Origin of the sequence: Mycobacterium sp. D16Q16, assembly GCF_002013745.1 — a bacterium.
Classification (GTDB): domain Bacteria; phylum Actinomycetota; class Actinomycetes; order Mycobacteriales; family Mycobacteriaceae; genus Mycobacterium.
In genome coordinates, this window is record NZ_MAEY01000029.1 from 1 (window position 1) to 55,821 (window position 55,821).

Genomic DNA, 55,821 nt, shown 5'->3' on the forward strand with positions numbered 1-55,821 from the left:
GGGAGGGGCTCGCCGTGCTCGGGCAGCGTGTTGTGTGGCGCGGGAGCACGTTCGGGCGGCACCGGGCCGTCTGTGGGTCGCGGGGTTTCGGTCGGATGGGCTGGCGTGCGCGGGGTTTCCGGTTCGATCGGACGCTCACCCGGTGCCAGGGGCCGCTCACCAGGTGGGGCGCCATGATCGCCAGGTGTGGCGGGGCGCTCGCCGGGTAGGTGGTCTGCGGGTGCGGGTGCGCGTTCGGCGAATTGGGGTGTGGTGGTTTCTGAGGGGCCGGGGCCGGGCCGATCCGGTGGTGTGGGATGCGCCGACGATGCGGCGGGGGTGTGCTCGGCGGGTCCGGCGAGTGCGAGCTCGGTGGTGCGTTCACCCACCGGTACTGGGTGTTCGGCCAGGGCGGGCACACCGTGTCCCGATGCTTCGCCATATCCGGGGCCACCGCCATGCGAGACCAGGGCAGCAGCGTCGTCAGCCGGCCTGGTCTCGGCGCGTTCCATCGCGGGCGTGCCGTGATGTTCTGCCTGCACCGGCACGCCGCTGCCCTCGGAAACCGGTTGCGCAATCGCGGGTTTGGTCTCGGCTGCCGGAACGACCGGGTGCTCAATCGCGCCGGGCTTGGGTTCGCTGATGGTGGCCGTTGGTGGGTGTACATCGGTAGATGGGCCGAGCTTGAGCTCGCGAGGGTTAATGCCGTCGGGGAGCTTCCCCAAGGTTTCGGTGATCTTGCCGGTCTGGGCACTGACCTCGGCCACCGGATTGATGGCGGCGGCGTCCCGTCCGAGCGCGGTGGTGGTTTTGGTTTCGATGCTCGCCACGCCTTCGCCGACACGGGCTGCATCGGTGCCCACGGTGACGGCTCTGGCTGCGCCGCCACCGGGGACCAGGAACGTGGCGGCGGTGGTCAGGTTGTAGCCGACCGCCTCCCACGGATCGCCTTTCTTGACGTCTTCCCAATCCACGAGGGCTTTGATCGTCTCCAGGGTTTTGTCGGTCTGCCCACCGGGGTCTTGGATGAGTTTGGTTATTTCCCTGGCGGTGGTGCCGACCGGGTCCAACGCGCTGCCCACGGTTTTCGCCAGTCCGCCCCAGGTCTGTTGTGCGCCTTGGTTGTCGTAGACGAACCGGGTGGGGTCGAGACCGGTCACCATCGCTAGTGGGCCGGTGAACATTCCGGTGATGTTTTTGAGCGCCCCCGCATCCATGCTGACCAAAGCGTTGATGACCGGTGCCGCTGACGGGAACTCTTTGGACACCCAGTCTTTGATCGCGTCCTTGGCTGCATCGATCTGCGCCCCGATGCCGAGAAGATCGGACTTGCGGGCCTCGACTTGTTGGCCGTGGTTATCGAGCACGCCTTTGATGTCGCGGGCCACGGCCTTGATCTCATCTATCGGTGATTCGCCGTGAAACAGAAAGTCGCCCAACGTGTCGAGCATGTTCGATGGTGATAACCGCTGCAATAGATCCCGCACACTGTCTTGGGCGTGCTGGACCTGATCGGCGAACCCTTCCAGCTCACTGGCGAGCTTGCCCGACAGCTGCGCCAGCTGGGTCAGCGAGGATGTAATGGTGTCGATGGCCTTACCGATGGTCTGCGCTTCGGGCATCGTCTGCGCTGAGATCCCGGCCTTAGCGGCCTGTAATTGTGCGGCGACCCGAGGAAGCGCCTGCCACAACGCTTTCCACGGCGCCGCGACCGCCCTGGCCCCGTCCGGGTCGCCGTTGGGCCACACATCGCCGACGAAGAACTCGACCACTGACCACAGCGCCGGGGCCATGACACCGCCGCCATTGGCGTTGGAAATGCTCACCGACACTTTCGGATCGTGGATTTTGGCCGGCATGCTGACGGAGGGGGCCGCTTGCGGGATGGTGGCTGCCGCTTCGGCGAGGGCGTAGTTGGCTGCTGACACCCCGATGCCGTGCCCCACTGAACGGGCAGCGCCCAACGTCTGGAAGACAGCGCCGATGATCTGGTTGGCCTTCTGCACGTACTGCTCGCCGAAGTTTTCCCCGGCATCGTCTTGGCCCGAATTGAAACTCAGGCGTGCCCCCGAAAGAGCTTGCGTGGCAGCCAATAACCCATCGGCAGCGTGATCGACACTCTTGCCTGATTCGGCCAGCTGCGGCGGGTCGACATCGAGTTGCGTGCCGCCGCCCGCTGACCACATCTGTGCGTTGCTTTTGGTGGCCTGCACATAGCCTTCGCGCGCACCACGCAGGTAGTCGACGATCTTGCCGAACATGTCGCCGAGTTCTCCGTTGGCGCTCACCCACTTGCCGGTCGCCTCAATGGCGCTGGTCGCGGTGCGGCCCTCCCAGGCGGCGGCCATCTTGTTCTGCCCGTCGCGGCCCTGCTCGACAGACTCGCCGATCAGCGTCCGCAAGGCTACGACTGCCTCGGCTATATCGGCCATCACAGCCGGATCAACGCGGAACCGTGCACCCATTTAGAGGTGCTCGCTGGCCTCGTGGAGTTGCTGCGCGCTGCTGCGTGCCTTAGCCGTGGTGTTCGTCAAGGCTTTCGCCGAATTGGCGGATTCGTCATGCCAGCTATCCCAGATCGGAGAAAACGAGGATGCTGCACCCCCAGACCAGCCGTGGCCCAGGACCGAACGCACTCGCCCATCAGCGCTGCGCACCCCACCACCCAGGCGCTGCGCTACATCGGCGAGCAGCCCGAACGCGCCAGCGAGGGCAGCGGGATCGATCCGCAATACTTCATCCGAGGGTCCAACCATGTGCCCCCACCCCTGTATCTTTCGGCCCGATACCGCTCTCGAATGTGCTCACAAATCGTCCGGCTGGTTGCCAGCTATCTCACGCTACTACAGGCTCAGTAAGGAGGTGCTGTGAAATCGCATCAACGAATAGGTAGATTTATCTACGCATAGGTGGATGCCCTGGTGGGTGGCCCACCCAATGCTTGTTGGGTGTCTCCGTCCGCATCGCAACCCGATCCGGACACCGTTGGCGTCGCTGTTGATATTTCTGCGTTGGGCGTCGAACTTCAGCGCTTGCGTCTAGCCAAGAAATTGTCCTTGGACAACCTGTCCGAACGCACAGGGATACCGCGCAACACCATCCACCGCTACGAAAATCACAAACTCAACCCCACCGCAAAAGCGCTGCTACGCCTCGCTATTGGGCTGGAGACAAACATGAGCGATTTGGTCGCACCGCTCAATCATCTGGCCAACCCCTCCTAGCCGGGTATGGACCGGACTGCCGGACTAAGGGGACCGTGCAAGGGAGGCTGACCTTATGGCGATGAAGGTCGCGGTGTTCAGTAGTGGGCGTCCCGGGGTGTCCAGGGTGTCCGCTAGGTTGGGCTGACTGCGGACTGCAGTCCTGACCAGTTTAGGCCCGTGCGCTTACCTGCAAATATGGTGCCCTCGGTGAGATTCGAACTCACACTGCACGGGTTTTGAATCCGTTTCCTCTGCCAGTTGGGATACGAGGGCCTGGCGCTACTGCCGTTTTGTTGTCCAGCGGCCAGTCGCGCGATCTCCAACCTTAAGGGATGGGGTTCATCACTTTCACCAGGGTATCGCCGTACATGCGACCACATGCGTCACAATGGTCGCCATGACCGGCCCTCAGAACACCGAACCGGCGGCCCCCGCGCGCCGCGTGCTCGTCGCCGAAGACGAAGCTCTCATCCGCCTCGACCTGGTCGAGATGCTCCACGAGGAGGGCTATGACGTGGTGGGTCAAGCCGGGGACGGGCAGGAAGCCGTCGACCTGGCCGAGGAGCTCAAACCGGATCTGGTGATCATGGACGTGAAGATGCCGCGCCGGGATGGCATCGACGCCGCTTCGGAGATCGCCGCCAAGCGCATCGCCCCCATCGTGATCCTCACCGCGTTCAGCCAGCGCGACCTCGTCGAGAAGGCCCGCGACGCCGGCGCCATGGCCTACCTGGTGAAGCCGTTCTCCAAGACTGACCTGGTGCCCGCCATCGAGGTCGCCGTGAGCCGTTTTGGCGAGCTCACCGCCCTGGAGAAGGAAGTTCAGACCCTGGCGGACCGGCTGGAGACCCGCAAGCTTGTCGAGCGCGCCAAGGGCGTCCTGCAGTCGACCCAGGGCCTTACCGAACCCGAGGCGTTCAAATGGATCCAACGCGCCGCGATGGACCGTCGGACCACCATGAAGCGGGTTGCCGAGGTGGTACTGGAAACGCTCGACACCGACGCGCCGAGCTGAAACTCGAGTAAGCACTGCGCGTTGCCCCGCGGTTGACTATGTTTTCTGATCAGCGTTTTTGTTTCGCCCTGTCAGCCCCAGCCATCCGGAGGTAATCGTGCGTGCACGCGCGAGTCTGATCATGCTGGGCGCGGTGACCCTCGCCCTGGCCGGTTGTCATGCCGGCACTCAGTCGGACGATTCAAACCAGACCAGCCTGAAGATCTCGCCGTTGGTGCAGATCGCTCAGGATGGCTCGGAGGTCCCCGCGTCCAACGCGAAGTCGGCGGCCGATCCTGCCGGTGATGGAAAGGCGCAGTGCACCAACATTTCCCTGGCGATGGCCGGTGCCCTCAACGGCCCGGACGCGGCGTTGGGAATCAACATCCTCGACGGGGCAAAACTGGCCATCGACAAGCACAACGCCGCTAATCCCGGCTGCCAGATCAAACTCCGCGAGTTCGATACCGAGGGGCTGCCACAGAATGCGAGCAACATTGCTCCGCAAATCATCGGCGACCCGACCATCATTGGACTGATCGGGCCGGGTTTCTCCGGGGAGACCAAGTCGACAGGCCAGATCTTCAGTGAGGCCGGTCTGGTCTCGACGACGGCCTCGGCCACCAACGTGACACTCACCCAGCAGGGCTGGAAGACGTTCTTCCGCGGCCTGGCCAACGATGGGGTGCAGGGCCCGGCCGTCGCCAACTACCTCAAGAAGACGCTTGGGTACAAGAAGATCTGCGTGGTCGACGACAGCACCGACTACGGTTCCGGGCTTGCCAACGCGGTGCGCGGGACGCTCGGAACCGAGTGCAACGCCTCGGTGAAGAAGGGGGACAAGGATTTCTCCGCGGCGGTCTCTCAGCTCAAGAGCGCCACACCGGACGCGGTCTTCTTCGGCGGTTACTACGCCGAAGCGGCCCCCTTGGTGCAGCAGTTGCGCAACGCCGGGGTGACCGCCACATTCGTGTCCGCGGACGGCACCAAGGATATGGAGTTCGTCAAGCAGGCCGGTGACTCGGCCAAGGACGCGCTGCTGTCCTGCCCGTGCGGGCCTGCTTCGGACACCTTCGCCAAGGAGTACTCCGCCAAGTTCTCGCAGGAGCCCGGGACGTACAGCACCGAGGGGTATGACCTTGCGACGATCTTGGTCAAGGGTATTGACGCCGGAAAGACCACGCGGGCGGGTTTGGTTGATTGGGTGCGGAACTACCAGGGGCAGGGTGTGGCGCGTGAGTACAAGTGGAACGAGAACGGAGAGCTAACCTCGACGCTTATCTGGGTGTATAAGGTCACATAGGGCATACGAGGGGACTAGGCTCAGCCGCAAATGATTTCGGGGTGGATGGCACAGACAGGTGTGCAGGCCAGCACAATTTCATTCGATCTGCACGGACTGTGGAACAGCATCGGTCAGCTGACGATCGACGGTTTGGCGTGGGGCGCCATCTACGCCTTGGTCGCGGTGGGCTACACGCTCGTCTTCGGGGTGTTACGCCTCATCAACTTCGCGCACTCCGAGGTCTTCATGCTGGGCATGTTCGGGGCGTACTTCGCCCTGGATGTCGTACTCGGCTTCACGCCCGGCGGCAATGCCTATAACAAGGGCGTATCGCTCACTGTGCTGTACCTCGGTATTGCGATGCTCGTCGCGATGCTGGTGTCGGCCACCACGGCGCTGGGACTAGAAGCGGTCGCCTACCGCCCGCTGCGGCGCCGCGGCGCGCGGCCACTGACGTTCCTCATCACCGCCATCGGGATGTCCTTCGTCATCCAGGAATTCGTGCATTTCGTGCTGCCGAAAATCTTGAAGGGATACGGCGGCAGCAATGCACAGCAGCCGATCCGCCTGGTGACGCCCAGGCCAGTCTGGACCTTTGGCCCCTTTGACATCGGCGGCCGTCACATTCCCTTCCAAGCCACGCTCACCAACGTCACCGTCGTGGTGGTGGCGGCGGCCCTGGTGCTGGCCCTCTTAACCGACATCGCGATCAACCACACCAAGTTCGGGCGTGGTATTCGCGCGGTCGCGCAGGATCCGACAACGGCGACGCTGATGGGCGTATCGCGTGAACGCATCATCATGACGACATTCGTCATCGGTGGTCTATTGGCCGGGGCGGCCGCGCTCCTCTACACGCTGAAGGTGCCGCAGGGCATCATCTACTCAGGCGGATTCCTGTTGGGTATCAAGGCATTCTCTGCCGCAGTGCTCGGCGGTATCGGCAACCTGCGGGGTGCGCTGCTGGGCGGCCTGCTGCTGGGCGTGATGGAGAACTACGGGCAAGCGGTGTTCGGCACACAATGGCGCGACGTGGTGGCATTCGTCCTGCTGGTGCTGGTACTCATGTTCCGTCCCACCGGCATTCTCGGTGAGAGCCTCGGGCGGGCGAAGGCATGACGGCCGCACGCGCACTCGCGCCCGGTGACTCGATACGCCGGTGGTGGTCCGAGCTGGCACGCCCTGTCCAGTGGGCGTACGGGGCCATCGGTTTCGCGCTCATGGCGCTGCTGCCGGTATGGAAGATCCCGTTACTGGACACCCCCAATACGGCCTTCGGCCCGGTGATGGCGCAGTTCGCGATGGTAGCGCTGATTGCGATAGGCCTGAATGTCGTTGTGGGGCAAGCAGGGTTGCTTGATCTTGGGTATGTCGGCTTCTACGCCATCGGCGCGTACACGGTCGCGTTGCTCACGAGTCCCGACAGTCCGTGGAATCGGATGGGGACATCGGCCTTCTTCAGTTCGAGCTGGGCATGGTTGTCCTGTCTGCCGATCGCCGTCGCGATCACCGCCTTCTTCGGCCTCGTGCTGGGCACACCCACGCTCCGGCTACGGGGTGACTATCTGGCCATCGTCACGCTGGGATTCGGCGAGATCATCCGGCTGCTCGCCGACAATCTGGAGGTCACCAACGGACCACGGGGCCTGCACAAGATCGCGTATCCGCATGTGGGGGAGCAGTACGTCCGTGGCGGTGTCTTCTCCAGCGGCAATTCGGGTGGCCACCTCAACTATGGCGTGTGGTGGTACTGGCTCGGGCTCTGCCTGATCGCGGTGGTGCTGATACTGATGGGCAATCTTGAGCGCAGCCGAGTTGGCCGCTCGTGGGTGGCTATTCGGGAGGACGAGGATGCCGCCGAGATGATGGGGGTTCCGACGTTTCGGTTCAAGTTGTGGGCCTTCGTGATTGGTGCCAGCATCGGTGGATTGTCCGGTGCTCTGTATGCGGGCCAGGTCCAGTACGTGGCCTCGCCCACCTTCAACATCATCAACTCGATGCTGTTCCTGTGCGCCGTCGTACTGGGTGGGCAGGGCAACAAGCTCGGTGTGATCTTCGGCGCGTTCATCATCGTGTACCTGCCGAACCGTCTTCTCGGCGTGCAAGTGCAGGGCGTGGACCTCGGGAATCTGAAGTATCTGTTCTTCGGATTGGCGCTGGTTGTGCTGATGATTTTCCGGCCGCAGGGCTTGTTCCCAGCGCAGCAGAAGCTGATGGCATACTGGCGCAAGGCATCTGAGCGAATTGGCGCGAAGAAGCCCGAGGAAGCCGAGGCTCCGGTATGACCAAGCACGAGAAGGTCAGTCCTGAGGATGAGCCGGAGGGTGTCGAGCTCACCGGATCCGAAACCGCGGTGGACCTGGCCGAGGATCCTGACGACGAGACTGATTCCGCCGAGGCCGAGGTGCTGCTCGAGGTCAAGGAACTGACGCTCAAATTCGGTGGCCTGCAAGCCCTCGACGGGGTGAGCTTCGATATCCGGCGTGGCGAGATCCTCGGTCTGGTCGGCCCGAACGGTGCCGGCAAGACGACCTGCTTCAACGCCATCACGGGTGTGTACAAGCCGACATCGGGCAGCATCGTGTTCGACGGGAAACCGCTGCGCAGAATGCGGCGACACCAGATCACCCGGCGCGGCATCGCCCGGACTTTCCAGAACATCCGTCTGTTCGGCGAGATGACGGCCCTGGAGAATGTCGCGGTAGGTACCGACGCCCGGCACAAGACCTCGGTGCTGGGCGCGCTACTGCGCACACCACGGCACCGGCGCGAGGAACACTATGCCGTCGACGTGGGACTGGGGCTGCTCGACTTCGTCGGCATCGCCGATGTCGCCGACATCAAGGCCAAAGACCTCCCGTACGGCAGTCAGCGCAGACTTGAGATCGCGCGGGCGCTGGCCACCGAGCCCAAGCTGCTCTGTCTGGATGAGCCTGCCGCCGGGTTCACTCCCAGTGAGAAGGAATCACTGATCGAGCTGATTCAGCGCATCCGCGATTACGGGTACACGGTCCTGCTTATCGAGCACGATATGAAGCTGGTCATGGGCGTCACCGATCGCATCGTTGTACTCGAGTTCGGCAGGAAGATCGCCGACGGCCTGCCCGCCGAGGTCAGAAACGACCCGGCGGTGATCGAGGCGTACCTAGGAGTGGCCGATGAGGAATTCCACGGACCCGGTTGGCTCGACTCGGCCGCGCCCGATACTGAAAGCGAGAGGTAAGTGCCTCCCGTACAGCTGAAACTCACCAACGTCGGGGTCCACTATGGCCCGATCCAGGCGGTTCGCACGTTGTCCCTGGACGTTCGGGAGGGTGAGCTGGTCACCCTGCTCGGTTCCAACGGCGCCGGTAAGTCGACCACGATGCGTGCCATCTCCGGTCTGGTCCCGCTCAGCGCCGGGTCCATCTACTTCGAGGGTCAGGACATCTCGAAGATGAAGGCGCACAAGCGTGTCAAGGCGGGAATCGTCCAGGCGCCCGAGGGGCGGGGGATATTTCCCGGCATGACCGTCGCCGAGAATCTCGAAATGGGTTGTTACGGGCGCAAATTCAAGTCACGGGCGGAGCGCCGGGAACGCCTCGACTGGATCAACGCATTGTTCCCGCGGCTCGCCGAACGCCGGCACCAGGAGGGCGGCACTCTCTCCGGCGGCGAACAACAGATGTTGTCCATCGGACGTGCGCTGATGGCCAGGCCGAAGATTCTCCTGCTCGATGAGCCGTCCATGGGTCTGGCACCGTTGTTGATCACGAAGATCTTCAACATCATCGAGGAGATCAACGCCTCCGGGACGACGGTGGTTCTGGTCGAGCAAAACGCGCAGCAGGCACTGAGCCGTTCGGATCACGCCTACATCCTGGAGACCGGGTCGGTCGTTCGATCGGGCGCCGGACGAGAATTGCTGCAGGACGACAGCGTTCGGTCCGCCTATCTCGGCGTTGTCTGACCTTCTCCTGTTCTACCCGCGGCCCGCTCCCACGGCCAGGTCATCAATGCCCAGACCGTCAGAACCAACATGGTCGCGAGGACCACATACCAGGGCCACGGGCCCATCAGGTCCAAAAGGCTTGCCGTGTCCGGTTTCTCGTTGAGAAAGCCATAATTCGACCCGGCGACGGCGTTGAACGTCATGGTGAGAGTTGCCCAGGACAATGTGACGGTGGCAGTCAGGCGATAGCTATGCCACGTCGGACGCATGCCCCGTCCCCACGTGAGATAGATGGCCGCCCACACCACGAGCAGATGTATCGACCAGAACGCGAGAAACTCGTAGCCCGGAAAGTCAGGGCCGGTCAGCACGGGGGAGATGAGCGCCTGGCTACTGAGCACCAGTCCCCAGTAGTACGTCAACGCATATGCCCAATACCGTTGGGACCACAGCGCATATGCTGCGACGACGGTCGCCAGGTCGGTCAGCCGCAGGGGCATCGAGACATCAATGCGCATCGGGATGCATCCGGCGATGAAGATGACGGCATAGATGATGGCGGTCACCGCACCGAGCACACGACCAACCAGCCGCGCGCCGACGTCGGTAAGCCTGCGCCCGCGCGACACCAAGAGCACTGCGCCGAGTACGAATACGGCAAGAATCACCCAGTGCGACGGGCCGTATGCGTGGAACTGTCGTTCCATCGCTTGAGGCTAACGCCCGACGATCACCACGGAGCGCGACTAGCGCGCGACGATGACCGACGAACCGTTACCGAACAGGCCCTGGTTGGCGGTAATCCCGACTCGCGCACCCTCGACCTGCCGATCACCGGCCTGCCCGCGCAGCTGCCAGGTCAGCTCGCACACCTGCGCGATGGCCTGGGCCGGGATGGCCTCGCCGAAGCAGGCCAGGCCGCCGGAGGCGTTCACCGGAATCCGGCCGCCCACCGTGGTGGCACCGCTGCGCAACAGCTGCTCGCCCTCGCCCCTGGCGCACAGGCCCAGGTGCTCGTACCAGTCCAGTTCCAGGGCAGTCGAGAGGTCGTACACCTCGGCGAGGCTCACGTCCTCGGGGCCGATACCGGCCTCCGCGTAAGCGGCGTCGACGATCTGATCCTTGAACACGCGGTCGGGTGCCGGCACCACGGCGGTGGAATCGGTGGCGATATCCGGGAGTTCCGGGAGATGCTGCGGGTACTTGGGGGTGATCGTGGCGACCGCGCGCACCGACGGGACACCCTCGACCGAACCGAGATGCTTTTTCGCGAAATCGGCGCTGGCCACGATCAGGGCCGCGGCGCCGTCGCTGGTGGCGCAGATGTCCAGCAGTCGCAGCGGGTCCGACACGACGGGGCTGGCCAGCACGTCCTCCACGGAGGACTCCTTGCGGAACCGGGCGTTCGGGTTGTTCAGACCGTGCCGAGAGTTCTTCACCTTGACCTGGGCGAAATCCTCGGCAGTCGCGCCGTAGAGGTCCATCCGGCGCCGCGCGAGCATCGCGAAGTACACCGGGTTGGTGGCGCCGATGAGGTGGAAACGCTGCCAATCCGGGTCGGCCTTGCGCTCGCCGCCCACCGGCGCGAAGAAGCCCTTCGGCGTGGTGTCGGCTCCGATGACCAACGCCACATCGCAGAAGCCGGCGAGAATCTGCGCACGGGCACTCTGCAGGGCCTGCGAGCCGCTGGCGCAGGCGGCATACGTCGAGCTGATGGGCACGCCGTTCCATCCCAGCTTCTGGGCGAAGGTCGAGCCGGCGATGAAGCCCGGGTAGCCGTTGCGGATGGTATCCGCTCCGGCGACGAATTGGATTTGACGCCAATCTAATTCGGCGTCCTGCAGTGCAGTGCGGGCCGCGGCGACGCCGTACTCGGTGAAGTCACGTCCCCACTTACCCCACGGGTGCATGCCCGCGCCGAGGATGTAGACCGGATCCGGGGTGCGGCTCATGCCGAGACCTTCTTCCATGCGTAGACCAGACGCTGCACGCCCTCGTCGTCGGTGTAGAGCGGTTCGAGTGCGAGTTCCATGGCCTGGCCCACCTTCAGGTCGGCGGCGCCGGTGCCCGTAACCACCTTGCCGAGCACGATGATGCCCTCGGCCGCCAGTTCGACCGCGGCGATCGCGTACGGCTCGTACGGGTCGGATACCGGATACGGGGGCGGCGGCGCGTACTGGTTCTCGGTGTAGCTCCACACAGTGCCCCGCGACGACAGCGGCACCTGATCCAGAACATCGCTGTCACAGGCCGGGTTGGGGCAGTTGTTGGCACGCGGCGGGAACACGATGGTGGCGCACTGTGTGCACTTGCCGCCTATCAAGTGGGGCTGGCCGGATTCGTCGGTGTCGAACCAGCCGTCGACGGCAGGGGCTTGATCTGTAGGCACCCGGTCAGATTACCCATGCTCATGAGTGAATTGAAACGTGTGTCAGTTTTGTCTCCCGCCTGGCGGGATCATGGCCCAAATATCGAGTCCGTCGGCACGAAATTCTCGAACGCGTTCCGGACGGCAGACATGTCCCACAACTGCTCGGCCAACGCCGCCGACTCGACCGTCGGGAACTCGTAGGCGTCGCGGGGGGTCACGGCCGCCATCTCGCTACCGAGGATGAGTGCCCCTATGGTCAGCAGCCCGACGTACACACCACGCGGTGCCACTTCAAAATGCAGTCCCTGCAGATAATTTCGTGCCGCGGCGGCTGCCGGGCCGGGGCCGCTCATCTCCGGCATCGCCCTGGCGCCGGTACCGCCAATGGCGGCCAGGATTGCTCCACGTCCGCGCTCGATCATCCCGGGCAGTGTGGTCGACACCGTGTGAATCAATGGGCGCACCAGCAGCCCCCAGTAGCGGTCGGCCTCGGCCACGGTGAGTTGGCGTGCGGGGGTGAACGTCAGCGGCGACGAGGGGCCGTAGTAAATGGCCTCGATTGGGGGCAGCGTAGAGGTCACCGCTGCAAGGAGCTCCGCAAGGCGGACCTCATCGGTGAGGTCGGTCGGGAAGGCGGTGGCCGCTGTTCCTTCCTCGGCGAGATCTGCCACCAAGGCATCGAGTGGTTGGCGCCGCCGGCCCGCCACCGCGACGTGGAAACCTTCACGGCCAAATCTACGAGCCACCGCCGCGCCGGTGCCACTGCCGGCCCCGAGCACCAGCATGGTTCTGTCCATCCTTAACCTCCTGGTCGTATCATTTCTTCTGATATGTGCGTAGCACCATCATGAAGAAGTCTTGAACCTCTTACAAAAGGCACACGTGTGTGCGCTGGCGAACAAGGATGTGCGTAGTGACGGAACGCGAGAGCCCCGCTTTGCCGAGTATTTGCGCCGGGGTGGGGCTGGCAGAGGGTGAGTTCATCCGCGAGGTCCTGGACCGCGTGGGCGACAAATGGAGCGTGCTGATCATCGCGACGCTGCACGACGGCCCGCGCCGATACACCGAGCTCCACGACGCCGTACCGAGCATTTCGCAGCGCATGCTGACCCGCACGCTGATGTTGTTGCGCCGTGACGGACTCGTCACGCGCACCGCATTCGCCGAGGTGCCACCGCGGGTGGAGTACGCGCTGACGCCATTGGGACTCGATCTGCACAGCATCTCCGCCGCCCTGGTCCTCTGGGCACGCGGCCATCACGAGGTGATTCGCGGCCACCGGGCCCTGTTCGACGCCGCCCTTGACAATGCCGCGATGGCGAAGTAGCGAGGTTCCATGGGTATCGCGTTCAACCACACCATCATTCATTCACGTGACCGCGGCGCGTCCGCGCGCTTCTTCACCGAAATCTTCGGGCTGCCTTCCGCACAGGAAGTCGGTCCGTTCCTCAACGTCACCCTCGAGCACGGCGGCAATCTGGATTTCGCGACCATCGCGGGCGATGACATCACCCCGCAGCACTATGCCTTCCTGGTCGACGAGGACGACTTTGACGCGATCTACGGCCGCATCACTGATCGCGGTCTCGAGCACTGGGCAGATCCGCGGGCACAACATCCAGGCGAGATCAACCACAACGACGGCGGTCGCGGGGTCTACTTCCGGGACCCGGCGGGCCACTACCTGGAAATCCTCACCCGGCCCTACGGATCAGGGGAGGAGTAGGAGTCGGGGTCGTAGGTGCTGTCGCCCCCGTTGCCTAGGGTAGGACTGTGACTGCGCCTGTAACCAAGACCGGGACCAAACAGCCGACCCTCCTGCTGCTCGACGGCAACTCCCTGGCGTTCCGGGCGTTTTATGCGCTCCCGGCCGAGAATTTCAAGACGCAGTCCGGCCTGACCACCAACGCGGTGTACGGGTTCACCTCGATGTTGATCAACCTGCTGCGCGACGAGGCGCCGACGCATGTGGCGGCCGCCTTCGACGTTTCCCGCAAGACATTCCGTTCCGAGCGCTACCCCGACTACAAGGCCACCCGTTCGGCCACGCCCGACGAGTTCCGCGGGCAGATCGACATCACCAAGGAAGTGCTGCAGGCCCTGGGCATCACGGTGCTCGCCGAGGAAGGATTCGAGGCCGACGACATCATCGCCACCCTGGCCACCCAGGGGCAGGCCGAGGGCTTCAAGGTCTATGTGGTCACCGGTGATCGCGACGCACTGCAGCTTGTCAATGAGGACGTGACGGTGCTGTATCCGCGCAAGGGTGTCAGCGACCTCACCCGGTTCACGCCGGAGGCAGTGGAGGAGAAGTACGGGCTGACACCCACCCAGTACCCCGATTTCGCAGCACTGCGGGGCGACCCCAGCGACAACCTCCCCGGGATCCCCGGCGTCGGCGAGAAGACCGCCAGCAAGTGGATCCTCGAATACGGATCCTTACAAGAACTGATCGACAAGGCCGATACCGTGCGCGGAAAGGTCGGCGAGTCACTGCGCGCGAACTTGGCATCGGTGGTTCTGAACCGCGAGCTCACCGATCTGGTGCGCACGGTGCCGCTTCCGTATGTGCCCGCCCAGCTCGCCGTGGCACCCTGGGACCGCGACCAGATACACCGCCTCTTCGACGATCTCGAGTTCCGGGTGCTGCGCGACAGGCTGTTCGAGACCCTGGAAGCCGTGGAGCCCGAAGTGGACGAGGGCTTCCAGCTGGCGGGACAGGCATTGGAGCCGGGCACTGTCGCCGAGTGGCTGACGGCACACACCGCGGATGGCCGCCGTAGCGGCCTCGCGGTAGTCGGGACCTACACACCCTATGACGGCGATGCGACGGCCATCGCCATCGCCTCCGCCGACGGAGATGGTGCGTACATCGACACCACGACGGTCACCCCAGAGGATGAGGCAGCTCTCGCCGAATGGCTCGCCGATGAGGCTCGCCCCAAGGCGCTCCACGAGGCCAAGCAGGCCATGCACGCGCTGGCCGGACGCGGATGGCCACTTACCGGTGTCACCTCCGATACCGCACTCGCCGCCTACCTGGTGCGCCCCGGGCAGCGCAGCTTCGCGCTCGACGACCTGTCATTGCGGTACCTGCGCCGTGAACTGCGCGCCGAAGACACTGGAGAGCAACAGCTTTCGCTACTAGACGAAGACGGCGCGGACGGGGCCAAGCTATCCCAGGCCCAGATGCTGCGTGCCCGTGCCGTCATCGACCTCGCCGATGCGCTCGATGTCGAACTCGAACGCATCGAGTCGGCGGCACTGCTCACCGACATGGAACTACCGGTCCTACGGGTGCTGGCGGGGCTGGAGGCGGTCGGTATCGCGGTCGACATCGACCACCTGACCTCCCTGCAGAATCAATTCGCCACCGGTATCCGGGAGGCCGCAGACGCCGCCTATGCGGTGATTGGCAAGCAGATCAACCTGGGCTCTCCCAAACAGCTCCAGGTGGTGCTGTTTGACGAGCTCGGTATGCCCAAGACCAAGAAGACCAAGACCGGCTACACGACCGATGCGGACGCGCTGCAAACGCTCTTCGACAAGACCGGGCACCCATTCCTGGAGCACCTCCTCACTCACCGCGACGTCACCAGGCTGAAGGTCACCGTCGACGGGCTCCTGAAATCCGTTGCCGCGGATGGGCGTATTCACACCACCTTCAATCAGACGATCGCGGCCACGGGCCGATTGTCATCGACAGAGCCAAACCTGCAGAACATCCCGGTGCGCACCGAGGCGGGGCGCGAGATCCGCGATGGCTTCGTGGTCGGTGCGGGCTACTCCGAGCTGATGACTGTCGACTACAGCCAGATCGAGATGCGCATCATGGCGCACCTGTCGGCCGATGAGGGTCTTATCGAAGCGTTTAACACTGGCGAGGACCTGCACTCATTCGTGGCAGCCCGGGCATTCGGGGTGCCGATCGACGAGGTCACCGGTGAGTTGCGTCGTCGCGTGAAGGCCATGTCCTACGGCTTGGCCTACGGTCTGTCGGCCTACGGACTGGCCACCCAGCTCAAGATCTCCAACGACGAGGCCAAAGAGCAGATGGATCAGTACTTCTCGCGGTTCGGCGGCGTTCGCGAGTACCTGCATGCCGTGGTGGATCAGGCACGCAAGGACGGTTACACCTCGACGGTGCTCGGACGGCGCCGTTACCTGCCCGATTTGGACAGTGGCGACCGCCTGCGGCGTGAGGCGGCCGAACGTGCGGCACTCAACGCGCCGATCCAGGGCAGCGCCGCCGACATCATCAAGGTCGCGATGATCGCTACCGATAAGGCGTTGCGAAACAAGGGATTACGGTCGCGCATGCTCCTTCAGGTGCATGATGAGCTGCTCTTCGAAGTGGCCGACGGCGAGCGGGACACGCTGGAGGCGTTGGTACGCGAAACCATGGGTTCGGCCTATCCGCTCGATGTGCCCCTTGAGGTTTCGGTGGGGTATGGCCGCAGCTGGGATGCCGCGGCCCACTGAGCCGAGCCGCTAGTGCACGTCCGGGGTGTGCACCCGCTCCGGACGTAAACCTCTGCCGACCGCGATGGGCGGCACGAACTTGAGCGGACCCCGTCCGACAAAGAATGGCAGTTTGATGGGGGACAGGTCGCCGGTGAGAACCGGCTTGATGACGTTGTTCTGGACGAACACCTGAAACGCTTGCACCACCTTGGTCGGCAGTTCGCGCCGGCCTTGCACCCTGGCGAGATCCTCGTCGGTGACACACCGCTTACGCAGCGGATCCACCAGGATGTTGGCGGCTGCCACCGCATCGGCGACGGCCAGGTTGATGCCGACTCCGCCGGCGGGCGACATGGCATGCGCGGCATCGCCGATACACAGCAGACCGGGCCGCCACCAGGTCTTGAGCCGATCGACCCGGACATCGAGATGGCTGGTGTCATCCCAGGACCGTAGATCGTTCACGTGCTCGCGCAGTTGCGGGCGGGCGGTGATCAACCGCTCCTTGAATGCGTCCAGCGAGCCGTTGTGTGCTCCGGCGCCCTTGGGCATGAGATGGGCGACCTGCCAGTAGTCCCCGCGGTGAATCATGGCCAACAACAGACCTCTACGCAGGACCGCGAATGTCTCGTCGGGATCACCCGGTCGCCGGTTCAACCGGAACCACAGCACATCCATCGGTGAGCTCTCGTCGGCGGTTTCCAGTCCCGAAGCGGCGCGTACGGCGGACGTGCGACCGTCCGCCGCGATGACCAGATCGGCATGCACCTCCAGGTCGGGTGTCCGCACGCCCACCACTCGGTCGCCGTCAACAATCAGACCGGTGACCTCCGCATTCCGGACGAGCGTGAATTCCGGGTATTGCTCGGCCTTCTCAGCCACGAAGTCGAGGAAATCCCACTGCGGCATGAACGCGATGTATGGCTGCTTGTACCCCAACCACGCCAGCGCGCGAAAATCACCGAAGGTGCGCAACCGCCCGTCGCCATCGAAGGCGATGTGATCGACCTTCTGATGTGGCAGTCGCAGAAACTCGTCGATAAACCCGAGGTCATCCATGATGCGCATGGTGGTCGGATGAACGGTGTCCCCGCGAAAATCGCGCAGAAAGTCGGCGTGCTTTTCCAGAACGACAACGTTGATCCCTGCCCTCGCCAGCAGCAGCGCATGCACCAAGCCGGCGGGGCCTCCGCCGGCGACACACACCTGAGTCCGCATCACGTGCGCCATACCCGGACGCTACGCCCGAACCAGCTGGGGTGGGGCGTCCGACCACACATCGCTGGCCATTCCGATGCCGACCTGAACAGTGCTACCGGGAGTTCTCCGCGGACTCATACTCGGCGCCGCGTTCGTCTCGATGCCACAGCTCGTCGTCGCCGACATCAACGCCATCCGAAATCAGCGCGCGCTTGAGCACCTTGTTGGTTGCGGTGCTGGGCAGGCTACGTGCCAAGCGCACATATCGCGGCCAGCCAATCCGTGGCAGATCTTCCTGTGCGGCGAGAAACCTGGAGAGACCCGACTGCGTCAACGAATCCCGCAGTACCAGCGCCGCCATCACCTCGTCGCTGTCCCGCCTATTGCGAATCGCGTACACGGCTACCTGGCTCACCGCGGGGTGCCGCTGCAGAATCCGCTCGATGGGTGCCGCCGCCAGGTTCTCGCCATTGATCCGCATCCAGTCGGCAGTCCGGCCCGCCAGGTAGATCCAACCCTCGCCATCCCGGTATGCGAGGTCGCCCGACCAGTACATGCCGTGGCGCATCCGTTCGCCGGTGGCGCCGTCGTCGTTGTAATACCCGGAGAAAAAGCCCGCCCCTTGGGTATTCACCAGTTCACCGACCGCCTCATCCGGGTTGGCCAGGATGCCGTGTGCGTCGAACCGGGCTGTGGCGCATTCGCTCAAGGTGTCAGGGTCGTAGATCCCGACACCGGGAAAACCCTTGCCGATGGATCCCGTGGGAGTTCCTTCCTCCCGGGTGATGATGACGGCATTCTCCGTCGAACCGAATCCGTCGCACACCGTGACATCGAATCGCCGTGCGAATTCGGCAATGTCGTGGTCGGAGGCTTCGTTTCCGAAGGCCACGCGCAACGGGTTGGATGCGTCGCAGGGTTGTTCCTCCGTAGCCAGCACGTAGGCCAACGGCTTGCCCACATAGTTCATGTACGTGGCGCCGACTTCCCGAATATCGGCGAGGAAGCCCGACGCGGAGAACTTCGCCGGGGCAAGCGTGGCACCCGCAGCGACCGCGACAGCCCATCCGGCCAGCACGGAGTTGGAGTGGAACAGTGGCATCGAGACGTAGCAGACGTCGGCGGCGGACAGCGAGAATCGAGCCACCAATGACTGGGCCGCAACAAGAACCATCATGTGCGTCACCAGAACTGCCTTCGGGTCCCCACTGGTCCCGGAGGTAAAGATCATCATGAAGGGATCGAGGGCCTGGGCGGTTCGGCAGGGCTCTAGCTCGCCGGCTTCCGCGACCTCGCGCTGCCAATCCGCACCGTCGACATCGATCACCACGACACCGGGCAGATCCAACGATTCGAGTAGAGGCGCATGGTCAGCGTCCACCAGCAGGATCTGTACATCCGCCTTGTAGATATCGCGTGCCAACCCCTCTCCGCGCCGAGTGCTGTTGATGGCGCACAGGATGTACCCACCCTGGGCGGCGGCGGCCATCGCCGTGGCCATCGCGGGTGTGTTGCCCAGCAGGGTGCCGATGTGCAGCGGCCGATCAGGGTCCGCCATCCGAATCAGTACCGAGGCGTGACGAGCCGCCGCGGCCATGTGCTCGCGCCACGTCCACGTCACACCCCGATAGACGAGCCCCGCGTTGTCATCGGTGGCCCGCGCGCGGACCAATTGCTGGATGGTCTCAACCATGGACTGCTTGGGTAAGCGACGCCGCCCTGACACCCAGATGTCTCGTCAAAAAGCTGATTTGGTGGGACACCACGGAACCGAAGCACTCCTGGCCCTGGTAGACACCGAAGTGATCACACGGGTAGTGCCGCACCTCGGCGCGGGCCTTGAAGGCGGCCTTGGCCGCGGCGTGCGGCGGCGCTGCCCGGTCGAAGTCAGCGATCTGCACCAGAGCGGGACAGTCAATGCGCGCGGCATAGCGAGTGGGGCGATAGGAGGCAAGTTGAGTGCCTACCGTCGCGTCGATCTCATTGCGCCAGGAGGGGCCCGCGATCTCCAGATGCGCCTCGTAGTATCCGTCAGACGTCAGCGCCGCCAGTTCTCCTGGGTGCCCGACGATCGGGATCGTGCGCTGCCCGCGGCCCACCCGGCTGCGGACGCCAGTCAGGGCAGAGCGCATGAGGGCACCGGCACTGTGTTCACCCATTGCGGACCGTGCTGCCGCGATGCCGTCCACCAAGGGCGTCACCGACACAACAGCCGCCACGTCGTTGCGTGCGCCGGCGACCGCCAGCACATGCCCACCCGCCAGGGAAACACCCCACAGGACAATTCGCGTGGGATCGACGCCGGGAAGACGAGCCGCGGTGCTCACCGCGGCGTGATAATCACCGATCTGACGACTGAATGAAACTTGTTGCCGGGGAAAGCCGTCAGATGATCCGAAGCCGCGGTAGTCAAAGGCCAGGGCATGCATGCCGGCGGCGGCCAGCCGTTCGGCGAACGGTTCTAGCCCCGAGTCCTTGGTGCCGCCCAGGCCGTGCGCCATCACCACGACAGGAGCCGGCTCCGCTGACGTCTGAGTTCGGTAAAACCACGCATCACAGTCGATTCCGTGGCTACTGAATCGGATGTTCCGTCGGTTCACGCCGCTCCTCCCGCCCGCGCAAATCCGCCGGGGATCTCCTTGGTTCTCATATCGTGTTCGTAGAGGAAGTAGTCCAGCTGCTGGGTATGGCGCGGGCGATCAAGCATGTGCCCGGTGTACTTGCGATGCTCTGCCTCGATCACCGCATGCATCTCGTCGACTGAGGGCAATCGGTACTTGCCCGCCGCGTAGGCGCCCACCAGGCGCGCCTGACATTCGACGAAGGGGAAGAGCGATGGAACAGCCTGCGCCAGACCGACGAAGATCAAGTCGTCCAGGCCGGGCTTGAACATCCGTTTGTATAGGTCGATGCGATTGCCCGGGGCACTGAGGAATTCCGGATCGAAGAACGGGAAGGTGATGTTGTAGCCGGTCGCGAAGATGATCACGTCGAAGTCCGTGAATGTGCCGTCCTCGAAATGCACGGTGTCACCGTCCAAGCGGCTGATGTTCGGCTTGGGGGTGATGTCACCGGATCCGAGTCGCAGCGGTAGCTCCACGGACTGAGTGAAGTGTGCCTCGCCGAACTTGTGGTTCGGCATCGGCAGCCCCAGTTGATCTGGGCGACCCGACATGATCGGCTGCATCATCTGAAAGAGCTTGCGCTGCCATGCCATCGGTATGTGCGGGCTGGTGCGGAAGTACTTGTCGGCGGGTTGTCCGGCGACGTACTTGGGAACGATCCAGGCGCCGGATCGGGTGGAGAGGGTGACGGTGTTTCCTGTCGCTCGTGACGATAGTTCCACCGCGATGTCCGCCGCGCTATTGCCCAGACCCACCACCAAAATTCGCTTGTCCATGAGATCCAGGGGAGTGCGCGGATCGATGTAGTGGTGCGAATGCAGTGTGGTGCCGGTAAATGTGCCCGGAAAGTCGGGATACCTGGGGTCCCAATGATGACCGTTGGCGACGACGAGCAGGTCGAACAATCGGCGTTCACCCCTCTGCGTCAGCAGTTCCCAGCCGCCGGTCGATAGTCGCTCGGCGTGCACGACGCCGTTGCGGAATTCGATGTTGGGTCTGAGATCGAAGGCTGTCGCATAGTCCTCGAGGTACTGCTTGATCAGGGTGTGATGGGGAAAATGCGGATAGCTGTCAGGCATGGGGAAGTCGCGGAAGGACAGCTGATGCCGTGAGGTATCGATGTGCAGGGAGCGGTAGGCGCTGCTGTGGCCGTTGGGATTGCCGAATGCCCAGTTTCCGCCGATTCGATCTGACGTCTCGAAGCAGGTGAAGGGAACTCCATAGTCGGACAGCATCTTCGCGGATGTGAGCCCGCTGATGCCGGCACCGATGATCGCGGTATTGGGTCGGGTCATGGCACTCCTAGAAATACGACCGCGGCGATGCGGTCGTCTCTGAACAGTTTCAGAAATCTGTGCACTCGAAGTGTACACAGATCTTGAAATATGTCCACACCTTGTTTACATTGAGGGCATGACTGCGGTGTTCGATGAAGGTGCGATACCCGATCCCGATGGTGCATCGGTGGCCGCGAGGCTGCTGGACGCGGCCGAAAAAATTCTGGCCGACAAGGGGATTCGTGCGACGACGATGACGGATGTAGCTGAGGAAGCGGGTGTTTCGCGGTCGTGGCTCTATCGCCACTTTCCCGATAAACAGACCCTGGTAGGCGCGGCGATCATCCGGTTGATCGAGATCAGCTGGGCACAGTCTGCCGCCGAGCTCGCGGACATCGACGGGTTCGAGGCTCGGTTGGTGGCCGGAGTGAAGATCGGCCGACGCGCATACGACGATCCGGGCACCCTGCTCATGCGGATCCGGGTGCGCGAGCCCGAGGAGTTCATGGCCTGCGCCGGAGCCGGCGTTCAGGGTCTGGTACCGGACCTCGCCGCCTTCTGGCGCCCGTATGTGGAGGCGGCCCGCGATGCCGGGGAGATCCATGCGCGCACCGATGTCGAGGAATCCAGCGAATGGATCGCTCGCGTGATGATCAGCCTGGGAAGCGTCCCCGGAAACTGCATGGATCCGGACGATCCAGCCTCACTGCGTCGCCATTTTCGGCGGTATGTCCTACCGGCGCTTCGTATCGCGCCCGTGAAATAGCAGTACTACAAGGAGAATTCACCATGGCTTCCCATGAAGACGTGCAGTTCGACACGGTGATCAAGAACGGGCGATGGTTCGATGGCACCGGCGCGGCGTCCGCTATCCGAAACATCGGCATCAAGGATGGCCACATCGCCGCAATCTCGGATGGCGACCTCGACGAGACGAACTGTCCGCACATCATCGATGCCACCGGGAAATGGGTCCTCCCGGGATTGGTGGATATCCACACCCACTACGACGTCGAGGTACTTGCCGCTCCCGCATTATCGGAGTCGGTTCGTCATGGGGTGACGACAGTACTGCTGGGCTCCTGCTCGCTATCGGTGGTGCATGTCAGTGGCATCGATGCCGGAGACATCTTCGGCAGAGTGGAAGCGATCCCGCGTGACCACGTCATCGGGGCCATGGACCAACATAAGACGTGGACCAACGCGCGTGGGTACATCACGGCTCTTGAGTCACTACCCCTGGGGCCGAACATCGCGATGTTCCTAGGGCATTCGGATATGCGCGCGGCGGTGATGGGGCTGGACCGTGCCACCCGCAAGAACGAACGACCCACACCCAGTGAGCAGGCACAGATGGACCGCTGGCTGACCGAGGCCCTGGACGCCGGTTTCGTGGGGATGTCGTCTCAGCAGCTCCTGTTCGACAAGCTAGATGGCGATGTGTGTCGTTCCCGGACGCTGCCGTCGACCTACGCCAAGCCGCGCGAGTTGCGGAAGCTGAAATCACAACTTCGCCAAAGGAATCGGGTGCTGCAATCCGGCCCGGACATTGAGAACCCCTTGAACGTGTTGTCTCAGGCCGTCCAGTCTCTGGGGATCCTGCGCAAGCGGCTATCGACATCACTACTCTCGGCCGCCGATATCAAGGCCAACCCGTACGCGATCCGGGCGATGGGACCGGTGGCCCGCATCGTCAACACGCTGGGCGGCAACTTTCGCTGGCAGCATCTGCCCGTGCCGTTCGAGGTCTACGCCGATGGCATCGATCTGGTGATCTTCGAGGAATTCGGTGCGGGTGCCGCGGCGTTGCACTTGCGGGATGAAGTCGAGCGCAATGAGCTGCTGCGTGACGAGAAGTACCGGCGCCGGTTTCGCAAGGAGTACGAGAGCAAATTCGGCGTAAGAGTTTGGCACAGAGACTTTTTCGACGCCGAGATCGTAGCCTGCCCGGATGCGTCGGTGGTCGGTAAGTCCTTCGGGCAGGTCGGTGTGGATCGCGGGGGGCTACATCCCGTCGACGCGTTTCTTGATTTGGTGCTCGAACATGGCACGGCCATCCGCTGGCGGACCACGATTTCCAACCATCGCCCCGGGGTGCTCAAGCAGCTCGCGCAAGATCCCGGCATTCAGCTTGGCTTCTCGGATGCCGGTGCCCACCTGCGGAACATGGCTTTCTACAACTTCGGGCTGCGGCTACTGCGGCATGTACACGAGGCACAACTAGCCGGACAGCCGTTCATGACCATCGAACAGGCCGTACACCGGCTGACCGGTGAGCTCGCCGATTGGTACCAGATCGATGCCGGTCATCTCCGAATTGGCGACCGCGCAGATCTTTTCGTGGTAGATCCGGAGAAGCTCGATGGATCTCTGACCGAGTACGCCGAGCAGTCCGTAGCCGCGTACGGGGGACTATCACGGATGGTCAATCGCAACGACGCAACAGTCAGCACGGTACTGATTGGCGGCCGGGCCGTCGTGGTTGACGGCCAGCCGGCCGACATCCTGGGCAAGCAACGGACGGGTAGCTTCCTGCGGGCGGGGGAGAAGGTGCGTTCGGCCGCGGCGGGGCAGGTGCCCGCCGCTAGTTAGTACATCTAGACCTGAATACAGACAAAGCTGTACTATTGGATCCATGCAGACCCTGGTTCATCGCGACGCCCTGACGAGGTTCGGATCCGCATTGTCGGACCCCACGCGCACGGCCATCTTATTGAGCCTGCGATCGCGGCCCGGGTATCCCTCTGAGCTTGCCGATGATGCTGGGGTGTCGCGACAGATCATGTCGAATCACCTTGCGTGTCTGCGTGGTTGCGGTCTGGTTGTCGCTGTTCCGGAGGGCCGGCGCACCCGTTACGAGCTCGCCGATGAGCGCATCGCTCACGCTCTAGATGACTTGGTGGACCTGGTGCTGACGGTGGATCCGTCGTGCTGCCCGGCGGACGAGGGCTGCTGCTGATGGTGCTCGCGTCACAGCGGCGAGATGTGCTCAATCGCCGGGTTCGTCTTTTCGTCGCCGCCACCATCACCTACAACGTCATTGAGGCCGTCGTGGCGCTCTCGGAGGGTGCGCGAGTGTCCTCGACCGCGCTGATCGGTTTCGGCTTGGATTCGGTGATCGAAGTGTCATCGGCCGCGGCAGTGGCATGGCAATTCAGTGCCAAGGACCCGGAGGCTAGGGAGAAGACTGCTCTTCGCGTGATCGCATTCTCGTTCTTTGCGCTGGCCGCCTATGTGGCGGTGGAGTCGATCCGGGCGCTAGCGGGGTTCGGTGAGGCCAGGCATTCGACAATTGGGATCGCCTTGGCAGCAGTGAGTCTGGTGATCATGCCAGTGCTGTCGTGGGCGCAACGCCGAGCGGGCCGCGAGCTGGGGTCCGCGTCTGCGGTGGCAGATTCCAAGCAGACGCTGCTGTGCACGTATCTGTCGGCGGTCGTGCTGGTGGGGCTGCTCGTCAACGCCCTCTTCGGGTGGTCCTGGGCCGACCCGATCGCGGCGTTGGTCATCGCGGCCATTGCGGTCCGCGAGGGGATGAATGCGTGGAAGGGCGAGTCCTGCTGTGCGCCACATATTCCCTCGGCATCGGTGCAGGCCGCTAGCGACGAATGCGACTGCTGCCAGCACTAGCGCGACACATGGTCTACTATCTGCGTATCAATGCAGATATGCAGTAGAGGAGCGTTCGCCATGGCGCAGGCAGATCAGTCGCCATTGGGCGATGAACAGGTTGGGTTGATCGTCGAAGTCTTTCGGATGCTGGCCGATGCCACCCGTGTTCGAGTGCTGTGGGCACTCACCGGCGGTGAGCTGTCCGTCAATGAGCTGGCAGACCTAGTGGGCAAACCGGCGCCGTCGGTATCGCAGCATTTGGCCAAGCTGCGGATGGCCCGACTGGTGCGGACCCGTCGTGACGGCACCACCGTCTACTACAGCCTGGAGAACGAGCATGTCGAGCAGCTGGTGACCGACGCGGTCTATAACGCTGAGCATGCCGGCCCGGGCATCCCGCCGCATCACCGCTCGGAGGCCTCGCTGCGGACCGTGGAAACCGCGAGAAGGGCTGGTAGGCAATGAGTCATACCCGCAAGGAAGTGATTCATCACGACCACGACCATCACCACGCGGCCGGTCTGCGGGGAATGCTCGCGGGGATCGTGTCCCCGCACAGCCATGATGCCGCCGACAGCATCGACGACGCGCTCAGCTCCAGCGCAGCGGGGACCCGGGCCGTCAAGATCAGCCTGGTAGCACTGCTGCTGACGGCCGCGTTTCAGGTGGTGATCGTGGTCGTGTCCGGCTCCGTTGCGCTGGCGGCCGATACCATCCACAACTTCTCCGATGCGCTCACGGCGATCCCGCTGTGGATAGCTTTTGGACTCGGAACCCGCGCGGCGACGAGGCGATACACCTACGGGTTCGGGCGGGCCGAGGATCTGGCCGGCTTGTTCGTCGTGTCGATGATCGCCTTGTCGGCCGTGGTGGCCGGTTATGAGGCAGTGATGCGCCTGATGCATCCCGTGCAGATCGGACAACTGGGGTGGGTGGCGACGGCGGGTGTCGTCGGCTTTGTCGGCAACGAGCTCGTCGCCCTCTACCGGATCCGGGTGGGGCGCCGGATCGGCTCGGCGGCACTTGTGGCCGACGGCCTGCATGCACGTACCGACGGGTTCACCTCGCTGGCCGTGGTGCTGGGCGCCGCGGGCGTCGCCTTGGGATATCCCTTGGCGGACCCGATCATTGGGCTGGTGATTACCCTCGCGATTCTCGCGGTGCTGCGCACCGCGGTCCGGGATGTGTTCCGGAGGTTGATGGACGGGGTGGATCCTGCGTTGGTGGACGCCGCTGAAACAGCACTGGTGGCTCAGCCTGGTGTGCGGACGGTGCGCAGCGTGCGGTTGCGGTGGATCGGACATCGCCTCCATGCGGACGCCGAGCTCGACGTCGACCCCGACATCAGCCTCGCCGAGGCGCACCGCATCGCACACGTCGCCGAACACGAACTGACTCATGCGGTGTCAAAACTCGATAGCGCTCTTATTCACGCGTACCCGGGGCACTGAGGCGACGGGCGACGTAGATGAGGATGCCTACCGCCAGTACTGCCGTGCCGGCGAGGACCGACGACCGCGGCAACGCGAGAGCAATCACGACACACCCGGTCAGGCCGAGTGCCGGAACAATCCTCGGTGGACGGCCCTCGGCAGGGGAGAGCGTCCACGCCGCCGCATTGGCCACCGCGTAGTACACCAGCACCGCGAAGGACGAGAATCCGATCGCGCCACGCAAGTCCGCGGTGGCCGCGAGGATCGAAACCACAAGACCAACAAGGAGTTCGGCGCGGTACGGCACGCCGTACTTGGGATGCACCGCCGCCAGGACGTGCGGCAGATGGCGATCGCGTGCCATCGCGAAGGTCGTGCGTGATACCCCGAGGATCAGTGCCAACAAGGAGCCCGTCGCCGCCACGATGGCTCCGATCCGCACCACCGGCTCCATCCACCGCACACCGGCGACGGTGACGGTATCCAGCAGCGGGGCCGCGGATGCGGCCAACCGTGATGGCCCCAGCGTGGTCAATGTCGCAACGGCGACAACGCCATACACGACCAGTGCGATTGCCAACGCGATCGGGATGGCGCGGGGAATGGTGCGCGCGGGGTCGCGCACCTCCTCACCCAAGGTCGCGATGCGGGCATATCCGGCGAACGCGAAGAACAGCAGACCGGCGGCCTGCAACACCCCGACAATAGGCACGTCGGTGATATCGAGGGATGCGGCGTCGATACCGTCGGACCCAACCGCCGTGACGACAATCGCGGCCAGCACCGACAGCACGATCGCGACGATGACACGTGTCAGCCACGCCGACTTTTGCACTCCCGCATAGTTGATCGCGGTCAAGGCCACCACCGCCGCCACCGCGACGGCGTGCGCGTGGGCGGGCCACGCATAGAAGCCCACCGTCAGTGCCATGGCCGCGCATGACGCGGTTTTCCCAACCACGAAGCCCCAACCAGCCAGATAACCCCAGAACTCGCCGAGACGCATCCGGCCGTAGACATACGTTCCACCGGAGGCGGGATACACCGCGGCGAGCCGAGCCGAAGATGTCGCATTGCAGAAGGCGATCACCGCGGCGACCGCCAAGCCCACGAGCAGGGCGGATCCGGCCGATTGCGCCGCGGGCGCCAAGGCCGCGAAGATTCCGGCGCCGAGCATCGAGCCCAGCCCGATCATGACGGCGTCGAATGTGCCCAGTTCCCGTCGAAGGGGGCCGGACGGGGCGCGGCTCATGCGTTCCGGGGCATGTACATGATGACCCCGACGCCGGCCACGCAGAGCAGCGCGCCTGCCACATCCCAGCGATCGGGGCGGAACCCGTCCATCGCCATCCCCCACAGCAGTGACCCGGCGACGAACACGCCGCCGTAGGCCGCCAATATTCGACCGAAGTGAGCGTCTGGCTGCAGGGTCGCCACGAATCCGTAGGCGCCCAGTGCGATGACACCGAACCCCACCCACACCCAGCCGCGATGCTCGCGCACGCCCTGCCATACGAGCCAGGCGCCACCGATTTCCAAGACCGCGGCCGCCGCGAACAACAGGATCGACTTTGCGACAGGCATGTGGGGAGCCTAATCGCCCCGATCGGACCCGGCGGGAGTGCGCGGCTCGTAGGATTTCGACTCGTTGTACTTCGGGGGAAGGAAAGTTGTGGCGATGTCATCAGCGTCGGTGGTTGTCGGTCTGTGGGTAGCTCTTTCGGAGAGAAACTGGAACGCCGTCACGGCATTTCTTGACGACGACTGCATCTATCTGGACATGCCCGTGGGACCCACCGCTGCGGCATGCGGACCGGAGAACATCGTCAAACGTCTGAAGATCGGGCTCGAACCGCTGAAGGATTACGTGCACCATGACGGGCTGATCGTCGCCAATGGTGACGACGTGATGTACGAGCACTCCGAGACGTGGATCTGGAACACAGGGGAGTCGGCGCTACTGCGTTTTGCCTCCGTCCTCAAGGTGGTCGACGGAAAGATCACGCTCTGGAAGGACTACTGGGACATGGGCGCACTGACGAACTTCGCTCCCGCATCGTGGTTGGAAGACTTGGCCAACGCTGACATGAGTTGGATGTACGACGCGACGGGAAAGGTCTGAGCCTTAGCCCAGCTTCTCGCCGTATACCCGCCCGACGGTGAGAGCCATCAGGACGCGTCGGTCCGAGACCATGACCGCGCGGTACTCCTCCCAGTCGGGATGTTCACCGGCCGCGCCGCGGTAGTAGTCGACAAGCGCTTCGACCTCGGGGCCGTGTGGGTCGGTACCCGGTCCGGTCAGGGATACGTCTCCCTCGGCCGTTGCCCAGGCCCGTCCGTCCGAGCTGGTGACCTCCAGCGCCGCTCGGGGGTCGCGGCGAAGATTGACGGTCTTGGCACGTCCATCGGTCATGGAGACGTAGATGACGCCTTTGTCCCGGTCGTAGAACGGGGTGACGGGGGAGAGCTGCGGTAGTCCGTTGGACTTGATGGTCGCCAGTACGCCGATGCGGCTGTCGGCGATGAGCGCATGCGGATCGAACTGCTGGACAGCATTCATATGTGGACGAACCAGGTGCATCGGACGGGTATTCCGTGCGTTCGATGCGGAAGTTACTGTGAATGAAGGTTGACGTCGGCAACGCGACACGAGGTGAGATGTGAAGGTTCACCATCTTAATTGCGGCACAATGGCATTCGGATTTGTTGACCACTGCCTACTGGTCGAGACGCCGGGTTCGGGGCTGGTACTGGTCGACACCGGTTTCGGTCTCGGCTGCGTCCAGAATCCACGATTGCTCGGATGGACAAGGCACGCCATCGGGCCCGTCCTGCGGGAGGCAGAGACGGCGGTGCGGCAGATCGAGGCGCTTGGATATGACCCACTTGATGTGCGACACATTCTGCTCACCCATCTGGATTACGACCACACGGGTGGCCTCGCCGATTTTCCGTCGGCAACCGTGCACGTACACGGACCCGAACATCGCGCCAGCCAGCAGCCAACTATCGTCGATCGAATCCGTTATCGCACTGCACAATTGTGCGGTCACGGAGTCAACTGGCAGATCAACGAGCTAGACGGTGGCGAGCCATGGTTCGGTTTCCGTGCCGTCCGTGACCTTGACGGGCTGCCGCCGGAGATCCTGGTGGTTCCGCTCTACGGCCACACGCGAGGCCACGTCGGCGTCGCCATCGACACCGGAACCGGCTGGCTGCTGCATGCCGGCGACGCCTACACGGAGCCGCACGCGCTCGGTAGCGGCCCGTTGACCACCGCGAGCAGGGCAATGCACATGGTCACCGCGCATCCGAGTCACCCACGTGCTCAGCTGCAGATTATGCGGCGCCTCACCGAGCTCGTCGCCGATCATTCCGAGGACGTCACCGTGTTCTGCAGCCACGACAGCGCCGCGTTCGCACGGCTTGCTTCAGAAGTTGTCTGAGTCTCGATCGGGGCCTAGACGACAGTGACCGTCCCGGTGCAGTGGGCGGTGTTTTCGTCGTTCCAGAAGAAGCCCGAACGGCCGCCGTAATCGGTGGTGATTTCCACCTGGCCGGGACCGGTGACGACATTGAAGATCGATGCTCCTGCCGTGCCCGAGCCGTCGCCGTGCGCTTCGCCGACAGCGCCCGTGGTCAGGTTGCGCCACTGGAAGTACGCCTGCTTGGGTCCGGCAAGACCGTCCGTGGCGTTCATGTTGAGCGTGCCGGGAATCAGGTCCCGACGTGCATCGGCTTGGCTCGCCTGCCAGGCGCTGACGCGCACGTCACCGTCGAAACAGAGCGCAACCTCGCCCGACGGTGCCGCCATGGCCAGCGGGCAGGAGGAAAGTCCCGCGCCCAGAACGGCGAGGGTGAGAGCGGCCGCACGGCCAACAGGTATCGAACGCATGCAGGGAGTATCGCCCATGTGTCCTCAATCTGGCCGACGTTTCCCTAGGCGGCGGTTCAGCCGACGCCTAGCGCCGCGGAGATCAGGCGCCACAGCCGTTCGGTGATCTCGCCGGGCGCGGGGAGCGGGGTCAGTCGCAACTGCTGGGCAATCCCGTATCGAATTCCGCCGATGATGAAGGCGCCTGCGCTGTCGGGGTTGATGTCTGCGGGCAACTGGCCCAACTTCTGGCCGCGGCGGATGTTCTTGGCGGCGTTATGGCTAATGCGTTGCAGGTACGCCGCTTCCAGTTCGACCAGTTGGGGATCTAACGCGGCGCGGTTGAGCAGGATCGGGGCCAGCGGGTCGGCCACGTGATAGTCGACAAACAGGCGGGTGCGTTCCAGCTCGTGGACGCGCCAGTCGGTGTTCAGGGCCAGATGCGTGTCGGAAATTGCCTGCACGAGACCCTCGTAGAACTCGTCGTAGATGACCGCGAGCAAGCCGCTTTTGGATCCGAAGTGATGGTAGAGAGCGCCGGTGCTGAGTCCGGCTCGACGGGTCAATCCGCTGAGATCCATGACTCCGCTGCCGCGGACGAGTTCATCACGGGCGGCGTCGATGAGCTGTTGACGTCCGATTGAGGGGCGTGCCACTATGTGATCGTACAAAACATAATTACCTTATGTTTAGGAGTGGCGATGAGCGCGGAAGTGTCGTCGTTGGTGGATTTGAGCGGCGACCTGGCCGGAACTCATCGACGGACCGCGAGCAGCGGTGAGAGTGTCGATCCTGCTGTCGCCGACGCGGATTTGGCGGCGATGCGCCACGACGGCTACGTGATCTTGCCGGATCTGCTGACCGCTGACGAGCTCGTAGAGATCCGGGAAGCCGTTGCGCCGTTGCTGAATCTGCATGGCCGCAATGGATTTGAAGGGCATACCACTCAACGGGTGTACAGCGTGCTGAACAAGACGCGTGCGTGTGACCGGATCGCGGATCACCCGAGGGTCTTGGCCCTGCTGGATCGGCTTTTTCTGCCGAACTATCTGTTGTCGATGCTGCAGGTCATCAACATCCTGCCTGGCGAACAGGCGCAGATGCTGCACACCGACGACGGCTTCTATCCGATTCCGCGTCCCCGTGCCGGTCTTGGTGCGGCCACGATCTGGGCGATCGACGACTTTACCGCCGACAACGGTGCCACTGATGTCATTGCAGGCAGCCATCTTTGGGGTGACCGGCGGCCGCAGGACAGCGAGCGTGAACCTGTGGTGATGACGGCGGGTTCCTGTGTGTTCTTCCCGGGCACGTTATGGCACGGCGGGGAGCGAACCGATCTAATGCCGCACGGCTGGCTCTGACAGCTCAATACTGTGAGCCGTGGCTACGCCCGCAGGAGGCGTTCACCTTGTCGATGACCCGCGACACCGTGCGGGCGGTGTCTGAGGACATCCGCCGGATGCTGGGGTACAGCATCCATCCGCCGTTTATCGGCCAGGTCGACGGCATGCATCCCAAAAGACTGCTTGATCCTGGCGCCCCGTCGCTCTAGTGCTGATAGACGTCGTTGAGTGTGACCGTACGCAACTGCCGTTCCCCGATGACATCGAGCAGCTGGTGATAGACCGTGGTTACCGGTGGGTGGTTGAGGTGGCCGATGACAATTGCTTGCGGGTTGAAGTACTTGCGAGCCATGTCCACGATGTACTGCGGGGTGACTACTCCTGAGTCCGACAATGACCCGTACCAGAGCACCGGCGGCCCATACCCGAGCCCCTGAGTAACTGAATCAGTTGCGGTGCTGCGCTTTCCGTAGGGCGGGCGGAAGAACGGCGCTGGATCGACTCCGTAGGTGTTGGTCAAGAACTTGGTGTTGCGGGTGAGCTCGTCAGCGATCTTCTCGGCGGTCAGTGTCGTGAGATTCGGATGAGACCACGTGTGATTGCCCAGCTGGATCTGTCCGCTGTCGACGAGCGGGCGAAGCAGTGGGGCATTCTGCGTCCATCCCGCGTTCACACCATTGACGAAGTAGGTCAAGCGGATTCCGGTATCGCGCGCTAGCTGGGTGTACGCGGCGATGACGTTCGCATCGGTGCCGTCGTCAAGGGTCAAGGCGAGTAGTCGCTGTCCGTCGGCGCGGGCCGGCAGAGCGGTCAACGCACCGCCGCCAGGCAATGGCACCCGCGTCAGCCCACTGCTAGAAGCTCCAGCTGCCGTGCCGGGGTCTGCGGCCGCAGCGGCTGATTCGATGGCTGAGGCAGCCACTGCGGCAGTGGCTGCCAACAAGGTCAAAAACCGGCGACGGTCGAGCACGACGCCAGGGTAGCGCCGGAACCTGGACATCATGCGGTGTCGCAGGTGGTGTCGGGCTACCGTTTCTGTCGTGATCGATTTTGCGCTGAGATCGTGTGGCCTGCGCGGGCATGCGACATTCGCTCCCGATGAGCAGCCGCTTCGGGAACGCCTGAGAGTCCAGACGCCCGCAGGTGAGGCCTGGCGGTGCTTGCGGTGCGAGACGTTTGTGGTCGGCGCTGCGCGGTATCGGGGACCGGCCGATACCGCACCAGAGATTCCGCGCGGACGGCTCCTGCGTGATCGGACCTTGATGCGACTGCTGGCCGTCGAACGCGTATTCCGCGGTCTCGTCTTTGTCCTGCTCGCGTTCGGGGTGGTCAAGGTTCGCGGTTCGCGCGAACATCTCCAACAGGTTTTTGAGCGGGACCTGCCGCTGATTCGCCCGCTGGCCAATCAGCTCGGATGGAATCCGGACAATTCGAAAGTCATCCGTCATATCGGCGAGGCGTTCTCGCTGTCGTCCTCGACACTGATGTGGGTCGCGGTGGGCTTGGCGGCGTATGCGGCGATCGAGTTCATCGAGGCCTTCGGTCTGTGGCTGATGAAGCGCTGGGGTGAGTACTTCGCCGTCATTGCGACAAGCATCTTCTTGCCGCTCGAGATCTATGAGCTCATCGAAAAGCAGACCGTTCTCAGGGTTTTGGCGCTCCTGGTGAACATCGTGGCCGTGGTCTGGCTGCTCTGGAGCAAGAGACTGTTCGGGCTCAATGGCGGCGGCAAAGCCTACGAGGAGGAACATCGCGCCGAGAGTCTGCTGAGCGTCGAGCGGGCGGCGCTGGCGGACAACCCGCACTAGCGGTCGGTGAGCAGCCGGTCAGCCCGCGAGGCTGTGGCTCGTCAACCATTCGTCGACGGTGATCGTGGCCGTCACCTCGTCGAGGTCCAGGACCAGGCGGGTCTGGCTGTTGATCATCTGCACCGCGCGGTCGCAGACGGCGATGGACTCACGGCGCACGGCGGCATCGATCGCGTCGTTGATCTCCGAAGGGAGATCCGCCGAGTCCTGGGTGAGGCGTTCGGCCGTACGCGCGGCAGTGGTGGCGATTTCACGCAACGTGTGGTGAGCATGGCGACGGATCGCCTCCACATGAGTGATTCCGTGGGCCAACGCGAGGTACTTCTGGCGCGCATCCGATTCGGGCGGATGCTGCTGGCCGAGCCGATTGGCGGCCTCACGAATTCTGTCGGAATCATCGACGGCCTCGAAGGCGAGGTAGAAGCCCGCAACAGCGCGGCCGATGGGCGTCGAGGTGTCGACGGCGGGAGAGGCAGGTCGTGGCGGACGCTGGGAAGGCGCAGACTCGGGCAGGGCAGAGTCGACGAGCGACGGTAAGGCGCACCGCGGGACATCCATCCGTCCATACTGCCCGAAAAATAGACGGAGTGTACAGAAGTTCGCTGGGAAAGGCGCCCGGTGACGGGACTGTCAGCGTCGCCCGAATCGCTCTCGCAGCTGTGGGTCGTTCTCCCACCATAGTGTCGGCGTAGCCGGATCCATGGCCATCGTGTTGCCCGGGTCGAGTGAATTCTGGTCGGCGCGGTCGAGTTCGGCGTCAATCCGGGCGGCCTGCGCCTTGTCGTCGGCAGATAAGGCGCGCATCAGCAGCAGCAGAAAGGGCAGTCCAAGGACATCGCCGAGGATCCAGAGAATGCCCGCGCCCAAGGTCTGATCCGTGCGCATATCCGGCCCCCAGGAGCGGTGCAGCGCCAGATAGTAGCTTGACGCCACCAGCGGGCCCTGCCACAGGACTAGGCCCAAGACGCCGTCCCCGATGGTCTCGGCCACGCTGAGCACCAGCGATATCAGCTGCGGATACTTGCGAGGTACGGGATCTACCTGCAAGCGCGCGTAGAAGTACGCAAACCCGATCAACGCCAACGCCGTTCGTGTCATCGCGCCAAGCAGGTCATGCGTCAGAGATGCCGTGTACCACGGCGTCAGGTACAGCAACCACGGTGTGACCAACATGGCCAGGGATGTCGTGAGCGGATGTGTCAAGACCCGCGCAGGTGCCGACGACAGCCCGCGATCAAATCTGTCCAGCCCGTCCGGTTGTAGCGCGCCACGCACAACGGTGACCGGCCGGCCGAGGGCTAAGAAGAAGGGCACGACCAGCAGCAGCAAGACAACCTGCAAGGCCCGCATCCAGAACAGCACGTGTGCGTAAACGCCAACCACACTCATGCATGCGAGCACCCAGCATCCGACTCCCGCGAAGAAGCAACTCGCCCACACGCCACTGATATCCGAGTGGCGACGCCGCGCGCGGGTAAGGGCCCAGCCGTATCCCGTGCTCAGAGCGATAGCGCCGAGGGCAGCCGCCGTATCAAAATGCCATGCACGCCAGACCATCACCCAGGTCAGTGGTTCGGTGGGCAAGAACATCTCAGGCGGCGGTCTTTCGGGATAGGCCGGTAGTCGGTGTCTCGTGAAGGGTCGCGGCCGCGATCGTCACCACTAACGTCGACAGCACCACCGCTGCCAAAACATCGACCACCCAGTGGTCTCCAAGGTAGAGACGACTGCCGGCTACCAGCGTCACCGCCACTATTGCTGCCACCAGGGCAGCCAAGCGTCGCCAGCCACTATGACGGTAGGCGACCACGATGGCCAACATTCCAGCAAGAGCGGTGGTGCCCGTGACGTGTCCGGAGGGAAAGGACCAGCCGGTTTCCGCAACCAGCTGAGTGCTGCGCGGTGGACGGTGTTCTCCCACTGCCCATTTCGCCGCCGCGGCAAGGAAGAACGCTGACGCGACGGCCGCCACTACCGTGGTCGCGGTTCTCAATGAGCGTGCGAACTGCCAAATTGCCAGTGCTGCAATAACTGTCACTACGGACACCGTAGCGGGGCTACCGATGTCCGTGATGTCAACGGCGGCCGAGGTGAGCCAACTGTGCCGGTGAATCACCAACCAGTCCAGCGCGCGGTGGTCGACCCTGCTACCTGAGCCGTAGTGGTGCGCTGTCGCTGCCAGCGTCGCGAAAACCACGAACAACGCTGCCGCGAGAACCGCGGCGGTTCGGGCGCTCGTAGTTTCGGGGCGAAGATTCCGCAGGCTGAAAGTCATCGTGTCCTTCTGGTCGATTCCGGGACCGACGACCGAGGCTAGATCTCTTCCCTGCGAATCTGCTGTCAGCGCTCACTGGCCCCCGGTCGAGAGTCGCTGGTTGAGAGCGGCGGCTCGAAGCGTCAAGTGGTTGCGCTCGGCGACGTTGTGGGCCTGAGCGGCGGCATCGGTGTAGAGCCGCGCGGCTGTGGCAATGTCTCCGGCGCGCTCGTGAAGGTAGGCCGACGACGCGGTGTGGCGGGGGAGAGCCCTATCGAGTTGGCCGAGTGCGGCGAGTCCGGCACGCGGACCGTCCGCCTCACCGACAGCGACCGCGCGATTAAGCCGCACGACGGAGCTGTCGGTGAGCCGGACCAGTTCGTCGTACCACTCGACGATCTGCACCCAGTCTGTCTCGGCGGCGGTCCGCGCATCGGCGTGCAGCGCCGCGATCGCGGCTTGTGCCTGATACTCGCCAAGCCGATCGCGGGCCAACGCGGCTTGGAGCACGGCCACACCCTCGGTGATCAGATCGTCTTGCCATAAACCGCGGTCTTGATCTACCAGCGTGACGAGACTGCCGTCCGCGCGGATGCGAGCCGGGCGTCTGGCGTGATGGAGCAGGAACAGCGCGAGCAGGCCGGCGACCTCCTCGTCATCGGTGGACGCGGCAAGCTGCCGGGCAAGCCGGATGGCTTCGGCCGCGAGGTCGACGTCGCCGCTGTATCCCTCGTTGAACACTAGGTACAGCACGCGTAACACCGTGGCCAGGTCCCCCGCACGATCCAGTCGTACGTCACTCACCGTTCGTTTAGCTCGCGAAATCCGTTGGGCCATTGTCGCTTCGGGTACCAGGTATGCCTGTGCGATCTGACGGGTGGTGAGGCCGCCGACGGCCCGCAAGGTCAACGCGACTGCTGATGCGGGGGAGAGGCGCGGATGCGCGCACAGGAAGTAGAGCTGCAGCGTGTCGTCCACGGAGGCCACGGGTCCTGGCGGCGGCTCGTCCGTGATTCCATACTCGCGACTTCGCCGGGCGGTATCGGATCGTGCGAGATCGACGAAACACCGCCAGGCGGTGGTGATCAGCCAGCCCTTGGGATCGTCCGGGCGCCGCGATGGCCACGTCTGGACGGCCCGGATCAAGGCCTCCTGCACGGCGTCCTCTGCGGTGGCGAAGTCCGCACCACGGCGCACTAGCGCCGCCAGCACACTGGGGATCAGGTCCCGCAGCTGGGCTTCGCCCACCGCAGCGTCGGCCATCAATCGAGGTCGGAGTGTGCAGCTGTCATGAACGGCCGAACCTCGAGCCATTCGTGGATGGGCTCGCCGCCGGCTCCCGGAGCCGCCGATAGCTCCCCGGCAACCTCAATGGCACGCTCGTACGAGTCCACGTCGATGATCATCCAGCCCGCGATCAAATCCTTGGTCTCCGCGAACGGGCCGTCGGTCACCGGGGGCTTGCCCTCGCCGTCGGAGCGCACCCACGCGCCTTCCGGCGTCAGGGCCTGGGCGTTGACGAATTCGCCGGTGCCTTCCAGCCGGGCCGCGAGGTCGTTCATGTATTGAATGTGCGCCTGAACCTCGGCGGGCGTCCACTGATCCATCGGCACGCAATTGACGGCCGCGGGCGCACCGCGATAGTGCTTGAGCAGCAAGTACTTGGCCATAATGATCTCCCTTCGTTCGCGACCCTAGTTGGTCGCTCACCCCTGGGACGGAACCATTGCGCCGTTCTCGACATCAGTTGTCGAGTTTCTCGGATATGTGTCAGAAAAGTCGACCAGCCGGAGCCTCAGAAATCGGATAGTAGACGTGTATCTAATAGCGGTATCTCAGGCCGCTGTATGTGGTCGCGCGGCAGACGGTACGAGGATCAGTTCTTCGAGTTGACGGACGATCGTTGCCGGTGAGATCGGCAGCGGCTGGGAGAACACCGTCAGTAGTGCGTCGACGGACTGTACGACCGTGAATCTGTTGCGCGCGTCGTGACGGCTTGACGGTGGGAGCGATCCACTGCTGATGGCCTCGCGGATACCCCGCGCCAGCGCTTCGGCATTGTCCGGAGCGACAAGAATTATTCCACCGCAGTCTGTTTCGGGTAGCCCGCCGTCATCGGATGCGATCACGCGGCAGCCGGAGTGTTGGGCCTCGATCGAGACAATGCCGAAGGTCTCATGCCAGTATTGACTGTTGGACGGCATGACCACAATGTCGTGCTCGGCCATCAGCGTCGCCATCTTGGTCGGCGTTTTGCAGGTGGGGACCACGGAGATGCCGGGGTGCTCGCGCAGTAGTCGCTCGATGATCCTTCCCTGCGGCTTGTCGGCGCCGGCAGTCGTCGCGGTGAAGCTGAGTTCGGTGTCTTGTTCGATGATGTCGATGTGCAGCGTCTCCAGGAGGGTATAGATGCCCTTCTCCGGACTGAGTCTGCCGGCGAAGAGGATTCGGGTTCTGCCCGTCTCGTTCCTGGGCCGGGGCTGTGTGCCGAAGCACGGTTCGGCGAATGGGTAGACGACGCTGATCGTGGCGATGTCGACGTCCAGATAGTTCGACCACAGCCGGGCCGCGTAGCGGCTGGTGGCGATCAACACCCGATCGCGGGTTCCATTGATAGCGAACGCTTTGTAGCGTTCCCGGATGGGGGGCGGGTTGTGCAAGATCAGGAACGAAGGACGCTTAGTCTCCACAACGTGGGGTTCGTTGACGAACACAACGGTGCCGTCGAGGTCACCTACCTCGGCCAGCGTCGACAGCGACAGGAAGGGGATGCCGCTGAAGTCATCGCGGCCGTCTTCGGCACCCAGGCCGATGGTGACCACTTGAGCCGGTATGCGGCGCCGATTCAGTTCGCGGACTTGGCCGACTGTGTAGTTTTCTGAGCCGCCGGTACCGGCCGGAAGAGCGTTTCCTGGAGACCAAATGAACGAGATCATCTGCACTGCCCTGCTTTTCATTTTTCAACGGTCGTCTTGGGTCACGGTGACGACTACAATGAACCGCTCCCGTGAGGCCGGGGTTGGTGAGTCCGCATAAGGACCGCTGATTGCGCAACGACACGATTCCCATGCGAATGCAATCTCACTCGAGGTCGACCGTCGACGAACCCGACCGAACGCACGACACGAAATGAGGTGGTGATACGGATAACCCCGTGGCCCGCGACGGGGCATACGGCACGATCCTTCGGTGAAATGCTCGAAACCAGGACGTCGGCGCGCAGGCTACGACAGTCACGATGGTGAACAAAGACAACTAGCGGAACGGTAACACACAACGGCGATGTCGGCATGGCCTGTCGGACTACGGGACATGGGGCACGGCTCTTGTTCTCAACGATCTCTCAGTGCCAGACAGGCATGGTCGGGGCATGTCGAATATTGATGATGTGAGCCCGTCGCCTGAACCACCCGCCGACTCGACGCGTGATACCGGGGAAGGGAATCCAGCTGTTGACGCCGTGTCCGACACGCGCAAGCGCGCACTGTTGTTTCGATCGCTGACGGTCGCGGGCGCGGTGGCCGCTGTTGTGGCCGTGTTGGCGCTGACGTTCGGTGCCGGTGTGTGGGCCGGTAGTGAGTTCGGAGACGAGTATGGCCGAGATGGTCATGGCCAGAGCGAATCTCATTCAGACGAACGCGATAACGCTGAACGCGACTACGACGGTGACCCGCGTCGCGACCGCGACTCTGATAACGAAGATGACGAGCAACGACCTTCCGTGCCCGATCGCGGTGATCGGCCGTCTGTCACTTCTCCGGTTGCACCCACCTCGGCCCCGCCAACCTCGGGACGGTCGTAGTACCGGCATGATTACGGGATGTGGTCGTTGCGCGTGACGCGACATTTCAGCAGAACGGCACGGGGTTTGGCCGGATGGTGAAGGTCCGGGCGGTCATCATTGCGGTAATGGGCCGATTGCGGCGCTGGTGCGGTGGGATCGCGACTCGCTCGGCGCTGGTCGCGGCGGCGGTGGTACTTGCCAGCCTGGTGATTGTGGGGGCCGCCTCAGTGGTGCTGCTGTACCAGTCGATGTGTGCCGATGTCGATACTGCAGCGAAGGCCCGGGCCGCGGCGGTGACCGAGCGGTTGCGTGAGGAACCACCCGACGAGCTCGAATCGGTGCTGTTGGCCACCGATCAGCGGATCGTGGCCGTCCAGGTGATCGACGGCAGCGGCCAGGCGGTGCGTCGCTCGGAATCGGCGTCACAGATCCCGCTGATCACGCTGAATGACAGCACATCCAGTGATGCACGGGTCGGCGTGCCAGCTACCTCCGACGACGATATTCGTGTCGCCACCGAGACGGTCAGTAGCCGCAAGGGTCAATACACCGTGCTGGTGGGTGGCGGTATCGAACCGATCGAATCGATGGTGTCGACTGTGGCGACGATGCTTGCCATCACCGCACCAGTCGTTGCGGTGGTGGCCGCCGTGGTGACGTATCTGCTGGTGCGGCGCTCGTTGCAATCTGTGGACGCCATTCGTTCGCGAGTCACCCAGATCAGCACCTCCGATCTGGGTGAGCGCGTACCGGTACCGAATCGCACCGATGAGATTTCGGCGTTGGCGGTCACCATGAACGAGATGCTGACCCGGATCGAGGCCGGGCATTCCGCGCAGCGCCGTTTCGTCGGGGACGCTTCACATGAATTGAGAAGCCCTTTGGCGACTGTGATTTCGGCGTTGGAGATTGCCGAGAGTCATCCCGAGGTACTCGACAAAACGCTCGTGCAGACGGCGTTGTTGCCCGAGGCTCATCGCATGCAGTCGTTGGTGGAGGATCTCCTGCTGCTAGCGCGGGCCGATGAACACGGGCTGCCCATGCGCCGCACCGAGATCGATCTGGATGACCTGGCCGGGGCTGAGGTTGCGCGACTGAAACGTGAAACCTCACTGCAGATTTCAGCACACCTTGCGGCTGTCAAGGTTACCGGTGATGCGCTCGGTATGGCACGGGTGCTGCGCAATCTTGCCGATAACGCGGCCCGGGATGCTGCTACGGAAGTCTCCGTCGTGGTGCGGGCCGATGGCAGCAGCGCATATCTGCACGTATGCGACGACGGGCCCGGTATCCCCGCCGCCGAGCGAGACCGTGTGTTTGAACGGTTTGTGCGTTTAGATACGGATCGTTCGCGTCAGCGCGGGGGCAGCGGACTGGGTTTAGCGATTGTCGCCGAAATCGTTGCTGCGCACGAGGGCACGGTGGGCATCGCTGACCGTACCGGCGGCGGGACAGTGATGACCGTTCAGTTGCCGTTGGCGAACTCGCCTGAATCGAGCCGATAGCCCACGCCCCGGACAGTGACGATTTGGTGTGCACCAATCTTGCGGCGCAGATAGCCCACATACACTTCGACGACGTTGTCTGGGCCGTCGTAGTGACTGTCCCAAACATTTTGCAAAATATCGGTTTTCGTGACCGCGGCATCCTTGTTGCGCAGCAGATACTCCAGCAAGCCGTACTCGCGCGGAGTCAAGGACACTGGTGTACCGGCCCGTTCAACGACCTTGCGCGTGGGGTCCAGCGAGATTTCGCCGGCAGTGAGGACCACGGGGCGTTTGGGTGCTCCGCGGCGCACCAGCGCACGTAGGCGGGCGGTGAGCACCATGAACGAGAATGGTTTGGTCAGATAGTCATCGGCGCCTAAATCAAAGGCATCGGTCTGGTCGTAGTCGCCGTCTTTGGCGGTGAGCATCAACACCGGGGTCCACACCTGCGCGGCCCGCATCCTGCGCAGCACCTCATAGCCGCTCAAACCGGGCAGCATGATGTCCAGCACGATCACGTCGAACTGTTCGTTGGTGGCCTGCCACAGCCCATCCACGCCATCGCCAACCGTGACCACGACCAATCCTTCGGCCCGTAGACCGCCGGTGACCGTCTCCGCGAGCAGCGGTTCATCCTCGACGAGCAGAACCCGCACTGTGCACCTTTCGTCAGACTGCGTCGTTAGTCTTACAGCCCTGGACGCGCGGCGCTCTGGGCTGGCGCGGGTTCGCTCACCGAGACGCTTGCGCGCTCGTGCGCCCGCTCTTGCGCCTCAGCCACGGTGGCCGCGGCTCCGAACAACATCAGGGCGCCAATGATAAGCGTCGCTGTTTCCCGCCGAGAATTCGTCATGTCTGGCCTTCCGTCGAAACCGGACTCGAATCGCCCGGTGATGACATCAGGCTCGCATCCAGGAGCTGTGAGCACGCTGAGCGTTGGGGACGTCATGGTTCTCAGCGGTTCCTCAGCGGCCGACGGTTACGGTGCGGGCGGAAATTGTTGACTACGACTACGGATGAGATGGGTGTATGGCTGCATCGAGCTATAAGCTTCCGCAGGTCACCGCATTGTTCTGGGTGTTGAAGATCGCGGCGACAACGCTCGGGGAGACCGGGGGAGACCTGATCGCCCAAACTCTGGGACTCGGGTACGCCGCCGCTTCCATCCTGTTTATCGGAGTCTTTGTGGTGAGCCTGCTTGCTCAGCTCCGGGCCCGACAGTTCCACCCGGCCCTGTATTGGACCGTGATCGCCGCGACCAGCACCGCCGGCACGACGATGTCGGATCTCATCAACCGCGGCCCCGGCTCAGACACCGACACTGATGGTGGCCTGGGTTACGGGGCGGGAGCCGCCTTGTTGATCACCGGTCTGGCCATCGTGTTCCTTATCTGGAAGCTGACGCGCGAAACCTTCGATGTCGCCAACATCGGCACCTTGCGTGGCGAAATCCTCTACTGGGCAGCCATCTTGCTGTCCAATACCCTGGGTACATCATTGGGCGACTGCCTTGCCGACAGCTCCGGGCTGGGCTACTGGGGTAGCGCCGCGCTCGTCGCCACCATCATGGCCATTATCTTGGCCGCCCATTATCTGACCAACATCTCCGGCGTACTGCTGTTCTGGGCGGCGTTCATCCTGACCAGGCCGCTGGGCGCCACCGTTGGAGACTTCCTTTCCAAGCCGATAGAGAAGGGCGGCTTGGCATTCGGTACATGGGGTACCTCCGCAGCGCTGCTGGCCGTGCTCATCGTCGGCATCGTCTTCGGTTACCGCAAGCCACCCGCCGAAGTACCCGAGGACGATCCGGAGCCCGAAACCCGACAGCTGGCCCGCGACTGACAGCAGTAAATATGCTTGGCTGCAGCGAGTTTCACAAGATAAATGATTCAGCGACCATGCCTAAGGCAGCGATAACTGCTGTCGCTGCGCCACAGACCACCACCGACTTCGCCAGCATCCAGTTGTCGTGCACTATCGCCGGATCTGCTGCCTTCTGTCGGTGGGATGACTCAGGATGACTGTTCAACGTGTCTAGGTTGGACATGGCCTAAGCATGCCGGACAGGTGCTTACGTTTCGCTGAGAATGGCGAATATCAAAGGGTTGCAGGGCAGGCCAACGGCCACTTGAGCCGGGTCTACTCGCTCTTTTGTTCCCTGGCGGCTTCGGCGTCCATGCCGCCATACGTCGTTTCGGTTGGAGCCGAAACCATGGCGCAGTACTGGCCCGCCGTTGCATCGTGCAGACACAATCGATGCGGTCGGCTATCGAGGCTCCGCATGGTCTGGCACGAGGAGCAGATATCTGATGCAAATCGAAAAGACAGATTCCGTTGTCAGAGTCGAAAAACTTGAGCGCGACGCGTCAGACCTGAGCCGCCAATTCCACACCGCGGAGCCATTTCCGCACCTGGTGGTCGACGATTTTCTCCGTTTGTCCTCGGAGGCCGCCGATGCCTTTCCCGGTATTTCTTGGCCCTGGTGGAACCAATGGGACGACGGATACATTCGGAACAAACGGTTCTGCGCGGAAATTGATCTCATCCCGGAACCGTTCAAGGCGGTCATCAGAGAACTCAACGAACCGCGCTTCCTGAGCGTGCTCGAAAAAATCACCGGCATCCGGCAGTTGCTCCCCGATCCCTATCTGTTTGGGGGTGGCATTCACCTCAGCGGCTCGGGCGGCGTCCTGACTCCCCACACCGACTTCCACTACCTTCGCGCGCTAAACCTCTACCGCCGCATCAACGTTATCGTGTATTTGAATGACAGCTGGTCACTGAACGATGGGGGTTGCCTCTCGCTCTACGATGCGGAGGGCCGGGCCGTTCAGACGGTCGTTCCCATCTGGGGCAGGGCCCTGATCTTTCGCACCGATGACCAGTCGGTGCACGGATTCCCGGTCCCCGTTACCGAAGGTTCATGGCGACAATCGCTGGCGCTTTTCTACTACACAGCCGCTCCGGCTGATAGCTTCGGTGGTGATGAGACGACGTACTACAGGGAGCACGGGGCGCAGGACGGCATCGCCCGTAAGGCCCGACTGTTCTTCTTCAGGGGACTTCTGAACCTCAGCCGCAATATCAGCATGGTTGCGTATGTCGTCAACCCCAATCTCGGGCTCCCCGCGGTCAAGGCTCATTTCGCCTACCTCCGCAAGGCAAAAGCCCGCGAGATAGCGAGAAAATTGCGGCACTAGGACACGAACCCACGACGCGCCGCATTGAGACTGTTTGACGCCCAGCGCAATAAGGAGGCAGAAATGGAAGGCTTTCGCGGCAAGGTGGCCGTAGTCACCGGCGCAGGTTCGGGTATCGGGCGCGCTGTGGCGATCGGGCTGGCCCGCTCGGGCGCCACAGTGGCCATCAGCGATGTGGACACCGAGGGGCTCGCCGAGACCGAACGCCAGGTCAAAGCCTTCGGCGCCGAGGTCCGCGCGGATCGCCTCAATGTCATTGAGCGCGAGGCCTTCCTGCTCTACGCGGACTCCGTCAAGGAACAGTTCGGCAAGGTCAACCAGATGTTCAACAACGCCGGCATCGCCTATGCGGGTGACGTTGGCGAGAGCCCGTTTAAGGACATCGAGCGCGTCATCGACGTCGACTTCTGGGGTGTCGTCCACGGAACCAAAGCATTTCTGCCGCACCTGATCGCCTCCGGCGACGGCCACGTCATCAACGTCTCCAGCCTGTTCGGCCTGCTGTCCCTGCCTGGCCAGAGCGCCTACAACGCCGCCAAGTTCGCGGTGCGCGGGTTCACCGAGTCGCTGCGCCAGGAGATGATCATCGGCAAGAAGCCGGTCGCTGTTACCTGCGTACACCCCGGTGGTATCAAGACTGCCATCGCCCGCAACGCCACCGCCGTCGAGGGTATCGATGTGAAGGCGGCGGCCGCCGTGTTTGACAAGTATTTGGCGAACACCAGCCCCGAGGCAGCCGCACGGATCATTCTGACCGCTGTGCGCAAGAAGAAGCCTCGTGTGCTCGTCGGGCCTGATGCCAAGGTTCTCGATGTACTTGTCCGGGTCATGGGAGCTCGCTACCAGGACCTCTTTTCGGTATTCACGGCCCTTGCGGTTCCCAATCCAAACTAGTTCGGCTGCAACATGTTCCGCTAACCAATGTACCAACCATCTGCGCTCAGCCCAGTCGCGCACGCCCCACATAGATCACGGCGAGGTTCACAGATCTGGGGGCGTACGACAGATATCAAGCCCGATTCCTCGAAGTGTGGACGTAGTCGCATCTGGCCGATGCCTAGCCACCTTCAACCCGGTTGTACCTCAGCGCAAGTCGGTTTCAGCATGTTTTCGAGGGGGCTTAGTTCGACAACGAGGTGAAGTACCTCGCGATCAGTATGGTCGATTTTGTGTGGCAGTTCTAGTTCACGCAGCATCACTACGAGCGTGTGGTTTTCTGCGAGGACGTCGGCGGTGAACCGTTTGATCCCGTTCCTGATGGCGGACTCGGTGAGGCACTTGAGGAGCATTGTGCCCACACCACGCTGATGGTCGTCACGGGCGACGAGGATGGCAACTTCGGCGGTACGCCCGTCTCGATTGACGACGTAGTGTGCAACACCAACCAATCGTCCATGCTCGAAGGCTCCTATTGACAGTTGTTGCCTAGACTGCTGAGTCAGTGATTCAGATATCGCTGCAACGTCTTTGGGACGGGTGGTGAAGAACCTCAGGTAGCGGTCTCGGTCGTTGAGCCCGGAATGAAGAAAGGTGACCGAGCGGATATCGTCACGATTGAGTTTTCTGACGGTGATCGCCGCACCGTCAAAGCTCTTGCCAATCTTCTGCTCAGTATCAGCGACGGTGACGTTCATGGTCGCCGCGCCACGATGACGGGTACTCGGGAGGCTTGCGCGACGGCAGAACTGACTGCGCCGAGCAGCATTCCGGCGAAGCCTCCGCGGCCGTGACTGCCGACAACGACAAGCTGGGCGTGCGCGGACTCGGCGATAAGGTACGGGCCGGGGTAGTCACACACGACACGGCGGTCGACCTTCACGTCGGGGTAGCGTTCTTGCCATCCTGCCAGTCTCTCGGCGAGAGTTTGTCTTTCTTGATTTTCGGTAGCACGCAGGTCAAATGCCGGTTCGAAGAAGTTGGGCATATGCCAGGCGTGCACGGCGATAAGCGCAACCTTCCGATGTGAAGCTTCGTCGAAGGCGATGGCCGTCGCGTTCTCTGATGTCGGTGAGCCGTCGAGACCGAGCAGGACAGGCGCGTGGTTGTCGCGTGTTGTCTCGTTGTGGATCACCGCGACGGGGCAACGTGCATGGTGCAGAACAGCGGTGCTGACCGAGCCCAGCAACAGACGGTCGAGGGCGCGCTGGCCTCGGCTGCCGACGACGAGCACGCGTGATTCTTGTGCCGCGTCTACGAGCGCCGATACCGGATGCCCGAAGACCACTCGGCGGCGCGCGGCGGGCAACGGGTGCCCGGCGACCTCTTCAGCAATGCGCTGCGCGTTTTCCAGCACCAATTGTGCTTGCCGTTCGCGTGATTGATAGATCCGTTCACGTAGCTGCTGGTCGTAGACATGGGTTTGCTCGATGTCGAAGGCGCTGATGAGGGTCAGCGGTTCGTTGCGCATGCTCGATTCTTGTGCGGCCCAACGAACCGCCGCATCGGCGCAGGCCGATCCATCGACCCCGACCACGATCCCCGCGTGATAGTTCTCGGACATCATTTTGTTTCAGCCCCGTTCGTCATCATGAGTTTGTTAGTTGCGAACGATCAGGATTGTGCGGTCGCCGTGCTCTGCTGAAGGCCGCATACGGATGACATGTGGGATATCAGCGCGTCCCACTACTGCCAGTTGGATCGGTTCATCACAGGCGGCGAGAAAATGGCCGATATCGGAACGCGCTGCAACCGGGTACATGTGGACGTCCGGATAACGTTCACGCAGACCGGCCACACGGCGATCGAGTTCGTCGTAGGGCGATTCGCCCATGTCTTCTTGCCAGGTACCCACCGCAAGAATCGGAAGATGGCGCAGTCGTGCTTCCTGCACCGCGTGGTCGATGACGGTGTCCGTGTCTTGAGGACCGTTGACAGCCACAGCGATCCACACGGGAAGTCCGTGCGCGACAAAGACCGGTCGATGGACTATCGCGACGGGGCAGTACGCTCGCTTAGCGATTTCAGTTGCGGTGGAGCCCCAAAAGGCACTCGCCAATCGCCCGAATCCCTCGGAGCCAACGCACACGAGACTAGCGGTTCGTGATTCTGCGGCCAAGGCATCCGAGGCCAGCCCATGACGGATCACGCAATCGACCTTGACGGGCTTTCCGGTCTCCTTGACAGCGGCCGCGGCATCACGCAGTGACGTTTCTGCGTACTCCTTGTCGATGTTGTACTGGTCCACAAAGGATTTGGCGGTGACCACGGGCCTAGTGACATGAACCAGGCACAGCGGCACATCTCGGCTGATTGCTTCATCTGTAGCCCATTCGGCCGCGTGAACAGCGGCCCGTGAACCGTCAATGCCAACAATTACGGGGCCGTGCCGGTCGGTATCAGTCATTGGACTCACTCCTTTGGGTGATCGAACGCGGTTCGCCGGCCCTTTGATCGGCTGAACTGACGGTAGGACCGATTTCGGGCGTCGGGCGGAGTCGTAAGTCCCCGATTCCCTGCCAGTGGTATACGCCGCTCGGTGTCAAAGGGTTGATGAGCACCGTGACCAATGACCTGGTCACGTGGAGGCCGCGGTCTCTGCAGCGTGGATGCACCAGATGCGACGATCAGATGGTTACCGCCGATGCTCGGCCTAGGAGATGTCATGAATGTCTTGGTGTTTGGCTATGTGCAGGTCCTGCTTACCAGATTGTTCCGGCGCCATCCTTTGGTGCGGGGCTGCGATCGGGTCGCGGCCGTTGTTCAGCTGGTGGGGTTGCTGTTGGCGTTGGTGATGTTGTCGGTGGCGGGTGCGGTCGGCACAGCTCTGTACGACGCCGGACGCAGAACCAGCAGCGAACAATTGCATACACGCCACCAGGTGCAGGCGGTGGCAACCGGCGATAGTCACGCGGTGGCACCCCGGTACAGCGCGGTCGTTCTGGTACCGGCCCAGTGGAGCGTCGGGGGCGTGCAGTATCACGAAACTGTCCGCTACGGTGCAGATCTCAATACAGGAGACAGTTTCCTGATGTGGGTTGATCTTACTGGTCGCAGTGTGTCGGCACCGACGTCACGGGGGGACGCCGCGGCTGATGCCATTGCCGCCGCGGTCCTGCTGTGGACGGCAACGACGAGTCTCATCGTCGGTACCGTCGGGTTGGTGCTCCGGCGCATCCATCGGCTCCGGTATGCGCGCTGGGAATCAGACTTCAATGCCCTGGTGGATCGCGGGCCGCCGGAAAAGCGACCATTGAGCTCGTAGGCTCATTCGTGAGCAGAGGGGAAGAAGGCAGCCATGGACACAGAGATGCTGGCCTGGCAGGTACAGCGGCCGGGGCCTATCGTGAACGGGCCCCTGCGTCGGGTCCGCTTGCAAGTGCCCGAGCCTGATCCGGGCGAATTGTTGGTGCGGGTGCTTGCCTGTGGGGTGTGCCGCACCGATCTTCATGTCGCCGAGGGTGATCTGGTGCCGCGCAGGCCCAACGTTGTGCCTGGACATGAGATCGTCGGCGAGGTCGTTGGACTGGGCGAGCAGGACGGCACCGATTTCACGATAGGCGATCGCATCGGCGTGCCATGGCTTAGGCATACGTGCGGCGCGTGCAGATACTGCCAACGCGGCAACGAAAACCTTTGTCCCGGATCTTTGTACACAGGTTGGGATGCCGACGGTGGGTACGCCGAGTTCGCGGTGGTACCAGCCGCCTATGCATTGGCGCTGCCCGCGGGATATACCGACGCCGAGCTTGCCCCGCTGTTGTGCGCTGGCATCATTGGTTACCGCTCACTGCAGCGTGCAGAGTTGCCGGCGGGCGGGCGTTTGGGCCTGTACGGCTTTGGCGGCAGCGCACACATCACCGCGCAGGTCGCCCTGGCCCAGGGTGCCGAGGTGCACGTCATGACCCGCGGGAAAGATGCCCAACTACTTGCCCTCGAACTTGGTGCCAGCTCGGCGCAGGGGCCTGCCGATGCGCCTCCCGTTGCGCTGGACGCTGCGATACTGTTTGCCCCTGTCGGCGAGTTGGTGCGTCCCGCGTTGACGGCACTCGACAGGGGAGGCACGCTGGCTATCGCCGGCATCCATCTCACAGACATTCCCCCGCTGAACTATCAACGGCACCTGTTCCAGGAGAGGCAGATTCGGTCGGTCACGGCCAACACCCGGGCTGACGCGCGGGCATTCCTGGACTTCGCCACGACACATCGCCTCCATCTGGCGGGCCCGCAATATGACCTGCAAGATGCGGACCGTGCTCTGTCCGATCTTGCCGCCGGCCGGATCACCGGCGCGGCGGTGCTTGTTCCCTAGTTCCCACGCCGCAGCGTACGGCGCATAGGCTATTTGCCCGCGAATTCGATGACAGCAGACAGCGGACGCCGCGGCGTGGGAGCCGGTATCGGATCCAGCGGTGGCGTCGCGCCGATCCGAACCACCGCCTGCGGATAGTCGCGTTCAGTGATACCTTCGATGATCTGGCGGCTGGCGGCAAGTTCGGTGACGTGAGTCAGGGTGCATGTGGCTAAACCGGCGACCGTTGCTTCAATCAGCAAGGCTGACAAGGCTTCACCGCATCGCACGAAATCCTGCGCAGAGTCATCACCGGTCGAGAGCACGACCAGAGTTGCCTTATCCTTCGGCACAGCGGCACGACGTTCCCGGTGCCGAGCGAAAGGAAAATCGCGCCCGATATCCACTCGATTCCGCTCTTCCTCGGAAGGCAAAGAGCTGTCCGGGATGCCCTCGGAGAGCTTGAAGGGCGCAGTCCACCAGTCGATCTCGGACTGATACGCCGAATCGTATTGGCGAAGGCCTTCGCTGAGCTGAGCTGCCTCCACGACGCGAGGACGGGCCCCGTCGGCGAGGACATCGAGGAAGGCACGATCACTGACCGCCTGCCGGATCAGCTGCTCGGTCACCGACCACCGACGCGGCGGCAGAAAGGGGAGTCGATCGGTATAGCGACGCTCCAGGGCATGTAAGCGATCGCGATGTGCATCCGTGACGTACTGCATCTTGGTGAAATTCATGGTCGCCAAATGGGTACGGTCATTGGGGTTCGGGAAGTATTCGGGGCGCACTAACCAGCCGAGGGCGGCCGCGGCCACCCGAAAGTGATCCAGTACGGCACCGCAACTGATCAAGGCCTCCCGCTGTGAGGGGTCCACGCGTAGTAGGCGATTCACGTCGAGAAAGAGTTTGAGTTCATCATCGAGGACCCATCGCCATGGCTGACTGTTGTGGATCGATGGCGCCCGGCACGCCGCCTGGATTGCCCTGACGACCACATCGCGGTCTAGCACTACCTGCGTCATAGCGATACCTCCGCCTCGGTCGTCCTGCACCAAGCATCAACCCGAGGTGGCCCCGCAGGTGAGAGCAATTGGTCCCGGCTTGATGGTGCATTAGGACCGAACAGCCGTACTGCCTCGTTGATCGGGGACGTGGTGCCTCGCGGAACGGGACCTTTGACCGTGGGAGATCGCAGGGCCGATCCATAGCGTTGTCCTTACCAGCCACTGGTACCTACCAACTCGGAGGACACCATGAACACCACACCACGTCCATACATTTTGGTGGGCATTGATGGATCTGCGTCCGCTCTGCACGCACTCACATGGGCGGGGGCCGAGGCAGAACGGCGCAATCTGCCCCTTCGGCTTGTGCATGCTGTCGATTACGGCAGCTTCGGTTACGGCTTCAATCTATCGGCGTCGACGAGCTTCTACGACCACTTGGACACCGACGGCGTCAAGTTTCTGGACCGGGCCAAAGAGCACGTCCTGGCGCTGCACCCCACTCTGGAAGTGGCCGCCGCCAAGGTGACAGCTCAGCCTGTGCCCACGCTTGTCGAGCTGTCCAAGGATGCATTCATCACCGTGGTCGGCTCCAGCGGGCTTGGCCGATTCACCGGGATGATGGCCGGGTCGGTGTCGGTTGCATTGACCGCGAGGGGACACAGCCCCGTCGCGGTCGTTCGCGAGTCGGGGACTCCGCCGGCGGGTCCGGTTGTCGTCGGTGTCAGCGGATCTCCCTCCAGCGAAGAAGCCATCGCGTGGGCTTTCGAGGAAGCGTCGATGCGTGACGCTGAGCTGGTGGCCGTGCATGCCGGAGGTGACGTACCACCGAGCTACGTGTACGCATACACCGCCTGGAGTGCGATGGATTGGGATATCGCCGAGCAACAGCAGGCGGAGGTACTCGCCGAGCGACTGGCGGGCTGGCAGGAGAAATACCCAGATGTCAGCGTGCGCCGGGTAGTCGCGATGGGCAACCCCGCCGATATCCTGCTGCACCGGGCCCGGCATGCACAGCTGCTCGTGGTCGGCAGCCGCGGACGCGGCGACGTCGCGGGCTTCTTTCTCGGCTCCACCAGCCATGCTCTCATCCACCAGGCTCCCTGCCCGGTGCTAGTCGCTCGCCCACATGCAGCAGACGATAAGCGATGAGCACCGCAACGCCAGGCACCGCGCACCATCACCCGGGCACCCTGTCTGCCGATCAGCTTGAGGCAGTTGATGCGCAGTGGCGGGCCGCGAACTACCTCACGGCCGGCCAGATCTACTTAATGGACAATCCGCTGCTCACGGTGCCCTTGCAGCCCGAGCACATCAAGCCGCGTCTGCTGGGGCACTGGGGGACCTCACCGGGGCTGAATTTCATCTACGCCCATATGAATCGGGCCATCATCGCCCACGATGTGAACGCGATGTACGTCACCGGGCCTGGGCATGGTGGGCCTGCCCTGTTCGCGAATACGTGGCTCGAGGGCAGTTATAGCGATATCCGTCCGGATGTCCCCCGTGACGGGCGTGGTATGCGGAAACTGTTTCAGGAGTTCTCATTTCCTGGCGGTGTGCCCAGCCACGTAGCGCCGCAGGTGCCTGGATCCATCCACGAGGGCGGCGAACTGGGGTACAGCCTGGCCCATGCATACGGCGCCGTACTGGACAACCCGGATCTGGTCGCAGTCTGCGTCGTCGGCGATGGCGAAGCCGAGACCGGGCCACTGGCCGCCAGCTGGCACGCCAACAAATTCCTCAGCGCGGCGACCGACGGTGCGGTCCTACCGATCCTTCACCTCAACGGCTACAAGATCGCCAACCCCACCGTGCTGTCGAGAATCACGGACGAAGAACTCGACAGCCTGCTACGGGGATATGGCTACACCCCCATCTATGTCTCCGGCCATGAACCCGAAGACATGCACCAACAGATGGCCGCCGCACTGGACCGGGCGATCATGGAGATCCGCGACTTTCAGGCGTTGTCCCGATGCCAGGTACCGGTTCTGCATCGCGCTTTCTGGCCCATGATCGTCCTGCGCACCCCCAAAGGCTGGACAGGCCCGGTGGTAGTCGACGGACATCAGGTCGAGGGCACATGGCGATCACACCAGGTACCCATCGCCAATGTGCGCGAGAACCCAACACATCGGGCCCAACTTGCCCACTGGCTGCGGTCCTACCGCCCTGAAGAGCTCTTCGACGAAGCAGGAGCGCCGAATGAGCTTGTGACACGGCTTATTCCCTCCGGGCAACGACGCATGGGGTCGAACCCGCATGCCAACGGTGGCACGCTCTTGACGCCGCTGGCGCTGCCAGATCCGGCAACCTTCGGTGTGGTGACCGGCCGGCCGGGCGCAGTGGACGCATCGCCGACCAGGGTGCTGGGACGCTATCTCCGAGAATTGTTGGTCCGCAACGCCGACCGAAGGAACTTCCGCCTTTTCGGGCCGGACGAAACCGAGTCGAACAAGCTCGGAGACGTCTATGACGTCACCGATAAGCAGTGGAGCGCAACGATTTTCCCCGGCGATCAGCACCTGGCGCGAGACGGCCGGGTTCTTGAGGTCCTATCCGAGCACCTGTGCCAAGGATGGCTGGAGGGCTACCTGCTCACGGGCCGCCATGGCCTGTTCTCCTGCTACGAGGCGTTCGCCCACATTGTGGATTCAATGGTGAACCAGCACGCTAAATGGCTCAAGATCAGCAGGCAACTACCATGGCGCCGCCCCGTCGCGTCGCTGAATTATCTACTGACGTCGCATGTGTGGCGTCAGGACCATAACGGTTTCTCCCACCAGGATCCGGGTTTCATCGACAACATCGCGAACAAGCGCGCCGAAGTGGCGCGCATCTACCTGCCGCCGGATGCCAACACCTTGCTGTCGGTTGCCGCGCATTGCCTGGCCAGCCGCGACTACATCAATGTCATTGTTGCCGGCAAGAACTACACGCCGGTATGGCTTAATCCCGAACAGGCAGCGCTGCATTGCGCACGCGGTGCCGATATTTTCGAATGGGCTAGCAGTGACGCCGGAGCTGTCCCGGATGTTGTTCTCGCTTGTGCCGGTGACGTGCCCACCATCGAGGTACTGGCGGCAGTGTCGATACTGCGAACGCATTTGCCGCAGTTGAAGATCCGGGTAGTCAATGTCGTTGATCTGTTTCGTCTGCAGCCCGATAGCCAGCACCCGCATGGCATGTCCGACGTCGACTACGACACGCTGTTCACCGCGGATCGTCCTGTGATCTTCGCGTTCCATGGATACCCGGCGCTCATCCACCGGCTCACCTACCGTCGGGCGGGGCACGCGAATCTGCATGTTCGCGGCTACCTGGAGGAGGGCACCACCACCACGCCCTTCGACATGCTGGTGCTGAACAAGATGGACCGATTCCAGCTGGTGATCGACGTAGTGGAGCGCACACCGGGCCTGCTGGAATGCGCAGACGCCCAGGGACTGAGGGACGAGATGCTCCGTACGCACGACCGCCACAACGCGTGGATACGTGCCCACGGCGAAGACCTGCCGGAGGTCCGGGATTGGCGATGGGAAGAAGACAAGACGAGATGATCACTGTGTTCCTGGTGGATGACCACGAAATCGTGCGATACGGGGTGGCCGATCTCATCGACGACGAAGAGGACCTAGTCGTCATAGGACAGGCCAGTTCGGTTGCTGAAGCGATGGCCCGGATCCCCGCGCTCAATCCCGATATCGCCGTACTCGACATACGGCTGCCCGACGGAAACGGGATCGAACTCTGCCGGGACCTACGTTCGCGGTGTCCTGCCCTGAACTGCCTGATGCTGACGTCGTTCACTGATGAGCAAGCCATGCTGGACGCGATCCTGGCCGGAGCGGGGGGATACGTCATCAAAGACATCAAGGGCATGGACCTGGTGTCCGCGATACGGACGGTCGGTTCTGGCCGGTCCTTGCTGGACAACCGGTCGGCAGCCGCCCTGATGGATCGACTGCGTGCGGCGACTCAGTCCTCGCCCGTCGCCTCGTTGACGCCGCAGGAGCAGATTCTGCTGGAGCTGATAGGACAAGGCCTCACCAATCGCCAGATCGCGGGAGAGATGTTCCTGTCGGACAAAACGGTGAAGAACTATGTGTCGAGGTTGCTGGCCAAGCTAGGCCTGGAACGACGCACACAGGCCGCAGTGCTCGTGACCAAACTCGCCGGCGACCGAACCGCTTCCGGAGAGCGATACTCGGGACGTTAAGACTTGACCTTTGACCAGCCGATATCGACTGGTTGCGCCATACTCATTGGGTGACCGATCGGTTGGGTACCGACGAGTCGGTGTCCAAGGAACTCGCGCATATCCAGCTCAGCGAGCTGCTGGCGGAGGTCCAGGGCCGAATTGAGCGCATCATCACCGAGACCAGGGGCCGGGTCGACGCGCTTCTGGATGCCGTGATGGCGGTCAGTGCCGGGCTGGAACTGGATGTCACACTCCGGCAGATCGTCCGAGCCGCCATTGAGCTCGTGGATGCCCAGTACGGGGCACTCGGCGTCCTGGGGGAGGACGGCATGCTCACCCAGTTCGTCTATGAGGGCATCGATGATGCCACCCGCGAACTCATCGGCCCGCTGCCCACTGGCCATGGCGTCCTCGGAGTGGTCATCGACGAGGCCAAACCCCTTCGGCTCAGCGACATCATGCACCACCCGTCATCCATAGGGTTCCCGCCCAATCACCCGCCCATGCGCGCCTTTCTCGGCGTACCGGTGCGGTTGCGGGACGAGGTATTTGGGCGCCTGTACCTCACCGAGAAACGCAATGGCGAAGAATTCAGTGCCGATGACGAGGTGGTCGTACGGGCGCTGGCCGGTGCGGCGGGAATCGCGGGGGAGAACGCTCGTCTTTATGAACAGGCCCGGCAGCGGCAGCGCTGGCTGCAGGCCATTGAAGAGGTCACATCAAAGCTGCTGGCCGGAGTCGAGCCCGCCGAGGCGCTGCAGCTGATAGCCGTCCGCGCCGCAGCTCTCGTCGACGCCGATTACGCCTTGATCGCGCTGCCCTGCGAGCCCGATGATGACGGCGATATCGGAGAGCTCACAGTGGCGGTATGTGCCGGCACCTCTGGGCTGGAACTTAGCGGAGTACGCATTCCGCTGAAGGGGTCCACATCCGGGGCTGCTTTTCGAGATCGATTGCCGCGCATAGTGACCCAGCTGGAATTCGATATCGCAGCAGGAGCACACGTGGCCTTCGGTCCTGCGATGGCATTGCCGCTCCGTGGACGTGATTCCACCACCGGCGTGCTCCTGCTGATCCGCCCGGCCGACGGTGCACATTTCAGGGAGGGGCAACTTGAGATCGCCGCGTCTTTTGCCGATCAGGCGGCGCTCGCTCTCGAACAAGCCCAGACGCGCACCACGATGAATGAACTACAGATGCTGAGCGACCGCGACCGCATCGCCCGCGATCTCCACGATCACGTCATCCAGCGGCTGT

The 55,821-nt window shown here is 63.2% G+C and carries 57 protein-coding genes, 1 tRNA gene and 1 pseudogene (1 of these 59 only partly in view); 31 read left to right on the forward strand and 28 right to left on the reverse strand.

The features are described 5' to 3' along the window. Nucleotides 1–2,444 (reverse strand): WXG100 family type VII secretion target (locus B4394_RS23750; protein ID WP_502688541.1); only part of this gene is annotated, 2,444 nt, incomplete at its 3' end. Further along, complete coding sequence (locus B4394_RS23755; protein WP_078316446.1) at nt 2,445–2,735, reverse strand: WXG100 family type VII secretion target; 291 nt, start codon at nt 2,733–2,735, stop codon at nt 2,445–2,447. Between the two features lie 153 nt (nt 2,736–2,888). Here B4394_RS23755 and B4394_RS23760 point away from each other — a divergent pair, with 153 nt between their 5' ends. Next, entirely contained in the window at nt 2,889–3,203 is a 315-nt protein-coding gene (locus tag B4394_RS23760) for a helix-turn-helix domain-containing protein (protein WP_078316447.1), read from the forward strand. 178 nt (nt 3,204–3,381) lie between these two features. Here the strand turns inward: B4394_RS23760 and B4394_RS23765 are convergent. Then, nucleotides 3,382–3,458 (reverse strand) — tRNA-Leu (locus tag B4394_RS23765). 124 nt (nt 3,459–3,582) lie between these two features. Between B4394_RS23765 and B4394_RS23770 the strand changes: the two genes are divergently transcribed. From B4394_RS23770 to B4394_RS23795, 6 genes are all read left to right on the forward strand, one after another. Beyond that, nucleotides 3,583–4,200, forward strand: a complete 618-nt coding sequence (locus tag B4394_RS23770; protein ID WP_078288248.1) for an ANTAR domain-containing response regulator — start codon at nt 3,583–3,585, stop codon at nt 4,198–4,200. Between the two features lie 97 nt (nt 4,201–4,297). Next, nucleotides 4,298–5,482, forward strand: a complete 1,185-nt coding sequence (locus B4394_RS23775; protein ID WP_139360422.1) for a branched-chain amino acid ABC transporter substrate-binding protein — start codon at nt 4,298–4,300, stop codon at nt 5,480–5,482. A 30-nt stretch (nt 5,483–5,512) separates the two neighbouring features. Continuing rightward, nucleotides 5,513–6,583 carry a branched-chain amino acid ABC transporter permease gene (locus B4394_RS23780; RefSeq protein WP_078316448.1) on the forward strand — a complete coding sequence of 357 codons (1,071 nt, stop codon included), beginning with the start codon at nt 5,513–5,515 and terminating at the stop codon, nt 6,581–6,583. Continuing rightward, the gene (locus tag B4394_RS23785; RefSeq protein ID WP_078312495.1) at nt 6,580–7,749 is read left to right on the forward strand and encodes a branched-chain amino acid ABC transporter permease; all 1,170 of its coding nucleotides are present in this window, start codon (nt 6,580–6,582) and stop codon (nt 7,747–7,749) included. Before B4394_RS23780 ends, B4394_RS23785 begins: the two co-directional genes overlap by 4 nt. Next, nucleotides 7,746–8,687, forward strand: a complete 942-nt coding sequence (locus B4394_RS23790; protein WP_139360423.1) for an ABC transporter ATP-binding protein — start codon at nt 7,746–7,748, stop codon at nt 8,685–8,687. Before B4394_RS23785 ends, B4394_RS23790 begins: the two co-directional genes overlap by 4 nt. Further along, nucleotides 8,688–9,413, forward strand: a complete 726-nt coding sequence (locus B4394_RS23795; protein WP_078312496.1) for an ABC transporter ATP-binding protein — start codon at nt 8,688–8,690, stop codon at nt 9,411–9,413. Here B4394_RS23795 and B4394_RS23800 read toward each other — a convergent pair. The 4 genes from B4394_RS23800 to B4394_RS23815 form a co-directional block, all read right to left on the reverse strand. After that, nucleotides 9,395–10,102, reverse strand: coding sequence for a YwaF family protein (locus tag B4394_RS23800; RefSeq protein ID WP_078316449.1), 708 nt, complete (start codon nt 10,100–10,102; stop codon nt 9,395–9,397). The genes B4394_RS23795 and B4394_RS23800 overlap by 19 nt on opposite strands. 39 nt (nt 10,103–10,141) lie before the next feature. Continuing rightward, nucleotides 10,142–11,347, reverse strand: a complete 1,206-nt coding sequence (locus B4394_RS23805; protein WP_078312498.1) for a lipid-transfer protein — start codon at nt 11,345–11,347, stop codon at nt 10,142–10,144. Then, nucleotides 11,344–11,784, reverse strand: a complete 441-nt coding sequence (locus B4394_RS23810) for a Zn-ribbon domain-containing OB-fold protein (protein ID WP_078288150.1) — start codon at nt 11,782–11,784, stop codon at nt 11,344–11,346. The genes B4394_RS23805 and B4394_RS23810 overlap by 4 nt, the downstream gene beginning before the upstream one ends. A gap of 68 nt (nt 11,785–11,852) precedes the next feature. Further along, entirely contained in the window at nt 11,853–12,563 is a 711-nt protein-coding gene (locus B4394_RS23815; protein WP_078316450.1) for an SDR family NAD(P)-dependent oxidoreductase, read from the reverse strand. Between the two features lie 107 nt (nt 12,564–12,670). Here B4394_RS23815 and B4394_RS23820 point away from each other — a divergent pair, with 107 nt between their 5' ends. From B4394_RS23820 to polA, 3 genes are read left to right on the forward strand one after another with little or no spacing between them, the layout of a single operon-like run. After that, nucleotides 12,671–13,093: a winged helix-turn-helix transcriptional regulator gene (locus B4394_RS23820; protein ID WP_078312500.1), complete on the forward strand. Its 423-nt coding sequence runs from the start codon at nt 12,671–12,673 to the stop codon at nt 13,091–13,093. 9 nt (nt 13,094–13,102) lie between these two features. Then, on the forward strand, nt 13,103–13,492 hold the full coding sequence (locus tag B4394_RS23825; protein WP_078316451.1) for a VOC family protein: 390 nt from the start codon (nt 13,103–13,105) through the stop codon (nt 13,490–13,492). A gap of 47 nt (nt 13,493–13,539) precedes the next feature. Continuing rightward, nucleotides 13,540–16,248: a DNA polymerase I gene (gene polA / locus B4394_RS23830; protein ID WP_078316452.1), complete on the forward strand. Its 2,709-nt coding sequence runs from the start codon at nt 13,540–13,542 to the stop codon at nt 16,246–16,248. A 9-nt stretch (nt 16,249–16,257) separates the two neighbouring features. On the opposite strand, the gene B4394_RS23835 is transcribed toward polA, so the two are convergent. The 4 genes from B4394_RS23835 to B4394_RS23850 form a co-directional block, all read right to left on the reverse strand. Beyond that, nucleotides 16,258–17,460 (reverse strand): FAD-dependent oxidoreductase, encoded by a 1,203-nt coding sequence (locus tag B4394_RS23835; protein ID WP_078316453.1) that lies wholly within the window; start codon nt 17,458–17,460, stop codon nt 16,258–16,260. Nucleotides 17,461–17,542: 82 nt separating this feature from the next. After that, nucleotides 17,543–19,123, reverse strand: a complete 1,581-nt coding sequence (gene fadD1, locus B4394_RS23840) for a fatty-acid--CoA ligase FadD1 (protein ID WP_078316454.1) — start codon at nt 19,121–19,123, stop codon at nt 17,543–17,545. Beyond that, complete coding sequence (locus B4394_RS23845; protein ID WP_078316455.1) at nt 19,116–20,030, reverse strand: alpha/beta hydrolase; 915 nt, start codon at nt 20,028–20,030, stop codon at nt 19,116–19,118. The genes fadD1 and B4394_RS23845 overlap by 8 nt, the downstream gene beginning before the upstream one ends. Further along, nucleotides 20,027–21,349: a flavin-containing monooxygenase gene (locus B4394_RS23850; RefSeq protein ID WP_078316456.1), complete on the reverse strand. Its 1,323-nt coding sequence runs from the start codon at nt 21,347–21,349 to the stop codon at nt 20,027–20,029. Before B4394_RS23850 ends, B4394_RS23845 begins: the two co-directional genes overlap by 4 nt. A 118-nt stretch (nt 21,350–21,467) precedes the next feature. Here B4394_RS23850 and B4394_RS23855 point away from each other — a divergent pair, with 118 nt between their 5' ends. From B4394_RS23855 to B4394_RS23880, 6 genes are read left to right on the forward strand one after another with little or no spacing between them, the layout of a single operon-like run. Beyond that, nucleotides 21,468–22,097: a TetR/AcrR family transcriptional regulator gene (locus B4394_RS23855; protein ID WP_078316457.1), complete on the forward strand. Its 630-nt coding sequence runs from the start codon at nt 21,468–21,470 to the stop codon at nt 22,095–22,097. A 23-nt stretch (nt 22,098–22,120) separates the two neighbouring features. Next, nucleotides 22,121–23,923 carry an N-acyl-D-amino-acid deacylase family protein gene (locus B4394_RS23860; protein ID WP_078316458.1) on the forward strand — a complete coding sequence of 601 codons (1,803 nt, stop codon included), beginning with the start codon at nt 22,121–22,123 and terminating at the stop codon, nt 23,921–23,923. 43 nt (nt 23,924–23,966) lie between these two features. After that, on the forward strand, nt 23,967–24,290 hold the full coding sequence (locus B4394_RS23865; RefSeq protein ID WP_078316459.1) for an ArsR/SmtB family transcription factor: 324 nt from the start codon (nt 23,967–23,969) through the stop codon (nt 24,288–24,290). Next, nucleotides 24,290–24,958 carry a cation efflux transmembrane domain-containing protein gene (locus B4394_RS23870; protein WP_078316485.1) on the forward strand — a complete coding sequence of 223 codons (669 nt, stop codon included), beginning with the start codon at nt 24,290–24,292 and terminating at the stop codon, nt 24,956–24,958. The genes B4394_RS23865 and B4394_RS23870 overlap by 1 nt, the downstream gene beginning before the upstream one ends. A gap of 60 nt (nt 24,959–25,018) precedes the next feature. After that, nucleotides 25,019–25,405 carry an ArsR/SmtB family transcription factor gene (locus B4394_RS23875; protein ID WP_078312509.1) on the forward strand — a complete coding sequence of 129 codons (387 nt, stop codon included), beginning with the start codon at nt 25,019–25,021 and terminating at the stop codon, nt 25,403–25,405. After that, nucleotides 25,402–26,391: a cation diffusion facilitator family transporter gene (locus B4394_RS23880; RefSeq protein ID WP_078316460.1), complete on the forward strand. Its 990-nt coding sequence runs from the start codon at nt 25,402–25,404 to the stop codon at nt 26,389–26,391. The genes B4394_RS23875 and B4394_RS23880 overlap by 4 nt, the downstream gene beginning before the upstream one ends. Here the strand turns inward: B4394_RS23880 and B4394_RS23885 are convergent. Continuing rightward, complete coding sequence (locus B4394_RS23885; RefSeq protein WP_078316461.1) at nt 26,366–27,625, reverse strand: APC family permease; 1,260 nt, start codon at nt 27,623–27,625, stop codon at nt 26,366–26,368. The two genes, B4394_RS23880 and B4394_RS23885, sit on opposite strands and share 26 nt — an antisense overlap. Continuing rightward, nucleotides 27,622–27,957, reverse strand: coding sequence for a YnfA family protein (locus B4394_RS23890; protein WP_078312512.1), 336 nt, complete (start codon nt 27,955–27,957; stop codon nt 27,622–27,624). The genes B4394_RS23885 and B4394_RS23890 overlap by 4 nt, the downstream gene beginning before the upstream one ends. Nucleotides 27,958–28,051: 94 nt before the next feature. Here B4394_RS23890 and B4394_RS23895 point away from each other — a divergent pair, with 94 nt between their 5' ends. Beyond that, nucleotides 28,052–28,495 carry a nuclear transport factor 2 family protein gene (locus B4394_RS23895; RefSeq protein ID WP_078312513.1) on the forward strand — a complete coding sequence of 148 codons (444 nt, stop codon included), beginning with the start codon at nt 28,052–28,054 and terminating at the stop codon, nt 28,493–28,495. Nucleotides 28,496–28,498: 3 nt separating this feature from the next. Here B4394_RS23895 and B4394_RS23900 read toward each other — a convergent pair whose 3' ends face one another. Further along, nucleotides 28,499–28,933 (reverse strand): PPOX class F420-dependent oxidoreductase, encoded by a 435-nt coding sequence (locus tag B4394_RS23900; RefSeq protein WP_078312514.1) that lies wholly within the window; start codon nt 28,931–28,933, stop codon nt 28,499–28,501. 130 nt (nt 28,934–29,063) lie between these two features. Between B4394_RS23900 and B4394_RS23905 the strand changes: the two genes are divergently transcribed. Continuing rightward, a complete protein-coding gene (locus B4394_RS23905) occupies nt 29,064–29,819 on the forward strand; it encodes an MBL fold metallo-hydrolase (RefSeq protein ID WP_286142413.1) in 756 nt (251 codons plus the stop codon). A gap of 14 nt (nt 29,820–29,833) precedes the next feature. Here B4394_RS23905 and B4394_RS23910 read toward each other — a convergent pair whose 3' ends face one another. Then, on the reverse strand, nt 29,834–30,268 hold the full coding sequence (locus B4394_RS23910) for a hypothetical protein (RefSeq protein ID WP_078312516.1): 435 nt from the start codon (nt 30,266–30,268) through the stop codon (nt 29,834–29,836). A 56-nt stretch (nt 30,269–30,324) separates the two neighbouring features. After that, complete coding sequence (locus B4394_RS23915) at nt 30,325–30,903, reverse strand: TetR/AcrR family transcriptional regulator (protein ID WP_078312517.1); 579 nt, start codon at nt 30,901–30,903, stop codon at nt 30,325–30,327. 45 nt (nt 30,904–30,948) lie between these two features. On the opposite strand from B4394_RS23915, the pseudogene B4394_RS23920 reads away from it, so the two are divergent. Continuing rightward, nucleotides 30,949–31,802: pseudogene (locus tag B4394_RS23920) on the forward strand (phytanoyl-CoA dioxygenase family protein). Here B4394_RS23920 and B4394_RS23925 read toward each other — a convergent pair. Next, entirely contained in the window at nt 31,799–32,563 is a 765-nt protein-coding gene (locus B4394_RS23925) for a polysaccharide deacetylase family protein (RefSeq protein ID WP_078316486.1), read from the reverse strand. The pseudogene B4394_RS23920 and the gene B4394_RS23925 sit on opposite strands and share 4 nt — an antisense overlap. A gap of 70 nt (nt 32,564–32,633) precedes the next feature. Between B4394_RS23925 and B4394_RS23930 the strand changes: the two genes are divergently transcribed. After that, the gene (locus B4394_RS23930) at nt 32,634–33,401 is read left to right on the forward strand and encodes a DUF2127 domain-containing protein (RefSeq protein WP_078316462.1); all 768 of its coding nucleotides are present in this window, start codon (nt 32,634–32,636) and stop codon (nt 33,399–33,401) included. Between the two features lie 18 nt (nt 33,402–33,419). On the opposite strand, the gene B4394_RS23935 is transcribed toward B4394_RS23930, so the two are convergent. The 6 genes from B4394_RS23935 to B4394_RS23960 all read right to left on the reverse strand — a co-directional run bounded on the left by B4394_RS23935 (nt 33,420) and on the right by B4394_RS23960 (nt 38,612). Then, entirely contained in the window at nt 33,420–33,959 is a 540-nt protein-coding gene (locus tag B4394_RS23935) for a hypothetical protein (RefSeq protein WP_139360424.1), read from the reverse strand. A gap of 72 nt (nt 33,960–34,031) precedes the next feature. Continuing rightward, nucleotides 34,032–34,991, reverse strand: a complete 960-nt coding sequence (locus B4394_RS23940) for a cytochrome c oxidase assembly protein (protein ID WP_078316463.1) — start codon at nt 34,989–34,991, stop codon at nt 34,032–34,034. 1 nt (nt 34,992) lies between these two features. Then, a complete protein-coding gene (locus B4394_RS23945) occupies nt 34,993–35,676 on the reverse strand; it encodes a phosphatase PAP2 family protein (protein WP_078316464.1) in 684 nt (227 codons plus the stop codon). 72 nt (nt 35,677–35,748) lie between these two features. Then, the gene (locus B4394_RS23950; protein ID WP_078316465.1) at nt 35,749–36,918 is read right to left on the reverse strand and encodes an RNA polymerase sigma factor; all 1,170 of its coding nucleotides are present in this window, start codon (nt 36,916–36,918) and stop codon (nt 35,749–35,751) included. Next, nucleotides 36,918–37,325 carry a YciI family protein gene (locus B4394_RS23955; RefSeq protein ID WP_078312523.1) on the reverse strand — a complete coding sequence of 136 codons (408 nt, stop codon included), beginning with the start codon at nt 37,323–37,325 and terminating at the stop codon, nt 36,918–36,920. Before B4394_RS23955 ends, B4394_RS23950 begins: the two co-directional genes overlap by 1 nt. A gap of 165 nt (nt 37,326–37,490) precedes the next feature. Next, nucleotides 37,491–38,612, reverse strand: coding sequence for a glycosyltransferase family 4 protein (locus tag B4394_RS23960; RefSeq protein WP_078316466.1), 1,122 nt, complete (start codon nt 38,610–38,612; stop codon nt 37,491–37,493). 413 nt (nt 38,613–39,025) lie between these two features. Here B4394_RS23960 and B4394_RS23965 point away from each other — a divergent pair, with 413 nt between their 5' ends. Then, nucleotides 39,026–39,457 (forward strand): hypothetical protein, encoded by a 432-nt coding sequence (locus tag B4394_RS23965; protein WP_139360425.1) that lies wholly within the window; start codon nt 39,026–39,028, stop codon nt 39,455–39,457. Nucleotides 39,458–39,531: 74 nt separating this feature from the next. Then, on the forward strand, nt 39,532–40,944 hold the full coding sequence (locus tag B4394_RS23970) for a sensor histidine kinase (protein WP_078316489.1): 1,413 nt from the start codon (nt 39,532–39,534) through the stop codon (nt 40,942–40,944). Here the strand turns inward: B4394_RS23970 and B4394_RS23975 are convergent. Further along, complete coding sequence (locus B4394_RS23975) at nt 40,905–41,582, reverse strand: response regulator transcription factor (protein ID WP_078316467.1); 678 nt, start codon at nt 41,580–41,582, stop codon at nt 40,905–40,907. The genes B4394_RS23970 and B4394_RS23975 overlap by 40 nt on opposite strands. 373 nt (nt 41,583–41,955) lie before the next feature. On the opposite strand from B4394_RS23975, the gene B4394_RS23980 reads away from it, so the two are divergent. The 3 genes from B4394_RS23980 (at nt 41,956) to B4394_RS23990 (ending at nt 45,020) form a co-directional block, all read left to right on the forward strand. Beyond that, entirely contained in the window at nt 41,956–42,768 is an 813-nt protein-coding gene (locus B4394_RS23980; protein WP_078316468.1) for a COG4705 family protein, read from the forward strand. A gap of 467 nt (nt 42,769–43,235) precedes the next feature. After that, nucleotides 43,236–44,126, forward strand: a complete 891-nt coding sequence (locus B4394_RS23985; protein ID WP_078316469.1) for a 2OG-Fe(II) oxygenase — start codon at nt 43,236–43,238, stop codon at nt 44,124–44,126. Nucleotides 44,127–44,189: 63 nt separating this feature from the next. Further along, on the forward strand, nt 44,190–45,020 hold the full coding sequence (locus B4394_RS23990; RefSeq protein ID WP_078316470.1) for an SDR family NAD(P)-dependent oxidoreductase: 831 nt from the start codon (nt 44,190–44,192) through the stop codon (nt 45,018–45,020). 173 nt (nt 45,021–45,193) lie between these two features. Here B4394_RS23990 and B4394_RS23995 read toward each other — a convergent pair whose 3' ends face one another. From B4394_RS23995 to B4394_RS24005, 3 genes are read right to left on the reverse strand one after another with little or no spacing between them, the layout of a single operon-like run. Continuing rightward, entirely contained in the window at nt 45,194–45,760 is a 567-nt protein-coding gene (locus B4394_RS23995) for a GNAT family N-acetyltransferase (protein ID WP_078316471.1), read from the reverse strand. Beyond that, a complete protein-coding gene (locus B4394_RS24000; protein WP_078316490.1) occupies nt 45,757–46,626 on the reverse strand; it encodes a universal stress protein in 870 nt (289 codons plus the stop codon). The genes B4394_RS23995 and B4394_RS24000 overlap by 4 nt, the downstream gene beginning before the upstream one ends. Nucleotides 46,627–46,662: 36 nt before the next feature. Continuing rightward, the gene (locus tag B4394_RS24005) at nt 46,663–47,469 is read right to left on the reverse strand and encodes a universal stress protein (RefSeq protein ID WP_078316472.1); all 807 of its coding nucleotides are present in this window, start codon (nt 47,467–47,469) and stop codon (nt 46,663–46,665) included. Nucleotides 47,470–47,727: 258 nt separating this feature from the next. Here B4394_RS24005 and B4394_RS24010 point away from each other — a divergent pair, with 258 nt between their 5' ends. Then, entirely contained in the window at nt 47,728–48,327 is a 600-nt protein-coding gene (locus tag B4394_RS24010) for an Rv1733c family protein (protein WP_286142423.1), read from the forward strand. 45 nt (nt 48,328–48,372) lie between these two features. Beyond that, nucleotides 48,373–49,374: a zinc-binding alcohol dehydrogenase family protein gene (locus tag B4394_RS24015; protein WP_078316491.1), complete on the forward strand. Its 1,002-nt coding sequence runs from the start codon at nt 48,373–48,375 to the stop codon at nt 49,372–49,374. Nucleotides 49,375–49,403: 29 nt separating this feature from the next. Here the strand turns inward: B4394_RS24015 and B4394_RS24020 are convergent, their stop codons facing one another. After that, nucleotides 49,404–50,378 carry an Acg family FMN-binding oxidoreductase gene (locus B4394_RS24020; RefSeq protein WP_078316473.1) on the reverse strand — a complete coding sequence of 325 codons (975 nt, stop codon included), beginning with the start codon at nt 50,376–50,378 and terminating at the stop codon, nt 49,404–49,406. Between the two features lie 231 nt (nt 50,379–50,609). Between B4394_RS24020 and B4394_RS24025 the strand changes: the two genes are divergently transcribed. The 4 genes in view from B4394_RS24025 to B4394_RS24040 are tightly spaced (at most 50 nt apart) and all read left to right on the forward strand, a layout consistent with a single transcriptional unit that may run on beyond the window. Beyond that, entirely contained in the window at nt 50,610–51,512 is a 903-nt protein-coding gene (locus B4394_RS24025; protein ID WP_078316474.1) for a universal stress protein, read from the forward strand. Next, nucleotides 51,509–53,923, forward strand: coding sequence for a phosphoketolase family protein (locus B4394_RS24030; protein WP_078312532.1), 2,415 nt, complete (start codon nt 51,509–51,511; stop codon nt 53,921–53,923). Before B4394_RS24025 ends, B4394_RS24030 begins: the two co-directional genes overlap by 4 nt. Then, a complete protein-coding gene (locus B4394_RS24035) occupies nt 53,920–54,582 on the forward strand; it encodes a response regulator (RefSeq protein WP_078316475.1) in 663 nt (220 codons plus the stop codon). Before B4394_RS24030 ends, B4394_RS24035 begins: the two co-directional genes overlap by 4 nt. Before the next feature lie 50 nt (nt 54,583–54,632). Continuing rightward, on the forward strand, nt 54,633–55,821 hold the 5' portion of the coding sequence (locus tag B4394_RS24040; protein ID WP_078316476.1) for a sensor histidine kinase. 530 nt of this gene lie beyond the right edge of the window; the window shows 1,189 of its 1,719 coding nt (coding positions 1–1,189); the start codon lies at nt 54,633–54,635; its stop codon lies beyond the right edge, outside the window.

What these genes read in the sequence shown, in the direction of transcription:
- B4394_RS23755 (WP_078316446.1), bottom strand. Translation starts at nt 2,735, where the DNA reads ATGGTTGGACCCTCGGATGAAGTATTGCGGATCGATCCCGCTGCCCTC.
- B4394_RS23770 (WP_078288248.1), top strand. Translation starts at nt 3,583, where the DNA reads ATGACCGGCCCTCAGAACACCGAACCGGCGGCCCCCGCGCGCCGCGTG.
- B4394_RS23780 (WP_078316448.1), top strand. Translation starts at nt 5,513, where the DNA reads ATGATTTCGGGGTGGATGGCACAGACAGGTGTGCAGGCCAGCACAATT.
- B4394_RS23785 (WP_078312495.1), top strand. Translation starts at nt 6,580, where the DNA reads ATGACGGCCGCACGCGCACTCGCGCCCGGTGACTCGATACGCCGGTGG.
- B4394_RS23790 (WP_139360423.1), top strand. Translation starts at nt 7,746, where the DNA reads ATGACCAAGCACGAGAAGGTCAGTCCTGAGGATGAGCCGGAGGGTGTC.
- B4394_RS23800 (WP_078316449.1), bottom strand. Translation starts at nt 10,102, where the DNA reads ATGGAACGACAGTTCCACGCATACGGCCCGTCGCACTGGGTGATTCTT.
- B4394_RS23805 (WP_078312498.1), bottom strand. Translation starts at nt 11,347, where the DNA reads ATGAGCCGCACCCCGGATCCGGTCTACATCCTCGGCGCGGGCATGCAC.
- B4394_RS23815 (WP_078316450.1), bottom strand. Translation starts at nt 12,563, where the DNA reads ATGGACAGAACCATGCTGGTGCTCGGGGCCGGCAGTGGCACCGGCGCG.
- B4394_RS23820 (WP_078312500.1), top strand. Translation starts at nt 12,671, where the DNA reads ATGTGCGTAGTGACGGAACGCGAGAGCCCCGCTTTGCCGAGTATTTGC.
- B4394_RS23825 (WP_078316451.1), top strand. Translation starts at nt 13,103, where the DNA reads ATGGGTATCGCGTTCAACCACACCATCATTCATTCACGTGACCGCGGC.
- B4394_RS23835 (WP_078316453.1), bottom strand. Translation starts at nt 17,460, where the DNA reads ATGGCGCACGTGATGCGGACTCAGGTGTGTGTCGCCGGCGGAGGCCCC.
- fadD1 (WP_078316454.1), bottom strand. Translation starts at nt 19,123, where the DNA reads ATGGTTGAGACCATCCAGCAATTGGTCCGCGCGCGGGCCACCGATGAC.
- B4394_RS23850 (WP_078316456.1), bottom strand. Translation starts at nt 21,349, where the DNA reads ATGACCCGACCCAATACCGCGATCATCGGTGCCGGCATCAGCGGGCTC.
- B4394_RS23855 (WP_078316457.1), top strand. Translation starts at nt 21,468, where the DNA reads ATGACTGCGGTGTTCGATGAAGGTGCGATACCCGATCCCGATGGTGCA.
- B4394_RS23860 (WP_078316458.1), top strand. Translation starts at nt 22,121, where the DNA reads ATGGCTTCCCATGAAGACGTGCAGTTCGACACGGTGATCAAGAACGGG.
- B4394_RS23865 (WP_078316459.1), top strand. Translation starts at nt 23,967, where the DNA reads ATGCAGACCCTGGTTCATCGCGACGCCCTGACGAGGTTCGGATCCGCA.
- B4394_RS23870 (WP_078316485.1), top strand. Translation starts at nt 24,290, where the DNA reads ATGGTGCTCGCGTCACAGCGGCGAGATGTGCTCAATCGCCGGGTTCGT.
- B4394_RS23875 (WP_078312509.1), top strand. Translation starts at nt 25,019, where the DNA reads ATGGCGCAGGCAGATCAGTCGCCATTGGGCGATGAACAGGTTGGGTTG.
- B4394_RS23880 (WP_078316460.1), top strand. Translation starts at nt 25,402, where the DNA reads ATGAGTCATACCCGCAAGGAAGTGATTCATCACGACCACGACCATCAC.
- B4394_RS23885 (WP_078316461.1), bottom strand. Translation starts at nt 27,625, where the DNA reads ATGAGCCGCGCCCCGTCCGGCCCCCTTCGACGGGAACTGGGCACATTC.
- B4394_RS23890 (WP_078312512.1), bottom strand. Translation starts at nt 27,957, where the DNA reads ATGCCTGTCGCAAAGTCGATCCTGTTGTTCGCGGCGGCCGCGGTCTTG.
- B4394_RS23895 (WP_078312513.1), top strand. Translation starts at nt 28,052, where the DNA reads ATGTCATCAGCGTCGGTGGTTGTCGGTCTGTGGGTAGCTCTTTCGGAG.
- B4394_RS23900 (WP_078312514.1), bottom strand. Translation starts at nt 28,933, where the DNA reads ATGAATGCTGTCCAGCAGTTCGATCCGCATGCGCTCATCGCCGACAGC.
- B4394_RS23905 (WP_286142413.1), top strand. Translation starts at nt 29,064, where the DNA reads ATGGCATTCGGATTTGTTGACCACTGCCTACTGGTCGAGACGCCGGGT.
- B4394_RS23910 (WP_078312516.1), bottom strand. Translation starts at nt 30,268, where the DNA reads ATGCGTTCGATACCTGTTGGCCGTGCGGCCGCTCTCACCCTCGCCGTT.
- B4394_RS23935 (WP_139360424.1), bottom strand. Translation starts at nt 33,959, where the DNA reads ATGGATGTCCCGCGGTGCGCCTTACCGTCGCTCGTCGACTCTGCCCTG.
- B4394_RS23940 (WP_078316463.1), bottom strand. Translation starts at nt 34,991, where the DNA reads ATGTTCTTGCCCACCGAACCACTGACCTGGGTGATGGTCTGGCGTGCA.
- B4394_RS23945 (WP_078316464.1), bottom strand. Translation starts at nt 35,676, where the DNA reads ATGACTTTCAGCCTGCGGAATCTTCGCCCCGAAACTACGAGCGCCCGA.
- B4394_RS23950 (WP_078316465.1), bottom strand. Translation starts at nt 36,918, where the DNA reads ATGGCCGACGCTGCGGTGGGCGAAGCCCAGCTGCGGGACCTGATCCCC.
- B4394_RS23955 (WP_078312523.1), bottom strand. Translation starts at nt 37,325, where the DNA reads ATGGCCAAGTACTTGCTGCTCAAGCACTATCGCGGTGCGCCCGCGGCC.
- B4394_RS23960 (WP_078316466.1), bottom strand. Translation starts at nt 38,612, where the DNA reads ATGAAAAGCAGGGCAGTGCAGATGATCTCGTTCATTTGGTCTCCAGGA.
- B4394_RS23965 (WP_139360425.1), top strand. Translation starts at nt 39,026, where the DNA reads ATGTCGAATATTGATGATGTGAGCCCGTCGCCTGAACCACCCGCCGAC.
- B4394_RS23970 (WP_078316489.1), top strand. Translation starts at nt 39,532, where the DNA reads ATGGTGAAGGTCCGGGCGGTCATCATTGCGGTAATGGGCCGATTGCGG.
- B4394_RS23980 (WP_078316468.1), top strand. Translation starts at nt 41,956, where the DNA reads ATGGCTGCATCGAGCTATAAGCTTCCGCAGGTCACCGCATTGTTCTGG.
- B4394_RS23985 (WP_078316469.1), top strand. Translation starts at nt 43,236, where the DNA reads ATGCAAATCGAAAAGACAGATTCCGTTGTCAGAGTCGAAAAACTTGAG.
- B4394_RS23990 (WP_078316470.1), top strand. Translation starts at nt 44,190, where the DNA reads ATGGAAGGCTTTCGCGGCAAGGTGGCCGTAGTCACCGGCGCAGGTTCG.
- B4394_RS23995 (WP_078316471.1), bottom strand. Translation starts at nt 45,760, where the DNA reads ATGAACGTCACCGTCGCTGATACTGAGCAGAAGATTGGCAAGAGCTTT.
- B4394_RS24000 (WP_078316490.1), bottom strand. Translation starts at nt 46,626, where the DNA reads ATGTCCGAGAACTATCACGCGGGGATCGTGGTCGGGGTCGATGGATCG.
- B4394_RS24005 (WP_078316472.1), bottom strand. Translation starts at nt 47,469, where the DNA reads ATGACTGATACCGACCGGCACGGCCCCGTAATTGTTGGCATTGACGGT.
- B4394_RS24010 (WP_286142423.1), top strand. Translation starts at nt 47,728, where the DNA reads ATGAATGTCTTGGTGTTTGGCTATGTGCAGGTCCTGCTTACCAGATTG.
- B4394_RS24015 (WP_078316491.1), top strand. Translation starts at nt 48,373, where the DNA reads ATGCTGGCCTGGCAGGTACAGCGGCCGGGGCCTATCGTGAACGGGCCC.
- B4394_RS24020 (WP_078316473.1), bottom strand. Translation starts at nt 50,378, where the DNA reads ATGACGCAGGTAGTGCTAGACCGCGATGTGGTCGTCAGGGCAATCCAG.
- B4394_RS24025 (WP_078316474.1), top strand. Translation starts at nt 50,610, where the DNA reads ATGAACACCACACCACGTCCATACATTTTGGTGGGCATTGATGGATCT.
- B4394_RS24030 (WP_078312532.1), top strand. Translation starts at nt 51,509, where the DNA reads ATGAGCACCGCAACGCCAGGCACCGCGCACCATCACCCGGGCACCCTG.
- B4394_RS24035 (WP_078316475.1), top strand. Translation starts at nt 53,920, where the DNA reads ATGATCACTGTGTTCCTGGTGGATGACCACGAAATCGTGCGATACGGG.